The following is a 57,671-nucleotide window of genomic DNA, read 5'->3' on the forward strand; positions in this document are numbered from 1 at the left end:
CGGTCTTCTGGATATCAACGCAAAATAGGTCATAAGGATAGCAGCCATGCATAGCGGCGGAAAAACCGTTCATCTTCGGGCGGGTCATTACCAGGCAAAAATCGTGACGGTTGGCGCTGGGCTGGCGGAACTGACGTACCACGGACGCCATATTGTCGTCCCACATAAGCCGGAAGAGATGCCGTTGGCACATCTGGGGAAAGTGCTTGTCCCGTGGCCTAATCGCGTGGCAAACGGCTGCTATCAGCATAACGGCAAGAGATTGCAGCTTGCCGTCAACGACCTTGCTTCGCAGAGCGCGATTCATGGCCTTTTAGCCTGGCGGGATTGGCAGATTAACCAGAAGTCGGCATCGGAAGTGTCGCTGACAATTTTTCTGCCGCCCTCATATGGCTACCCGTTTGCACTGGTATCAGAGGTAATTTACCGGCTGGATACTACCAACGGGCTGCACGTTTCTATTTGTACGCAGAATGTGGGCGAGGACACGGCGCCTTATGGTGCAGGAGCGCACCCCTATTTGACCTGCAATCTACAACACATCGACAGCTGTGAATTAACACTGCCGGCGAGCGAAGAAAGGTGTGATGAACGGGATTTCACTACGCCGCATTTACTCGCGCAAACCGTAATTGATCATACGTTTAGGCCCCTGTCACCCGACGCGGGATGGGAAGTCAGAATGACCAGCCGCTCGCAAAATATGTCCACCTTTTTACGCAGCCACCAGCCCTGGCTGCAGGTGTATACCGGCGAGAAATTAGCAAGGTGTGGCCTGGCAGTAGAACCCATGACCTGCCCGCCCGACGCCTTTAATTCTGGGATTAGCCTGATTCATCTCGCGCCCGGAGAAAAACACCAACTGAATTTTTTAATCGGCAGTGAATAACAGATTTCCGACAAATTACAGAATTACCCTATGTTTACGGAGACGATAATGAATTCGCTACAACAACGGTCAACCGCATTAGAAATCACCACGTTACAGGATGGCTTTGCGCTTATGTACCATCAGCGCCTGATTCTGCGCCATACCTCGCAAACCCCTTGTCTGTGGATCGGCGCAGGCGTTGCCGACATTGAGATGTTCCGCGGCAACTTCAGCATTAAAGACAAACTCAATGAGAAGATTGCCCTCACGGAGGCGACGGTCAACGAATCACTTGATGGCTGGCGGGTACATTTCAGCCGCGGCGGCGCCATCGCGGCCAGCCTGCACATCTCCACCGATGAACAGGGCCGACTGAAGCTGGATCTGCAAAACGACGATCTCAGCCACAATCGCATCTGGTTACGTCTGGCCGCCAATCCGAAAGATCATATCTACGGCTGCGGCGAGCAATTTTCTTACTTTGATTTACGCGGTAAACCGTTCCCGCTGTGGACCAGTGAACAAGGCGTGGGCCGCAACAAGAACAGCTATGTGACCTGGCAGGCAGACTGCAAAGAGAACGCCGGCGGCGACTATTACTGGACTTTCTTCCCACAGCCGACCTTCGTCAGCACGCAAAAGTACTACTGCCACGTTGATAACAGCTGCTACATGAATTTCGACTTTAGCGCGCCGGAATATCACGAGCTGGCGCTGTGGGAAGACAAAACCACCCTGCGCTTTGAGTGCGCCGACACGTATATCGCCCTGCTGGAAAAACTGACCGCGCTGTTAGGCCGCCAGCCGGCGCTGCCGGACTGGATTTACGACGGCGTCACGCTGGGTATTCAGGGCGGCACCGAGGTTTGCCAGAACAAACTGGACACCATGCGTAATGCGGGCGTGAAGGTGAATGGCATCTGGGCGCAGGACTGGTCCGGGATCCGTATGACCTCGTTTGGCAAACGCGTGATGTGGAACTGGAAGTGGAACAGCGACAACTATCCACAGCTGGATAGCCGCATTAAACAGTGGAAAGAAGAAGGCGTACAGTTCCTCTCGTATATCAATCCGTACGTTGCCAGCGATAAAGACCTCTGCGCGGAAGCGGCGGCTCGCGGCTATCTGGCAAAAAACGCCGCTGGCGGTGACTATCTGGTTGAGTTCGGCGAGTTCTACGGCGGCGTGGTCGATCTGACCAACCCGGAAGCCTACGACTGGTTCAAAGACGTCATCAAAAAGAACATGATTGAGCTCGGCTGTGGCGGCTGGATGGCGGATTTTGGCGAATATCTGCCGACCGATACGTATCTGCACAACGGCGTCAGCGCCGAGATCATGCATAACGCCTGGCCTGCACTGTGGGCGAAGTGTAACTACGAAGCGTTACAGGAAACCGGCAAGCTCGGCGAAATCCTGTTCTTTATGCGTGCGGGTTACACCGGTAGCCAGAAATACTCCACCATGATGTGGGCGGGTGACCAAAACGTCGACTGGAGCCTTGATGATGGCCTCGCTTCGGTCGTCCCTGCGGCGCTGTCGCTGGCGATGACCGGCCACGGCCTGCACCACAGCGATATCGGCGGCTACACAACCCTGTTTGACATGAAGCGCACGAAAGAGCTGCTGCTGCGCTGGTGCGACTTCAGCGCCTTCACGCCAATGATGCGCACCCACGAAGGCAACCGCCCGGGCGATAACTGGCAGTTCGATGGTGATGCAGAAACCATCGCCCATTTTGCCCGCATGACTACCGTGTTCACCACCCTGAAACCGTATCTCAAGCAGGCCGTCGCGCAAAACAGCGCCACCGGACTGCCGGTGATGCGCCCGCTGTTCCTGCATTATGAAGACGATGCCACCACCTACACCCTGAAATACCAGTACCTACTGGGTCAGGATCTGCTGGTTGCGCCGGTTCACGAACAGGGTAAGCGCGACTGGACGCTGTATCTGCCAGAGGACAGCTGGGTCAACGTCTGGACCGGGGAAACTTACCAAGGTGGCGAAATTACCGTTGATGCGCCTATTGGCAAACCTCCGGTCTTCTATCGCGCGAAGAGTGAGTGGGCATCACTGTTTGCAACTTTACGCAGTATCTAATCAGGCTCGCCCGCGCGGAAACACGCGGGCAAATGAGGGATAATCATGAGTCAGAATACAGCCAATCCGGCAACCCTACGCTTACCTTTTAAAGAAAAACTCGCCTATGGGATGGGTGATTTAGGTTCCAATATCCTACTGGACATTGGCACGCTCTATTTACTCAAGTTTTATACCGATGTCCTTGGTTTACCAGGTACTTACGGCGGTATCATTTTCCTTATCGCCAAGTTTTTTACCGCGTTTACCGATATGGGTACCGGGATTATGCTCGATTCGCGACGTAAAATCGGTCCGAAGGGCAAATTCCGTCCGTTCGTGCTTTACGCAGCTTTCCCGGTTACGCTCCTGGCTATCGCCAACTTCGTCGGTACGCCATTTGAAATCACCGGAAAAACGGTGATGGCAACGGTGCTGTTTATGCTGTACGGACTGTTCTTCAGTATGATGAACTGCTCTTACGGCGCGATGGTGCCCGCAATAACGAAAAACCCGGATGAACGAGCTTCCCTTGCCGCCTGGCGCCAGGGCGGTGCCACGCTCGGCCTGCTGCTGTGCACCGTCGGCTTTGTGCCGGTGATGAACCTGATCGAAGGTAACTCGCAGCTGGGTTATATCTTCGCCGCCACGCTATTCTCCCTGTTCGGCCTGCTGTTTATGTGGCTGTGCTATGCAGGTGTGAAAGAGCGCTACGTCGAAGTAAAGCCGGTAGATGCAACGCAAAAACCGGGATTACTGCAATCCTTTCGCGCCATCGCCGGCAACCGCCCGCTGTTTATTCTGTGCATTGCCAACCTGTGCACGCTCGGCGCGTTTAACGTCAAGCTGGCGATCCAGGTCTATTACACCCAGTACGTATTGAACGACCCGATCCTGCTCTCCTGGATGGGCTTCTTCAGCATGGGTTGTATCTTCATCGGCGTATTTTTGATGCCGGGAATGGTCAGACGCTTTGGTAAGAAGAAGGTCTATATCGGCGGTCTGCTGATTTGGGTGGCGGGCGATCTGCTCAACTACTTCTTTGGCGGCGGGTCGGTGAGCTTTGTCGCCTTCTCCTGTCTGGCCTTCTTTGGTTCGGCGTTTGTTAACAGCCTGAACTGGGCGCTGGTCTCTGACACGGTGGAATATGGCGAATGGCGCACCGGCGTGCGCTCTGAAGGGACGGTATACACCGGATTCACCTTCTTCCGTAAAGTCTCGCAGGCGCTGGCGGGGTTCTTCCCCGGTTGGATGCTGACGCAGATTGGCTACGTGCCTAACGTGGTGCAATCGGCGGGTACCGTCGAAGGTTTACGCCAGCTGATTTTTATTTATCCGTGCGCCCTGGCAGTCATCACCATCGTGGCAATGGGCTGCTTCTACAACCTTAACGAGAAGATGTATGTCCGTATCGTTGAAGAGATAGAAGCGCGTAAACAACCCGTTTGATAATAATAATGAATAGCGCCCTACGGGGCGTTATTAAGGAGCGATTATGTCTGACCATGATCCGCTAACGTTAAAACTGAGCCTGCGTGAAAAACTCGCCTACGGAGTGGGTGACTTCGGCTCAAATTTGATGCTGTGTATCGGCACGCTGTATCTGCTTAAATTTTATACCGATGAGCTTGGGATGCCTGCATATTACGGTGGGATAATCTTTCTGGTGGCGAAGTTCTTCACCGCCTTCACCGATATGCTGACCGGCGTATTACTGGACTCACGGCGTAATATTGGCGTAAAAGGGAAATTCAGACCCTTTATTTTATATGCGTCGTTTCCTGTCGCCCTGGTTGCCAGCGCGCAGTTTTTAGCCACCGATTTTACGCTAACGGTAAAAACGGGACTGGCAACGGTGCTGTTTATGCTGTTTGGCCTGTTCTATAGCCTGATGAACTGCTCTTACGGGGCGATGGTTCCCGCCATCACCAAAAACCCGCATGAGCGCGCCCAGCTTGCAGCCTGGCGTCAGGGTGGTGCCACGGTCGGACTGCTGCTGTGTACCGTGGGCTTTATGCCGATTCAGGCGCTGTTTACCAGCACACCTTCGCTTGGCTATCTGATTGCTGCGCTGATCTTCTCGGTTTGCGGTTTGTTCAGTATGTGGTGGTGCTTTAGCGGGGTGAAAGAGCGCTATATCGAAATCATGCCGGACCATCATAAGCCCAGTATTCTCAAATCGTTCCGCGCGATTTTCCGTAACCCTCCCCTACTGGTGCTGTGTATCGCCAACTTGTGTACGCTGGCGGCATTCAACATCAAGCTGGCGATTCAAGTTTATTACACCCAGTACGTGCTCAACGATATCCATCTGTTGTCATGGATGGGTTTTTTCAGTATGGGATGCATTCTGATTGGCGTACTGCTGGTGCCTACAACCGTGAAACGCTTCGGTAAAAAACAGGTTTATCTCGGCGGCCTGGCATTGTGGGCCCTCGGCGATGTGCTGAACTTTTTCTGGGGCGGGACGTCGTTCTTGTTTGTGACTTTCTCATGCATGGCCTTCTTCGGTACCGCTTTTGTTAACAGCCTGAACTGGGCGCTAGTCCCAGATACCGTTGACTACGGTGAATGGAAAACCGGGATTCGTGCCGAGGGGTCGGTCTATACCGGTTATACCTTTTCACGAAAAATTTCTGCTGCGCTGGCGGGTTTCTTGCCGGGTATTATGCTGACGCAAATCGGCTATGTCCCCAACATAGTCCAGAGCGAGGCCACCTTGCTCGGTTTGCGCCAGCTTATTTTTCTCTGGCCATGCGGGCTTGCCATCATCGCAGCCTTCACCATGGGTTTATTTTATAAACTCAATGAAACTCGCTTTGCTTTTATTATCGAGGAAATCAGTCAACGGAAGAAAAGCAATTTCAAACCTGATACTGAGAGTCATAAAAAGAATACCTCTGTTGTAAACGTATAAAAATAATTGCCGCTTTCTCCATCTCTATGGATGGCGGCTTCCCTACGCTTATAAAATGGATTTATTATGAAAAAGTTGAATACAATAATTCTTTTATCCTCTGTCGTCTCCACCTCTGTTTTTGCCGGTGCCTATGTGGAAAACCGCGAGGCATATAATCTGGCATCCGATCAGATGGAAGTCATGCTGCGCGTTGGCTATAATTCCGATATGGGTGCGGGTATCATGCTCACGAATACCTACACCATGCAACGCAAAGATGAGTTAAAACATGGCTATAACGAAATAGAAGGCTGGTATCCATTATTCAAGCCGACAGATAAACTGACTATTCAACCCGGTGGACTGATTAACGATAAGAGTATTGGTTCTGGCGGCGCAGTATATCTGGATGTGAATTATAAGTTTACGCCCTGGTTTAACCTTACGGTACGTAATCGATATAATCATAACAACTACAGCTCAACCGATTTAAACGGCGATCTGGATAACAACGATACCTATGAGATCGGTAACTATTGGAATTTTAGCATTACGGATAAGTTTTCTTATACGTTTGAACCACACTACTTTATGCGAGTAAATGATTTTAATAGTAGTAATGGTAAAGACCATCATTGGGAAATTACCAATACCTTTAAATATCGCATCAACGAGCACTGGCTGCCCTATCTTGAATTACGCTGGTTAGATCGTAATGTGGAACCCTACCACCGGGAACAAAATCAGATTCGTGTCGGGGCAAAGTATTTCTTCTAGCTCCCTCTATTGATAAAAAAGCCGCTGACAGTCCAAGTCAGCGGCTTTTTCATACTACCTGACGTAAACGCGCATCACGCCTGTTCCGCTTGCAGCATTTTCTTTCTTTCACTGATTCGCTTAACCAGCAGAACAGATGCAATCGCCCCACAGAAAGCGAAGCAGGCCATAATACCAAACACAATTTTGTAGCCGATGAGCCCTGGGTTCAAATCCAGAATATATCCGTACATACTGAAGCAGAACATCGCCGGGGCATAACCGATAAAGCTACCCAGCGCCATTGCTGCACCCGTTTGATTCTCTGCGATTTTGGCCTCACCAATCGGGGCAAAGAATACAGCGCGCTGAGTAAATACGATGGCGCCGAAGCCCAGCGTACACACCATGCCTAAATAAACGGGCATACTTTCATGCGGCAGAACGATCAGCAGCAACAGTGCCACTGTGCTGAGCATAAATGTGTAGCATAAATATTTACTCGGTGATTTCAGGATTTTATCTGAGATCAGTCCACCAATCGGGCCACCAACCATTTTCAGGCAATATTGGTTAATAATCCCATAAGCCCCCACCAGCGCGACGGGCAGCATATAAATGTTTTTCAGGAATGGGATAAAGAACGTCAATCCACAATACACGGCATAAACAAAGAAGACGTTAAACGCGATTAACCAAATAGTCTTATCTTTCAGAACTGACGACATGCTTGGATTTTTCGGCGCATCTTCAGCATCATGGATTTTTGCGGCGGGGATTTCCTCTTTATCGTTCAGAACAAAGAAGATGATGATCCCGACCATAATGACAATTGCAGAGTAGAACCAGATACCGGCCTTGAACCCCAACAGACCACTGCCAAACCAGGCAAAGACGGCCAGTGCAGAAAATGCGACAACCGTATCCACAATACCGCGGCCCGTTTCAAAAAAGCCGAACAGACGCCCTTGTTGTTCGCTGTTGCCGAGTCGGCTAACGGATTTTAATAACACCGGCCAGTTCATCATGTCGCAGGTAACACCAAATAACGCCCAGACAAAGAGGATCCCCCAATAGCCAGGCATGGTGGTCAAATAAACCCCCAGCAGCCCCGTAGCAATAAGGGAAAGAGACATAGTGTATTTACGTGGAAGTTTGTCTGCAAAATAAATAGATAAGAAAAAACCTATGGTAGTTACAAATGAGTTCACTGACATCGCGTTACCAATCTGACCGTTAGTCAAATGGAAGTATTCTTGCATCGGAATATAGAACGCATCTTTCAGTGAGGGTAATTTGTAAATTGTACCGCCACACAGCGTTAACAGGCTAAAAAGCGCCCATTTCTTTTTTGTGAGCATAGCATCCCCTAAATGATTTATTTAATCATTTGTTTTAAATATAAAAATACGCCCATTCATCAGAAATGGACTATGAATTCTAAATAAAGGCGTTAGATATTAATAATGAGTTAGAATGTGATGCGCCTCATTTTTAATTTGTTGTAGCACGCTACGCACAAATTGTATTTGTTGGATGGCATCATTTTTTTCTTTAATCAAACGTTCTTCGAGAAGTTCTGGCTCCGGTAGCGGTGTTTCGCTCATCTGGCGCCATGGGATCCAGGGGTTATCTCCTTCATTGTCGAAACGAAATGCCGGGGCGTAATAATCCACTTCTTCTTCCAGCCCGTAAGCCGTTACCTGCGGCTTCTCATCACCTAAGCAAATAAGTTTGGTCAGCAGATCTTTAAACGGCATATCCCCTTGACCCGAAGTACAGGCTTTATGGCCCAGTCCCGCATTCTCATTTACAATTAATGCATCTTTAATATGCACCTGGGTAATATGCGGAGACATTGTGTCTAACGCCGTTAACGGATGCTCATTGGCATTGATCATATTAGCAAAATCAAACAGTAAAGAGAGCGACTCCATATCACTGCTCTGAACTAACGATACCAATTCATGACTCTTTAAATCCTCATGCTGCTCTAAGGTAAAGGTCAGTCCGCTATCCTGATAGCAATCGCGCAAATATTTGATATCTTGCGTAATGATTGCAAGCACTTCTTGAAGATTACCTTCGTAGCGCGGGTAAAACCTCACCGAAGAGGCGCCTGTTTTTAATGCGATAGCGACAGCCTGGTCAATAGCTTTTTTATCAGAAGAACTGGTCTCGATATGCAGATCAAGCTGTAGCTGACGCGCTTTGTCGCCAAATGCTGACAGTGCTTCATCATTCATATTTTCAAGAGAATAGCGTTCACCATCAAGGACGTGGATTTTCACCCCACGCAGATTATTTTCACTGGCGATATCTAATAAATCATTCGGTAATATGCGTTCAACGCGCATATTCAAATGATAAGCATAAGCGTGAAGATAAAGAGGAAGATTATCTACCCGCGCCAGAATTTTATGTGCATTGTCTTTAGTGACCATAAACGTACCTACAAGTTAATGAAGAGATCAACTGCTTCAAATCGCCAATACTCAATATCTATTTGTACGATATTGCCATCGCTGTCAGCCCGGTGTTTTTCAATAAGAATGGCGGGCATTCCAGTCGAACCGCCAATAAACTTGCTAATGTCGCCGGCCATTCTGACAGGTTTAAAAGCCAGTTTTTTGATTACCGTTTCTTTTTTATATTCATTTTCCCATACCGAAGAAAATGACTGGCTTTCAAGCTGCTCAATAAATCCCGGAGCGACCTTCGGGTTGATAAACGTTTCATGATAGAAAACTTTATGCCCTTCCAGCGCTCCCCAGCCCGTTATCCGATACAGTTCATCAGACGGTGTTGCTGACACCAGCGGCGCGGCAACGTCCGGGTACTGAGAAACCCGGCTTTTCTCGATAAATCCCCAGGAAGGCTCTCTACCCTGCTCAAGCGCGGCGCGCTGAAAGCTTGCTGACAATTCCGGGCTGTAGTTAAAGCGTGCCTGGGTAACGAACCACCCTTTGCGATCCTTACGAAAGATTTTGGATTCAGACTCCAAGTTTAATAGCGCCTGACGTAACGTCATGCGCTTGATCCCCAGCAACTCTCCCAACTCCCTTTCCGAGGGCAGTTTTCCGCCCGGAGTGGTGATCCCATCTTTTAACCAACGATCTAACTTCTCTTTCGCATTCTCAACGGTCGACTGATTACTCGTCATTGTTTAATTCACTTGGTTTAAACCAGATGGTTTAATCATACGCTGACGATGAAAAAGAAAGCAAACACCCGCGTTGAGCTTTAGAAAAATTTGTGACCAAGCTCTCTTAAGCCAGACATCTTGAGGGGAGAGTATTTCTTGAGGCAGGGAATCAACGTAATCCCGCCGGGGACCAGGGATTGCAGGCAAAAAAAACCCCACCTCTTAAGGCAGGGTCTTGTCATTAAAGCGCGTTAATTAGTCTTCTTTCGGACCACGCATCGCACGTTTACGATCGTTTTCAGTCAGGTGACGTTTACGAATACGGATAGACGTTGGTGTTACTTCTACCAGTTCGTCGTCATCGATGAATTCCAGAGCCTGTTCCAGAGTCATTTTCTGAGCTGGAACCAGGGTGGTGGCTTCATCAGTACCGGAAGCACGCATGTTGGTCAGTTTCTTACCGGTCAGGCAGTTTACAGTCAGGTCGTTAGAACGACTGTGAATACCGATGATCTGGCCTTCATAAACTTCTGCGCCGTGACCCAGGAACAGCTTACCGCGGTCCTGCAGGCTGTACAGTGCAAACGCAACAGCTTTACCCTGACCATTGGAGATCAGCACGCCGTTCTGACGCTGGCCCACTTCGCCCGGACGAACATCGTCGTAATGGCTGAAGGTGGAGTACAGCAGACCGGTACCGGAGGTCATGGTCATGAATTCTGAACGGAAGCCGATCAGGCCACGGCTTGGGATCACGTAGTCGAGACGTACGCGGCCTTTACCATCTGGATTCATGTTTTTCAGGTCGCCTTTACGCTCACCCAGTGCCTGCATAACAGAACCCTGGTGCTGCTCTTCGACGTCCAGCGTTACGTTTTCGAATGGCTCTTGTTTACGGCCATCGATTTCGCGGAAGATAACTTTCGGACGGGAAACCGCCATCTCGAAACCTTCACGACGCATGTTTTCAATCAGAACGGACAGGTGCAGTTCACCACGACCAGACACGCGGAATGCGTCTGCATCCGGAGTCTCTTCAACACGCAGTGCAACGTTGTGTACCAGTTCTTTTTTCAGGCGGTCAAGGATCTGACGAGAAGTAACGTACTTACCTTCTTTACCGCAGAACGGAGAGGTGTTTACGTTGAAGAACATGGTCACGGTCGGCTCATCAACAGACAGCGCCGGCAGCGCTTCAACATTCTGCGGATCGCAGATGGTGTCGGAGATGTTCAGTTCGCCCAGACCAGTGATCGCGATGATGTCGCCCGCTTCTGCAACGTCGCTCTCGATACGCTCAAGACCCAGATGGGTCAGAACTTTACCGACTTTACCGTTGCGAGTTTTGCCTTCGCTATCAATGATAGTGATCTGCTGGTTCGGTTTAACTTTACCGCGCTTGATGCGACCGATGCCGATAACACCCACGTAGTTGTTGTAGTCCAGCTGAGAGATTTGCATCTGCAGCGGGCCATCAAGGTCAACGTTCGGAGCCGGTACACGGTCAACGATGGTCTGATACAGCGGGGTCATGTCTTCCGCCATATCTTCGTGATCCAGACCTGCGATACCGTTCAGCGCTGAAGCGTAAACGATCGGGAAGTCCAGCTGTTCGTCGGTCGCGTCGAGGTTAACGAACAGGTCGAATACCTGGTCAACAACCCAGTCAGGACGCGCGCCAGGACGGTCAACTTTGTTGATAACAACAATTGGCTTCAGGCCATGAGCAAAGGCTTTTTTAGTCACGAAGCGCGTCTGCGGCATCGGACCGTCCATTGCATCAACCACCAGCAGCACGGAGTCTACCATGGACATTACACGTTCAACTTCACCACCGAAGTCGGCGTGTCCCGGGGTATCAACGATGTTGATACGGTAGTCATTCCACTTGATAGCGGTGTTTTTAGCGAGGATGGTAATCCCACGCTCTTTCTCCAAATCGTTGGAGTCCATCACGCGCTCTTGGGTTTCGGCACGAGAGTCGAATGTACCGGATTGTTGGAGCAGCTTGTCTACCAGGGTGGTTTTACCATGGTCTACGTGCGCGATGATGGCGATGTTACGCAAATTTTCGATCACAACTTTGCCTCAGGCATTTTAGAAATAGCGCGTTATTGTACACGGATTAATCGCAGTACAAAACAGGATCACAAACATCCTCCGCAAACAAGTATTGCAGAGTTTCTTTGTGATCACATTCACGGAGCGTTAAAAGGGGTAATCTCATGTCAATTGCACCATTATAGTGCTTAATGTTCACAAAGAGGCACTATAATGGTGCAATACAACCTTCATGGTGCAACCCCTTTGCACGATGATGCGCATGATAACGCCTTTTGGGGGCAATTTAAAAGTTGGCACAGATTTCGCTTTATATTTTTTACGGCGACACGGCCAATTTTTGCAGAATTGAAGACCTCGTTACCACGACGACAATGACCAATCCGGGAGAGTAAGTATGTCCGCTGAACACGTTTTGACGATGCTGAACGAACACGAAGTGAAGTTTGTTGATTTGCGCTTCACTGACACTAAAGGTAAAGAACAGCACGTCACGATTCCTGCTCATCAGGTAAATGCCGAATTCTTTGAAGAAGGCAAAATGTTTGACGGCTCCTCAATCGGTGGCTGGAAAGGCATTAACGAATCAGACATGGTTCTGATGCCAGATGCTTCTACTGCACTCATTGACCCGTTCTTTGAAGAGTCTACTCTGATCATCCGTTGCGATATCCTGGAACCGGGTACGCTTCAGGGCTATGACCGCGACCCGCGCTCCATCGCAAAACGCGCTGAAGAATATCTGCGTGCTACCGGCATCGCAGACACCGTGCTGTTCGGGCCAGAGCCAGAATTCTTCCTGTTCGACGACATCCGTTTCGGCAGCTCTATTTCCGGTTCCCACGTCGCTATCGATGATATCGAAGGCGCATGGAACTCCTCCACCAAATATGAAGGTGGTAACAAAGGTCATCGTCCTGGCGTGAAAGGCGGTTACTTCCCGGTTCCTCCGGTCGATTCTTCCCAGGACATCCGTTCTACCATGTGTCTGGTCATGGAAGAGATGGGCCTTGTCGTTGAAGCGCATCACCACGAAGTGGCGACTGCGGGCCAGAACGAAATCGCTACCCGCTTTAACACTATGACCAAAAAAGCGGACGAAATTCAGATCTACAAATACGTCGTTCACAACGTCGCGCACCGCTTCGGTAAAACGGCGACCTTTATGCCAAAACCGATGTTCGGCGATAACGGTTCCGGTATGCACTGCCACATGTCTCTGTCCAAGAACGGCGTAAACCTGTTCTCCGGTGACAAGTATGCAGGTCTGTCCGAGCAGGCGCTGTTCTACATCGGTGGTGTAATCAAACACGCTAAAGCGATCAACGCCCTGGCGAACCCGACCACCAACTCCTACAAGCGTCTGGTCCCGGGTTACGAAGCACCGGTTATGCTGGCGTACTCTGCCCGTAACCGTTCTGCCTCTATCCGTATCCCAGTCGTTGCCTCTCCGAAAGCACGCCGTATTGAAGTACGCTTCCCGGACCCGGCGGCTAACCCGTACCTGTGCTTTGCAGCACTGCTGATGGCTGGTCTTGATGGTATCAAGAACAAGATCCACCCGGGCGAAGCAATGGACAAAAACCTGTACGACCTGCCACCGGAAGAAGCAAAAGAGATCCCACAGGTTGCTGGCTCTCTGGAAGAAGCACTGAACGAACTGGATCTGGACCGCGAGTTCCTGACTGCAGGCGGCGTGTTCACCAATGAAGCGATCGATGCGTACATTACGCTGCGTCGCGAAGAAGATGACCGCGTGCGCATGACCCCGCACCCGGTAGAGTTTGAGTTGTACTACAGCGTTTAATCGTTTGAGTTGTACTTTCCAGATAAGGTCGCGTCACGCGCTGGCGCGATAACCTGGAATTGAGTTGCCGTGGAAACTTTCAGCCCATCACACGATGGGCTTTTTTCTCCGCCAACGAACTGATCCTTCGCGCTTTTTCTACGTGAAAGCTATAATGCACTAAATTGGTGCAACCTTTTTCAGGAGACTGCTGAATGGCAACCGGCACGCTGCCCGATGCTGGGCAGATCCTCAATTCGTTAATTAACAGCATTTTACTTGTCGACGATGAGCTGGCGGTGCATTACGCCAACCCCGCGGCACAGCAGCTGCTTGCCCAAAGTTCCCGCAAACTGTTTGGCACGCCGCTTTCTGAACTGCTGAGTTATTTCTCATTAAACATCGGGCTGATGCGAGAGAGCCTGGAAGCGGGTCAGGGCTTTACGGACAACGAAGTGACGCTGGTGATAGATAGCCACTCGCATATCCTCTCTGTGACCGCCCAGAGGCTGCCTGATGGCCTTATTCTGCTGGAGATGGCGCCCATGGATAACCAGCGCCGTCTGAGTCAGGAGCAGCTCCAGCATGCCCAGCAAATAGCCGCCCGCGATCTGGTACGTGGTCTGGCGCATGAAATTAAAAACCCGTTGGGTGGATTACGCGGTGCAGCACAACTGCTCAGTAAAGCGCTACCGGATCCAGCCCTCAAGGAATATACCCAAGTCATTATTGAGCAGGCAGACCGCCTGCGTAACCTGGTCGACCGCCTGCTGGGGCCGCAGCAACCCGGTATGCACATCACGGAAAGTATTCACAAGGTGGCAGAACGCGTTGTGGCACTGGTGTCGATGGAACTCCCGGAGAATGTCACGTTGATCCGCGATTACGACCCGAGTCTGCCAGAAATACTGCACGATCCTGACCAGATAGAACAGGTTCTGCTGAATATCGTGCGTAATGCGTTACAAGCGCTGGGACCGGAAGGTGGCGAGATTATTCTGCGTACCCGCACCGCGTTTCAGCTCACATTGCACGGCATGCGTTACCGCCTGGCGGCGCGTATTGACGTTGAGGACAACGGTCCGGGTATTCCTCCACATTTACAGGATACGCTGTTCTACCCAATGGTCAGCGGTCGCGAGGGGGGAACCGGGCTGGGATTATCTATCGCCCGTAATTTGATTGATCAACATTCCGGCAAAATTGAATTTACCAGTTGGCCGGGTCATACCGAGTTCTCGGTTTACCTGCCTATCAGGAAATAGAGGTGACGTTTATGCAACGAGGAATAGTCTGGGTCGTTGATGACGATAGTTCCATCCGTTGGGTGCTTGAACGTGCGCTCGCAGGGGCAGGACTCAACTGCACCACATTTGAAAGCGGTAAAGAGGTACTGGACGCGCTCGCCAGTAAAACGCCGGACGTGCTGTTGTCGGATATCCGCATGCCGGGGATGGACGGCCTGACGCTGTTAAAACAAATTAAACAGCGTCATCCGATGCTTCCGGTCATCATCATGACCGCGCACTCCGATCTGGACGCCGCCGTCAGCGCCTACCAGCAAGGGGCGTTCGATTACCTGCCCAAGCCGTTTGATATTGACGAAGCTGTGGCGCTAGTCGAACGCGCCATAAGCCATTATCAGGAACAGCAGCAGCCGCGTAATGTTCAGATCAACGGCCCCACCACCGACATCATCGGTGAAGCCCCAGCAATGCAGGATGTCTTTCGCATAATTGGCCGGCTTTCCCGCTCTTCAATTAGCGTCTTGATCAACGGTGAGTCCGGGACCGGTAAAGAGTTGGTCGCTCATGCTCTCCACCGTCACAGCCCGCGTGCCAAATCGCCATTTATCGCCCTTAACATGGCGGCAATTCCGAAGGATTTAATCGAATCTGAACTGTTTGGCCACGAAAAAGGCGCCTTTACCGGCGCCAATACCATTCGTCAGGGACGCTTCGAGCAGGCGGATGGCGGCACGCTGTTTCTCGATGAGATTGGCGATATGCCGCTGGACGTGCAAACGCGATTGCTGCGTGTATTGGCCGACGGACAGTTTTACCGCGTCGGCGGCTATGCGCCGGTGAAGGTGGACGTACGCATTATCGCGGCTACGCACCAGAATCTGGAACTGCGGGTACAGGAAGGCAAGTTCCGCGAGGACTTGTTCCACCGACTGAACGTCATTCGCGTTCATTTACCACCGCTGCGCGAGCGACGGGAAGACATCCCTCGCCTGGCGCGTCATTTCCTGCAGGAAGCCGCTCACGAGCTGGGTGTGGAAGCCAAGCAGTTACACCCTGAAACCGAGGCCGCACTGACGCGTCTGGCCTGGCCGGGTAACGTTCGTCAACTAGAGAACACTTGCCGCTGGTTAACCGTGATGGCCGCCGGGCAGGAAGTGCTGATTCAGGACCTGCCGGCTGAGCTATTTGAAGCAAGCGTTCCAGACGCGCCCTCACATATGCAGCCTGACAGCTGGGCAACACTGCTGGCACAATGGGCTGACCGGGCGCTACGCTCCGGTCATCAAAACTTACTCTCTGAAGCGCAGCCTGAAATGGAACGCACGCTGTTAACCACCGCGCTGCGCCATACTCAGGGCCATAAACAGGAAGCGGCGCGCTTACTCGGATGGGGGCGTAATACCCTGACACGTAAGTTAAAAGAGCTTGGCATGGAGTAAGGGATTTTCGCTGTGTAAAGATTGATAATTGAGCGCAAAGCGCTGCTATTTTGCGCTTTACTGTTCCGATGAGTTAAGTATGATCGTGCCCGGAAAACGGGGGAAGTCATCATGCTGGAATCAATTATTAATCTGCTGTCGAGCGGCTCGGTTGAAAGCCATACGCCGCAAACTGCGGTTGCCGCGGTGCTGTGTGCAGCGCTGGTTGGGCTGTTTAGCTAGCGGGTTTGTCGGGTGGCGCTTCGCTTACCCGACCTACATATTGAGATGTCGTAGGCCCGGTAAGCGAAGTGCCACCGGGCAACGTCATTAGATGACCCGCGAGAACTGCTGCATCCGTGCTTTCTGGCGCAGGTACGCATCAAAGCACATGCAAATATTGCGGATCAGCAGACGACCTTTTGGCGTCACCTGAATCCCCTTCTCATTCACATCCACCAGCCCATCTTTCGCCAGCGGAGCCAACAGCTTCAGGTCTTCAGCAAAATAGTCAGCAAAGTTCAGATCCCATTGCTGTTCTACGACGGCGTAGTCGAGGCGGAAGTTGCAGATCAGTAGTTTAATCACATCCCGGCGAATACAGTCATCTTGGGTCAGTGCAATACCGCGCCACAGCGCATTTCCCTGCTCATCCACCTGCTGATAATAGTGCTTCAGCTCTTTTTGGTTCTGCGCGTAGTTGTCGCCAATCATACTGATGGCGGAAACGCCCATGCCCAGCAGGTCGGTATCGCCCTGGGTGGTATAACCCTGGAAATTACGGTGCAGAACACCCTCGCGCTGGGCAATCGCCAGCTCGTCATCCGGACGGGCAAAGTGATCCATCCCAATGAACTGATAACCTGTTTCGGTCAGCGAGGAGATGGTCTCCTGCAAAATATCCAGCTTCTGTTGTGGGCTGGGCAGGTCAGCATCTTTGATTTTACGCTGCGCGGCAAACAACGTTGGCAGGTGCGCATAGTTAAAGACACTCAGGCGGTCGGGATTGAGCTCAGCCACCCGCTTCAGGGTAAAGGCAAAGCTTTCCGGCGTCTGTTTTGGCAGACCATAGATGAGGTCAATGTTGGTCGAGGTAAAGCCAATCTCACGCGCACGATTAATCAGTGCAAAGATAAACTCCTCGTCCTGCTCACGGTTTACCAGGCGCTGAACTTCTTTATTGAAGTCCTGCACCCCCATGCTCAGGCGGTTAAAGCCTTCAGCACGTAAATGATCGAGAACATCGAGCTCGATTTCACGCGGATCAACTTCGATCGAGATTTCTGCATCCGCGTTAAAATCGAAGTTATCACGCAGCAGCGTCATTAAGCGGCTAATCTGCGCTTTATTCAGATAGGTTGGCGTACCACCGCCCCAATGCAACTGGCTAACATGACGGCCAGCAAACAGCGGCGCGCGATGAATAATCTCTTGTTCTAAAACGTCCAGATATTGATCGGCCTTATGCTGCTGACGGGTCACAATTTTGTTGCAGCCGCAGAAATAGCACAATTTATGGCAGAACGGGATATGGACGTACAAAGAGAGTGGACGTTCAGGGTAACGCGCTACGGCTTGCAGAAATGCTTCAGCACCGTAGTCTGCAGAAAACTCCAGCGCGGTCGGATACGAGGTGTATCGTGGCCCGGAATAGTTATATTTCTGGATCAGGGCCAGGTCCCAGTCGATTAGCTGCTCAGACATGCTCACTCCTTCCGATGGCGTTTCTGGCGGGTACGGCGTACCGGCTTACCCCCACTGCGAGTGATAAGCCGGTTGCGCAGCCACTTTTGGCGCCGCGACAATCGCTGTAGTTTAACGAATAACCACACCAGATAACATATAACCGGAAGGGTTATAAGCAGGACGGGAAGACCCACGGTACAAAACCGTTAGTTACCGCCCTTCAGCAGGCGCATCATGTCTTCCTGCTTTTCTTCTTCTTCGTCAATTTCTTCGTCATCATCGTAAGAGAGCCCCAGTTTCTGCATCAGCTCATCGATGCGATCCAGCTTGGCATCCACCCAGGACTGATCTTCAGCACTCAGGATCTCTCCCGCTTCAAGACGTTCCAGCAGCGCATCCAGGCGCTCATCCGTTTCCAGTAAATCCAACTCAGCCTGTGGTGAAAGCATAGGTTTCTCACTCTTCGGTTTGTGCTGTTTGGTGACTTTTTCAGTCACACCCAATGCAATGGGAGTTTTACTGCCAATACGAGGATCTTTGTGTTTGTTTTGGTTTCCGCCACCTGATGCACCGTCGCTGCCGGTCGCACGGCTGCCCGCCGCAAGACCACGGTGTTTTTTCTGACGCTTACGGTCGCGAGCTTCCAGGTTAATTTCTTCGCGTGTCTTACGACGCGCCTTTGCAGGACCTTTCCCGCGAGGTGTAGAAGTTGTTTTCATCATGATTCGTCTTTGGCTGTTTTTATTCAGTATATAATTGCGCCGGAATCTAGCAGAAATAAAGAAAAAAGGCGACAGAGTAATCTGTCGCCTTTTTTCCTGACTCTCAACCCTTAACGGGCCCTACAATCCCTGTCGGCTATCAACACACCCTGTTTTTCCCTTAGCCAGAAACATTCCGTGTTGTTTCCATTTCCTTTTACTAACGTCTCCGGACGTTTGTCTTCCTGACAATCCTGCGTCTTCGCCTCCTGGCGCTCCTGACCCTCATCCTGAGTCGTTTATCCTGTTAGCTCCCTTGCTATGGACGCTACTTTACTCTTTTGGGTAACACGCACAAGTAACCGACTTAACAGTTTCAGTTTTTCAGAATATTTCTTAATGGTAATTATATGATTTATTTAATTTATATTGTTATGCACTCTCTCATCTCGCATAAATACTATCGGCAATGTCTCACAAAGCCCGCGCTTTTAACTTACATAACCCGCGCGTCGAAAAATCCGCCTTTTGCTGGTGTTCAGGTATAATCGCTGCAAAGCCTTGATTGATGGAGACGACCACGTTGACTAACTTGAATTATCAACAGACGCATTTTGTGATGAGTGCGCCTGATATTCGCCATTTACCTTCCGATACAGGAATTGAAGTGGCTTTTGCTGGCCGTTCCAACGCAGGCAAATCCAGCGCACTAAATACCCTGACAAATCAAAAGGGTCTGGCACGTACATCTAAAACGCCGGGCCGTACTCAGCTCATCAACTTGTTTGAAGTGGTTGACGGTAAACGTCTGGTTGACTTGCCGGGGTACGGGTATGCAGAAGTTCCGGAAGAGATGAAGCGCAAATGGCAGCGCGCGCTGGCAGAATATCTGGAGAAACGTCAAAGCCTGCAAGGCTTGGTCGTACTGATGGATATTCGCCATCCACTGAAAGATCTCGATCAGCAGATGATTTTGTGGGCCGTAGAGAGCAACGTCCAGGTGCTGGTATTACTGACCAAAGCGGACAAACTGGCCAGCGGCGCACGCAAAGCACAGTTGAATATGGTGCGTGAAGCAGTGCTGGCGTTTAATGGCGATGTACAGGTAGAAGCATTCTCATCGCTGAAAAAGCTGGGTGTGGATAAACTGCGTCAGAAACTGGATACCTGGTTTAGCGAACTGGCGCCTATTGAAGAGATGCAGGACGGGGAATAACCTACCGATATGCCGGATGGCGCCGCTGCGCGTCTTATCCGGCCTACAGCATGTGCGAAACCTTTCTTTCGCACAATAAAAAACGCCCCAGTCATTACTGACTGGGGCGGCTAAAATATTCAGCCAAATCCGATTACGTGAAGTAAAAGGTCTGAAAGATAGAACATCTTACCTCTGTACCCTACGAGAATAACTTTACTCTTTTTTGAGCAGCGCAGAAAGCACTTTTTGTAATTTTTTTTCACTCCCGGCATAGGAAATTTTAATGGTCATCACAAAAAGCGCTAACTTATGTTGCTTAGTTACGAAAAGAGCGCGTTATTCAGCAAACCCTTAGTGCGCTTGATCCCAGTTTTCACCGCTTCCGACTTCCACCAGCAACGGCACATCAATTCGCGTTCCGTTCTCCATCAGCTGATGGATTTTTTTCGAGACGCTATCGAGATCATCTTTGTGCACTTCAAACACCAGTTCATCATGTACCTGCATGATCATACGTACGCGAGGCTGTTCGGTTTGCAGCCAGTCGTCTACGGCAATCATAGCGCGCTTAATAATGTCCGCAGCGGTGCCTTGCATCGGGGCGTTAATCGCCGCACGTTCCGCACCTGCACGACGCGCACCATTACTGGATTTGATATCCGGTAAATAGAGGCGACGTCCTTCCAGCGTTTCAACGTACCCTTGCTCTTTTGCCTGCGCACGCGTGCGTTCCATATATTCCAGTACGCCCGGGTAGCGTTCGAAATAGAGATCCATGTACTTCTGCGCTTCTTTGCGTGGAATATTGAGCTGGCGTGCAAGACCAAAGGCGCTCATGCCGTAGATCAGACCAAAGTTGATGGCCTTCGCGCTGCGGCGCTGTTCACTGGTCACGGAATCAAGAGGTAAGCCAAAGACCTCTGCAGCCGTGGCGCGGTGAATGTCCTTGCCTTCGGCAAAGGCGGTAAGCAGCCCCTTATCACGCGAGAGGTGCGCCATAATGCGTAGCTCAATCTGCGAGTAGTCCGCCGAGACAATGACATAATCTTCTGGTGCAATAAATGCCTGGCGAATACGGCGTCCTTCCTCATTACGCACCGGAATATTTTGCAGGTTAGGATCGGTAGAAGACAAACGCCCGGTCGCCGTAACGGCCTGATGATAAGAGGTATGCACACGGCCAGTTTTAGGGTTGATCATCAGCGGAAGTTTATCTGTATAGGTAGACTTCAATTTTGCCAGCCCACGATATTCCAGAATCACCTTCGGCAGCGGATAATCCAGCGCTAACTCTTCCAGCACCTCTTCTGACGTTGACGGCGCGCCGCCCGGCGTTTTCTTCAGCGGCTTGATGCCCTGCTTTTCAAACAGAATGGTTTGCAGCTGTTTAGTGGAAGAGAGGTTAAAGGCTTCCCCGGCAATCTCGTGCGCTTTTTGCTCCAGCTCGTTCAAACGCAGCGTCAGCTCTGCTGAATGCTTGTGCAACACGGCAGGGTCGATTTTTACACCGTTGCGCTCGATGCGGGACAGGACCGGGACCAACGGCATATCGATATTCTCGAAGACGTTTAGCGGTCCTTTATGTTTTTGCAGCTCTGGCCACATTTTCAGATGCAGCTGTAGCGTGACGTCGGCGTCCTCCGCGGCATAACGACCAGCCTCTTCCAGCGCAATCTGGTTAAAGGTCAGTTGGTTTTTACCTTTCCCGGCGATCTCTTCGAAGGTGATCGTTTTATGTTTCAGCCAGCGGTCAGACAGGCTGTCCATATCGTGTCGCCCGGCAACGCTGTTAAGAATGTAGGATTCGAGCATGGTATCAAAGACGATACCGCGCAGTTCGATACCGTAGTTCGCCAGGATGCCACGGTCATACTTCAGGTTTTGCCCAACTTTATGCGCTTTTTCGTCTTCCAGTAGCGGCTTCAGCAGCGTCAGTGCCCGATCACGGGAAATTTGGTCAGGGGAATCCAGGTAGTCATGCGCGACAGGAACATACGCCGCCACACCCGGTTCAATAGCGAAAGAGAGCCCCACCAGATTCGCGGAGATATTGTCCAGGCTGTCGGTTTCGGTATCAAAAGCAAAGACCGGCGCTTTTTTCAGCTTCGCAATCCACGCTTCCAGCGTCGTCTCGTCCAGAATCGTCACATAGTTATCGTATGAGAGAACCGTGGCGGGCTCCTCAGGCGTTTCATCAATAACGATGGTTTCCTGTGGTTTTGCCGCAGGTTTTGTGCCTTTTGCCTGCAGCCATTTCCCGGCTTCAACGTCGGTGACCCAACGTTTGAACTCATATTGTTTGAACAGATTTAACAGCTCGTCCGCTGCAGGTTGTCGTACTTCCAGCTGCTCGCAGGTTAATTCCAGCTCGACATCCGTTTTGATGGTTGCCAGCTTATAAGAGAGGTAAGCCACCTCTTTATTCTGCTCGAGCTTGCCAGCCATGGTTTTTGCGCCACGGAACGTCAGGCCCGCTATTTTTTCTGATTCAGCATAGAGCGTATCCAGCCCGCCCAGCCCCTGGAGTAACGCCTGAGCCGTCTTTTCACCCACGCCCGGCACGCCAGGAATGTTATCAGAAGAGTCGCCCATCAGCGCCAGGAAGTCGATAATCAGTTCCGGCGGCACGCCATACTTATTTACCACCTCATCCGGGCCGAGGATCGTATTGGTCATGGTGTTGATGAGGGTGATATTCGGCGTCACCAGCTGAGCCATGTCTTTATCACCGGTACTGATCAGCACCGGACGGCCAATTTGCTCTGCTTCACGCGCCAGCGTACCGATAACGTCGTCCGCTTCTACGCCTGAAACAGCCAGCAGGGGTAACCCCATGGCTTTTACCATCGCGTGCAGCGGTTCAATCTGCGCGCGTAGATCGTCTGGCATCGGCGGACGATGCGATTTGTAGTGCTCGAATAATTCATCACGGAAGGTTTTACCCTTGGCGTCGAATACCACCGCCGCATGCGTCGGCTTATATTGCAAAATCAAGCTACGCAGCATGTTGAGGACACCGTACATCGCGCCCGTAGGCTCTCCTGCGCTGTTGGTCAGCGGTGGGAACGCATGGTATGCGCGATACAGGTAAGATGAGCCATCTACAAGGATAAGTGGGTTTTCTGGGATCTGAACCATAATGTCCATGCCTGTTTATCAGATTATGGGTAAAGGATGCCACAGACAGGATGAAAACATGAGTTTTTCGCCGCATTTGTCGAAAAACTTTTGTAGATCTTCTGCGTTGTTCGCAATGTGAGCTGTGGATAAGTTTGTGAATAAATAATTTTCAGCCCTTTAAATACAGCAAGATAATTTATGAATCATAATAATTCTGCATATTTTTCATTATGTTATTTCATGACGCAGAATTTTATATCATCTTTTCAGCTTATAGCTGGATGTGGATAGATATTCCCTTTTTTTCTATTCAGCGAAGATCCATCATTTGGTTCGTTTTCTGATAAAATTAGCCCCTTGCGCCCTTTTAGCGCACTATTTATGGCTAACCTTTTGAATAATTTAATTATGGCGAGAATACTCGCCGCGATAACGCTGCTGCTGAGTATCGCATTGACCATATTGGTCACGATTTTATGTTCCGTGCCAATCATCCTGGCCGGAGTTGTAAAACTGCTTTTGCCTATTCCTTTCGTCTGGCGCAAGGTATCCCTCTTTTGTAATTTCATGATGTACTGCTGGTGTGAAGGTCTGGCGCTATTGCTACACCTTAATCCACGACTGGAGTGGGATGTTGAGGGGCTGGAAGGTCTGAGCAAGAAAAATTGGTATCTGCTCATCTGTAATCACTACAGCTGGGCCGACATCGTTGTGCTTTGCGTTTTGTTTCGTAAGCATATCCCGATGAATAAATACTTTCTTAAGCAGCAGTTAGCTTGGGTGCCTTTTATTGGTCTGGCATGTTGGGCGCTGGATATGCCATTTATGAAACGCTATTCGCGCGGTTATTTGCTCCGTCACCCTGAACGACGTGGTAAAGATGTGGAAACAACACGTCTTTCTTGTGAGAAGTTTCGTGTGCATCCAACAACGATCGTGAATTTTGTCGAAGGCTCACGGTTCACCCACGAGAAATGCCAGCAGACCCGATCTCCCTATAAAAACCTGCTGCCACCTAAGGCTGCCGGTATTGCGATGGCGCTGAATGTCTTAGGATCGCAATTCGATAAGTTGCTGAACGTCACGCTGTGTTATCCGCAAAACAGCAGCCATCCTTTCTACGACATGCTGAGCGGTAAGTTAACACGCATTGTAGTACGAGTGAATCTGGAGCCGGTGAAAGAGGAATTACACGGTGATTACGTCAACGATAAAGGGTTTAAGCGTCGGTTCCAGCTGTGGCTGAATACGCTCTGGGCCGAGAAAGATGCGCAAATAGATGCGATTAAAGCCTCAACTAAAAAAGCCGGTCTCTGACCGGCTTTTTCGTTTACTTCTGGCCTACCAGATATTTCACGGTATCGGCATACTGCTGTACAAAGATATCCATGCTGCTGGTATCCATGCCTTGCGGATTCACCTGATATTTGCCATTCACAAACATCGCCGGAACCCCCTGCAGTTGCAGATCGGCAGCCGCTTTTTCCTGCTGCGCGACCAGTGATTTCACCACGAAGCTGTTCCATGCCGCATCATAATCTTCACCTTTAATACCCGCATCAACAAATACTTTACGGATATCAGCGGTAGACTGGACGGTCTGAGTTTTCTGCACCGCTTCAAACAACGGTACTGTGACCTTATCTTCTACGCCCAGCGCCAGCGCAACCGCCCACGCCTGAGTCAGATCTTTGCCCAGAGGTCCCAAAAACTCAACGTGGTATTTGGTCATCTTGGTGCCTTCAGGCAGTTTTTTCTTCACGTTATCAGACACGTGAAGCACTTCTTCAAACTGGTAGCAATGCGGGCAGTAGAAGGAGAAGAACTCCAACACCTGCGGTTCACCCGCAATAGGCTTTTCCAGTGTGATGTACTGCTTACCATCCTGGAACTGCGCTGCCGATGCGCTAAAAGCTAAAACCATACCAGCCAGCGCCAGCCATATTTTTTTCATGTCCATGTCTCTCCGATTAATACATTGGCGTTAATTGTAAGGGGGGTTGTTGCAGAATTTTTGCCTGCTCAATAAAGGTCGCCGTCTGACGGTGCCAGTAATCTTCTCCGGTTAACCACGGGAAGTTTTTTGGAAACGCAGGATCATCCCAACGTCGAATCAGCCAGGCTAGATAATAAACTAAACGCATGGCGCGTAAAGGTTCTATGAGTCCTAATTCAGCGACGTCGAACTCAGTAAACTCTTCATAAGCCTCGATAATGGTTTCAAGCTGCATGCGCTGCTCGGCTTTATCACCATTAAGCAGCATCCATAAATCCTGAATGGCCGGGCCATTGCGGGCATCATCTAAATCGACAAACATCGGACCATCGCGCCACAGAATATTTCCGGCATGACAGTCACCGTGCAGGCGCAGAGTGTCAAAACGCGTATGCCACCGTTCGGTAACCACGGTGATAAGCGCATCCGTTGCTTTCAGAAATGCCGCTTTTTGCCCTGATGGAATAATCGATGCACTGTCGAAAAGTTTACGCGGTTCAATCAGATACTCGTCGAGGCCAATGGTCGGTCGAAAAGCAAAAGGCTGTTTTCGCCCGGTTTGATGCAGACGTCCGAGATAGCGGCCAACCGACTCCATTTGATCGATATTGTCGGCTTCAAACTGCCGACCTCCTACGCTGGGGAATATCGCATAGTGGAACCCTTGATGCCCCAGTAACGTCTGGCCATCAAACACCATCGGCGCCGCAACCGGCACGTCATCACGCACCAGTTCCAGTGCAAACTGATGTTCTTCCTGTATTTGATCGACGGACCAACGCTCAGGGCGGTAGAACTTTACGACAAAGCGTCGACGGTCTTCGTCCTGGAATTGGTAGACACGGTTTTCATAGCTGTTGAGCGGGGTAAGCCCGGAATCCACCCGGATCCCCTGCTCAAACAGCGCATCCATGATGGTATCCGGGTGTAGCGTTTGGAAAGTAAAAGCGTTGTTATTCATCCCATCATCCGGAAATTACTACGAATGATTCAGGATATCATTTCGCAGCACTTTCGGTGGCGGCGATTACAAGCTTTTACTCTTTAATTACGCCACGAGCGCGCAGTAATGCTGTTTTAAAGTCTTCTTCATAATCTTTCTGAATACCTGGGATCACCGCATCCTTCGCTGAGTCACGCATTTTCAGGTGATAGATCAGAATGTCATCAGTTAAATCCGCCAGTTCTCCGTCAAAACCTGACTCTTTCGCCAGTTTCTGTAAAAATTGCATCAGGTTAAGATCGGGTTCTTTCTGCCAGGCTGGCTGGAGGAGTTCAATAACTTCATTCAGACGTTTACATTTCATGGTTGTGCTCCTTACGCTTAATACAGATACGTTAGCAGGGTCAATCCCACATTAAAAGAGGCGATATCAGTGATTCTGGATAGTGCAATTACAGGGGTTGTCCTGGCGGGCGGTAAGGCCAGGCGGATGGGGGGTGCAGATAAAGGACTGCTTGAGCTAGACGGCAAACCTTTGTGGCGGCACGTCGCCGATGCGCTCGCCTTACAGGTCGAGACCGTCGTGGTTAATGCCAATCGCCATAAGGATATTTATCAGCAAAGTGGTCTGAAAGTTATCCCTGATTCATTACCTGATTTCCCTGGCCCGCTGGCCGGAATGCTGTCGGTATTTTTACAACTGGCAGGTGACTGGTTTTTATTCTGCCCCTGCGATATGCCCTATATTCCCCACAACCTGGTCGCAAGACTGGCAGAACAGCGCCAAAATGCGCCAGTGGTGTGGGTACATGATGGGGAGCGGGATCACCCGACAATTGCACTGATGCACAGAGCAATGCAGCCGTTACTGCAGGAGTATCTTCAGGCAGGTGAACGACGGGTGATGGTCTTTATGCGCCAGGCCGGCGGACACGCCATCGATTTTAGCGATCATAAAGATGCGTTTGTGAATGTGAACACACCTGAAGAATTGGCCAGATGGCAGGATAAATCATGATCCCATTGCTCGGTATTGCCGCATGGAGCGGCACAGGAAAAACCACACTGCTCAAAAAACTGATCCCGGAACTGTGCGCCAAAGGCATTCGTCCAGGATTAATTAAGCATACCCACCACAACATGGACGTCGATAAACCCGGCAAGGATAGCTATGAGTTACGTAAAGCTGGCGCAGCGCAAACACTGGTTGCCAGCCAACAACGCTGGGCGTTAATGACGGAAACGCCGGCAGAACCTGAGTTAGATTTAGCCTATCTGGTGAGCCGAATGGATGCTACAACACTGGATTTGGTACTGGTTGAGGGTTTTAAACACGAACCTGTCGCCAAGATCCTGCTTTTTCGTGAAAATTGCGGGCATAGTGCACAAGAATTGACGATTGATGAGTATGTTGTTGCGGTTGCCAGTGATGTTCCACTTGAAGTGGATGTCCCACTTTTAGATATCAACGACGTACAACAAATTGCAGGGTTTGTTGCACAGTGGCTGGGACGTTAACCAACCGGTAATCTGCAAAATTGTGCCTGATGACTTTGCGCTTATCAGGCCTACCATTCCGGCAGCGAGCAAGCACTTCCCAAAAACACAGACGCAAAAAAGCCCATCCGTCAGGATGGGCTTCTTCACTTGTTTGATGCCTGGCAGTTCCCTACTCTCGCATGGGGAGACCCCACACTACCATCGGCGCTACGGCGTTTCACTTCTGAGTTCGGCATGGGGTCAGGTGGGACCACCGCGCTACAGCCGCCAGGCAAATTCTGTTATCAGACCGCTTTTGCGTTCTGATTTTATCTGTATCAAGCTGAATTTGATGTCTTTCTTTCGCCAAAACATCTTTGGCGTTGTAAGGTTAAGCCTCACGGTTCATTAGTATCGGTTAGCTCAATGTATCGCTACACTTACACACCCGACCTATCAACGTCGTAGTCTTCAACGTTCCTTCAGGACTCTCAAGGAGTCAGGGAGAACTCATCTCGGGGCAAGTTTCGTGCTTAGATGCTTTCAGCACTTATCTCTTCCGCATTTAGCTACCGGGCAATGCCATTGGCATGACAACCCGAACACCAGTGATGCGTCCACTCCGGTCCTCTCGTACTAGGAGCAGCCCCCCTCAATTCTCCAGCGCCCACGGCAGATAGGGACCGAACTGTCTCACGACGTTCTAAACCCAGCTCGCGTACCACTTTAAATGGCGAACAGCCATACCCTTGGGACCTACTTCAGCCCCAGGATGTGATGAGCCGACATCGAGGTGCCAAACACCGCCGTCGATATGAACTCTTGGGCGGTATCAGCCTGTTATCCCCGGAGTACCTTTTATCCGTTGAGCGATGGCCCTTCCATTCAGAACCACCGGATCACTAAGACCTGCTTTCGCACCTGCTCGAGCCGTCACTCTCGCAGTCAAGCTAGCTTATGCCTTTGCACTAACCTCCTGATGTCCGACCAGGATTAGCTAACCTTCGTGCTCCTCCGTTACTCTTTAGGAGGAGACCGCCCCAGTCAAACTACCCACCAGACACTGTCCGCAACCCGGATCACGGGTCTACGTTAGAACACCAGCCATTAAAGGGTGGTATTTCAAGGTTGGCTCCATGCAGACTGGCGTCCACACTTCAAAGCCTCCCACCTATCCTACACATCAAGGACCAGTGTTCAGTGTCAAGCTATAGTAAAGGTTCACGGGGTCTTTCCGTCTTGCCGCGGGTACACTGCATCTTCACAGCGAGTTCAATTTCACTGAGTCTCGGGTGGAGACAGCCTGGCCATCATTACGCCATTCGTGCAGGTCGGAACTTACCCGACAAGGAATTTCGCTACCTTAGGACCGTTATAGTTACGGCCGCCGTTTACCGGGGCTTCGATCAAGAGCTTCTCCTTACGGATAACCCCATCAATTAACCTTCCGGCACCGGGCAGGCGTCACACCGTATACGTCCACTTTCGTGTTTGCACAGTGCTGTGTTTTTAATAAACAGTTGCAGCCAGCTGGTATCTTCGACTGATTTCAGCTCCACGAGCAAGTCGCTTCACCTACCATCAGCGTGCCTTCTCCCGAAGTTACGGCACCATTTTGCCTAGTTCCTTCACCCGAGTTCTCTCAAGCGCCTTGGTATTCTCTACCTGACCACCTGTGTCGGTTTGGGGTACGATTTGATGTTACCTGATGCTTAGAGGCTTTTCCTGGAAGCAGGGCATTTGTTACTTCAGCACCGTAGTGCCTCGTCATCACACCTCAGCGTTTAATAAGAGTCCGGATTTACCTAAACTCTCCGCCTACATGCTTAAACCGGGACAACCGTCGCCCGGCTAACATAGCCTTCTCCGTCCCCCCTTCGCAGTAACACCAAGTACAGGAATATTAACCTGTTTCCCATCGACTACGCCTTTCGGCCTCGCCTTAGGGGTCGACTCACCCTGCCCCGATTAACGTTGGACAGGAACCCTTGGTCTTCCGGCGTGCGGGTTTTTCACCCGCATTATCGTTACTTATGTCAGCATTCGCACTTCTGATACCTCCAGCACCCCTCACAGGACACCTTCAACGGCTTACAGAACGCTCCCCTACCCAACAACACATAGTGTCGCTGCCGCAGCTTCGGTGCACAGTTTAGCCCCGTTACATCTTCCGCGCAGGCCGACTCGACCAGTGAGCTATTACGCTTTCTTTAAATGATGGCTGCTTCTAAGCCAACATCCTGGCTGTCTGTGCCTTCCCACATCGTTTCCCACTTAACTGTGACTTTGGGACCTTAGCTGGCGGTCTGGGTTGTTTCCCTCTTCACGACGGACGTTAGCACCCGCCGTGTGTCTCCCGTGATAACATTCTTCGGTATTCGTAGTTTGCATCGGGTTGGTAAGTCGGGATGACCCCCTAGCCGAAACAGTGCTCTACCCCCGAAGATGAGTTCACGAGGCGCTACCTAAATAGCTTTCGGGGAGAACCAGCTATCTCCCGGTTTGATTGGCCTTTCACCCCCAGCCACAAGTCATCCGCTAATTTTTCAACATTAGTCGGTTCGGTCCTCCAGTTAGTGTTACCCAACCTTCAACCTGCCCATGGCTAGATCACCGGGTTTCGGGTCTATACCCTGCAACTTAACGCCCAGTTAAGACTCGGTTTCCCTTCGGCTCCCCTATACGGTTAACCTTGCTACAGAATATAAGTCGCTGACCCATTATACAAAAGGTACGCAGTCACCCTGATAAATCAGGGCTCCCACTGCTTGTACGTACACGGTTTCAGGTTCTTTTTCACTCCCCTCGCCGGGGTTCTTTTCGCCTTTCCCTCACGGTACTGGTTCACTATCGGTCAGTCAGGAGTATTTAGCCTTGGAGGATGGTCCCCCCATATTCAGACAGGATACCACGTGTCCCGCCCTACTCTTTGAGTTCACAACACATGCGATTTTGTGTACGGGACTATCACCCTGTACCGTCGGACTTTCCAGACCGTTCCACTACCACACATGCTGATTCAGACTCTGGGCTGCTCCCCGTTCGCTCGCCGCTACTGGGGGAATCTCGGTTGATTTCTTTTCCTCGGGGTACTTAGATGTTTCAGTTCCCCCGGTTCGCTTCATTACGCTATGTATTCACGTAATGATAGTGTGTCGAAACACACTGGGTTTCCCCATTCGGAAATCGCCGGCTATAACGGTTCATATCACCTTACCGACGCTTATCGCAGATTAGCACGTCCTTCATCGCCTCTGACTGCCAGGGCATCCACCGTGTACGCTTAGTCGCTTAACCTCACAACCCGAAGATGTTTCGTAAAACACATCGTGTTGCGAAAATTTGAGAGACTCGAACACACCGCTTATCTGTTCTTATTACGGAGAACAGACACAGTGTGTCGTTTCAATTTTCAGCTTGATCCAGATTTTTAAAGAGCAAAACTTCGCAGTGAACCTTTTCAGGTACACTCTGAAGTTTTCTTGTGTTTTTGCAGTAAAGGATGGTGGAGCTATGCGGGATCGAACCGCAGACCTCCTGCGTGCAAGGCAGGCGCTCTCCCAGCTGAGCTATAACCCCATCGTAATACTTCATCTCTGTACCGATAATTTGTCCTGAGACAAGGCGTGGAATGACGAAGCATACTGAAGTATGCGAGTCGTTTCACAACACAGTATCAGGGCAAATTTGGTAGGCCTGAGTGGACTTGAACCACCGACCTCACCCTTATCAGGGGTGCGCTCTAACCACCTGAGCTACAAGCCTGCAGAGATTTTTACTGCTAATTTTTCATCAGACAATCTGTGTGAGCACTACAAAGAACGTTTCTTTAAGGTAAGGAGGTGATCCAACCGCAGGTTCCCCTACGGTTACCTTGTTACGACTTCACCCCAGTCATGAATCACAAAGTGGTAAGCGCCCTCCCGAAGGTTAAGCTACCTACTTCTTTTGCAACCCACTCCCATGGTGTGACGGGCGGTGTGTACAAGGCCCGGGAACGTATTCACCGTAGCATTCTGATCTACGATTACTAGCGATTCCGACTTCATGGAGTCGAGTTGCAGACTCCAATCCGGACTACGACATACTTTATGAGGTCCGCTTGCTCTCGCGAGGTCGCTTCTCTTTGTATATGCCATTGTAGCACGTGTGTAGCCCTACTCGTAAGGGCCATGATGACTTGACGTCATCCCCACCTTCCTCCAGTTTATCACTGGCAGTCTCCTTTGAGTTCCCGGCCGAACCGCTGGCAACAAAGGATAAGGGTTGCGCTCGTTGCGGGACTTAACCCAACATTTCACAACACGAGCTGACGACAGCCATGCAGCACCTGTCTCAGAGTTCCCGAAGGCACCAAAGCATCTCTGCTAAGTTCTCTGGATGTCAAGAGTAGGTAAGGTTCTTCGCGTTGCATCGAATTAAACCACATGCTCCACCGCTTGTGCGGGCCCCCGTCAATTCATTTGAGTTTTAACCTTGCGGCCGTACTCCCCAGGCGGTCGACTTAACGCGTTAGCTCCGGAAGCCACTCCTCAAGGGAACAACCTCCAAGTCGACATCGTTTACGGCGTGGACTACCAGGGTATCTAATCCTGTTTGCTCCCCACGCTTTCGCACCTGAGCGTCAGTCTTTGTCCAGGGGGCCGCCTTCGCCACCGGTATTCCTCCAGATCTCTACGCATTTCACCGCTACACCTGGAATTCTACCCCCCTCTACAAGACTCTAGCCTGCCAGTTTCGGATGCAGTTCCCAGGTTGAGCCCGGGGATTTCACATCCGACTTGACAGACCGCCTGCGTGCGCTTTACGCCCAGTAATTCCGATTAACGCTTGCACCCTCCGTATTACCGCGGCTGCTGGCACGGAGTTAGCCGGTGCTTCTTCTGCGAGTAACGTCAATGAATGCGGTTATTAACCACATCCCCTTCCTCCTCGCTGAAAGTACTTTACAACCCGAAGGCCTTCTTCATACACGCGGCATGGCTGCATCAGGCTTGCGCCCATTGTGCAATATTCCCCACTGCTGCCTCCCGTAGGAGTCTGGACCGTGTCTCAGTTCCAGTGTGGCTGGTCATCCTCTCAGACCAGCTAGGGATCGTCGCCTAGGTGAGCCGTTACCCCACCTACTAGCTAATCCCATCTGGGCACATCCGATGGCAAGAGGCCCGAAGGTCCCCCTCTTTGGTCTTGCGACATTATGCGGTATTAGCTACCGTTTCCAGTAGTTATCCCCCTCCATCGGGCAGTTTCCCAGACATTACTCACCCGTCCGCCACTCGTCACCCAAGGAGCAAGCTCCTCTGTGCTACCGTTCGACTTGCATGTGTTAGGCCTGCCGCCAGCGTTCAATCTGAGCCATGATCAAACTCTTCAATTTAAGTTTGATGCTCGTGAATTAAACTTCGTAATGAATTACGTATGTTCACTCAGAGACTTGGTATTCATTTTTCGTCTTGCGACGTTAAGAATCCGTATCTTCGAGTGCCCACACAGATTGTCTGATAAATTGTTAAAGAGCAGTGCAACGCGGCTTTCGCTCACCGTTGCGAGGTCCCGTATAATACGTTTTCCTCATTCAGAGTCAAGCATTTAATTTCTGCTTTTCTCCGCAGGGTTCTCAGTGGAACCCCGCTGACCCGGCGGCTTGTAATCCGTTGTTCCGTGTCAGTGGAGGCGCATTATAGGGAGTTATTTCAGGCTGACAAGGGGAAATTTAAAATAATTTTCCGAGTGCGTATTTTTTATTCTTTACGTTTATTTTAACGACGCTTTGTTGGTTAATTGCGCTATTTCTCGCGCAAAACTCGCAACCTGTTCCCAATCGGTATAGACCACTTCTTTATTCGTATCCGTTTCGCCACCGGACATCTTCATAATCAGTTGGATCATGACGCGGTCATACCAACGATAGCGAGGATAAAGCAGTGCGCCAGCGATCACCGCGCTACGATCGGGTCGCCACGGCGAGGTCATCAGAAACTTGCGCGCATAGCTGTTGGTTTGCGGGGTACGTTTTTCCGGCTTACGGGCGACCAGATTAACGGAGTAGAACGCACTCGGCATCGCGTTCAGCCGCGTAGCGTGCTTCTTCACAAACGTCTGAAAAGCAGAATGGTAGTGACCGTAGCGAATCGAGGCACCGATCACCACGCTGTCATAGTGCTGCCAGTCAGGCTCTTCGGTGCGGTGCAGATTCATCACATCCGCCCAGATGCCCAACTCTTTGAGCTCAGAAGCCAGATACTCGGCGATTTCGCGCGTTTGTCCATCCCGGGAAGAAAAAAGAATCAGTGTTTTCACGTGTTACTCCATTATTCACGCCAGAAGGTAGGGGTAAAGAGTACCAGCAGAGTAAAGACCTCCAGACGACCAAACAGCATATTGGCAATCAGGATCCATTTCGCCACCGGGTTCATACTGGCAAAGTTGTCGGCAACCACACCCAGCCCTGGCCCCAGGTTATTCAGCGTCGCGACAACGGAAGCAAATGCAGAGAAGTCATCCACGCCGGTCGCGATAATCGCCAGCATACTGATAATAAAGACCAGCGCATAGGCCGAGAAGAATCCCCATACTGCTTCGAGGATACGTTCTGGCAGTGCACGGTTACCTAGCTTAATACTGTAAACCGCGTTCGGGTGGACCAGGCGCTTCAACTCACGGTTACCCTGCTTGAACAGCAGCAGAATACGAATCACCTTCAAGCCACCGCCCGTTGACCCGGCACAGCCACCAATAAAGGCAGAACACAGCAACAGCACGGGCAGGAACAACGGCCAGCGAGCAATACTGTCCGTGGTGAACCCCGCGGTGGTCGCCATCGACACCACCTGGAAAAAGGCCTGATTGATTGTCGTTAGCGCCGAACCGTAGGTATTGTGGATCCACAATACTAGCGTACAGATAGCCACCAGCGTCAGCTGTACCCCAATGAACATCCGAAATTCCGGATCGCGCCAATAGACCTTCAGACTACGCCCGCTTAATAAAGAGAAGTGCAGGCCATAGTTACACCCGGAGATCAGCAGGAAGATTGCAATAATTGTGTTGATAGTCGGACTATCGAAATAACCCACGCTGGCGTCATGCGTTGAAAAGCCGCCGATAGCAATGGTCGCAAAGCTGTGACCGATAGCGTCAAACGCAGGCATGCCGGCAAACCACAGCGCCAGCGCACAGGCCACTGTCAGCAATACATAGATAAGCCACAGGGTTTTCGCCGTTTCGGCAATACGCGGACGCATTTTATTGTCTTTCAGCGGCCCAGGCATTTCTGCCCGGTAAAGCTGCATACCGCCGACGCCAAGAATGGGCAGAATAGCCACCGCCAGCACGATGATCCCCATCCCGCCAAACCATTGCAGCATTTGACGATAAAAGAGAATCGCATGTGGTAATGAATCCAGCCCCACCAGCGTGGTTGCGCCCGTCGTAGTTAAGCCGGAGAAGGATTCGAAAAACGCATCGGTGATCGTGAGGTTTGGACTTTCAGCAAAGATAAACGGTAGCGCACCCACGCTGCCCAGCACGGTCCAGAACAAGACCACGATAAGAAACCCTTCGCGGGATTTCAGTTCGCCCTTTTCTTTACGGTTCGGCCACCACAGCATGGAGCCAATCGCCAGCGCGACAAAGAAAGTTTGCGTAAATGCACGACCCGCCCCATCACGGTAGATGAGCGCTACCAGTCCGGGGATGATCATTGTCCCCGAGAATAAGATGACCAGTAGTCCAACGATTCGGGTAATGGCGCGAAAATGCATCTCTGCCGCTTCCTTAGTTCTTTAAAATGAGGTGGGGATTATTCTTCAATCGCTAACAATTGCAATGAACCTCGACTAAAATCCGCCAGCCTTGCTGAAAATTCATTCACTTTCGTGTAAGGAAGCGCTACCCGTAGCTGAACGAATGCCTGGTAATCACTGGCTATGATTTTACCGTCGAACTGCCCCAACAGTGCTTCAATACCTGCCAGTTGGCCGTACTCACACTGCAAAGTATATTCGGTAAGCGGCGTCTTGCGCTGCGTTGTTAATTGCCGCAATGCCTGGCTCACCCCACCACCGTAGGCTTTGACCAGTCCACCTGTACCGAGAAGAATACCGCCGTAGTAGCGCACCACCACCGCGGTAATCTCGCCAACGCCACTGCCCATTAGCTGCGCAAGCATCGGTTTACCTGCCGTCCCCGCCGGTTCGCCGTCGTCCGAAAAGCCCAGCTGTTGCGAGTCATCCGGCGCACCCGCTACCCACGCCACGCAATGGTGGCGGGCGTCCGGATGCTCTGCCCTGACTGACTCGACAAACGCTTTTGCCGCCTCTACGCCGTCCGTGTGGGCAAGCAACGTAATGAAGCGGCTTTTTTTGATCTCTTCAACGACGCTAACCGGCGCCGCAGGGATTAACCAACTGTCCATTACGCCAGTTTCAAATCCCGGGTCATGTTTTCGATATGATTCTCATGGACGACCACGTTGTCTTCAATACGAATACCACCGAACGGCTTCAGCGCGTCAATCTTCTGCCAGTTGAAGTGTTTGCTGAATTGCCCTTCACGCCACGGCGCTAACAGGGATTCGATAAAGTAAATGCCCGGCTCAATGGTCAGGACCATGCCCGGTTGCAGCACGCGAGTGCAGCGCAGGTACGGATACTTCGACGGTGCGGCAAGATGCGTACCGCTATCATCCTGCATAAAACCAGCGACATCATGCACCTGTAATCCCAGCGGGTGACCAATACCGTGCGGCATAAACGGCCCGGTAAGATCGTTTTCCACCATCGCCTCTTCACTCATGTCGGTGATGATTTGATGTTTACGCAGCAGCTTCGCGATGCGCTGATGGAACTGAATGTGATAATCCACATAGTTGACACCCGCTTTCATGGTTGCAATTAGCGCCAGTTCTTCTTCATTAACGTCTTTCACCAACTGTGCATAGTCGTTGTCGCTTTTCGCCGACCAGGTCCGCGTCAGGTCTGCCGCATAGCCGTTATATTCCGCCCCGGCGTCCAGCAGGAAGCTGCGGATTTCTGACGGCGGTTGATGATCCAGCTTGGTGTAATGCAGTACAGAGGCATGTTCGTTAAGCGCAACGATGTTGCTGTAAGGCACGTCGGTATCGCGATGCCCCGTGGCTGTCAGGTACGCCAGGTTGATGTCGAACTCGCTCATCCCTGAACGGAACGCTTCTTCGGCTGCACGATGTCCACTTACCGCCATTTTCTGCGCTTCGCGCATGCAGGCCAGCTCGTAATCGGTTTTATACGCACGGTAATAGTGAAGATAGTCGATCACCCCTTTCGGGTTGATGTTGCTGGCAGCAATGTCCAGCTGCAGCGCACGTTCCGGTACCGGGCCGATGTACCCGATATTGCCGCGGGCAGCAGGCAACTGGCTACCAATACCGTCGGCTTTTGGCAACGCAATGATTTCAACTTCTTCGGTCCAGAAAGAGGTCGGCAGCGGCTCAACGTTGTGCCAGTAATCCACCGGCAGGTAGAACCACAACTTAGGCTTATTAACACCATCCACCAGCAACCAGCAGTTGGGAACCTGCGTGACGGGTACCCAGGCTTTAAACTGCGGATTGACCTTGAACGGATACGGATGGTCGTCGAGAAAAACGTTAACCAGCTCACCGGAGTGAATAAGTAACGCATCCAGCTTAAAACGCGCCAGCGCATCGCGGGTCCGTTCCTGTAAGGTAACAATATGATTTTTATAGAGTGCGGCCAGTGATTCCATTATTTACCCTTCTGTTTTTTTGACCTCAAGTCTCCGCATCTTAGCACATCGTCCTGTGACTGCGTGATTTCTGCCGAGCGTGATCGGCCCGTCATTTCTTTAATCATTCATTTGCATTTTATTAACATAAAACACACACTTCGATTCATCTGGTATGACCAGATCACCTTGCGGATTCAGGAGACTGACATGCTTTACAAAGGCGACACCCTGTACCTCGACTGGCTGGAAGATGGCATCGCCGAACTGGTGTTCGATGCCCCTGGCTCAGTCAATAAACTCGACACGGCAACCGTAGCCAGCCTTGGCCATGCGCTGGATGTGCTGGAGAAACAACATGATTTAAAAGGGCTGCTGCTGCGTTCTAACAAAGCAGCCTTTATTGTCGGTGCCGATATCACCGAATTCCTTTCACTGTTCCTTGTTCCTGAAGAACAGCTAAGCCAGTGGCTGCACTTTGCCAACAGCGTCTTTAATCGCCTGGAAGATCTGCCTGTCCCAACCCTGTCTGCGGTCAACGGCTATGCGCTGGGTGGCGGCTGCGAGTGCGTCCTGGCGACCGACTACCGTCTGGCAACCCCGGACCTGCGCATCGGTCTACCGGAAACCAAGCTGGGCATCATGCCGGGCTTTGGCGGTTCCGTGCGTATGCCACGCATGCTGGGTGCAGACAGCGCGCTGGAAATCATTGCTGCGGGTAAAGACGTCGGTGCCGAGCAGGCACTGAAAATCGGTCTGGTTGATGGCATTGTGAAGCAGGAAAAACTGCTCGAGGGCGCAATGGCGGTACTGCGTCAGGCAATCAACGGCGACCTCGACTGGCGGGCCAAACGCCAACCAAAACTGGAGCCGCTGAAACTCAGCAAAATTGAAGCGGCCATGAGCTTTACCATCGCCAAAGGCATGGTTGCGCAGACGGCAGGGAAACATTACCCAGCCCCGATTACCGCTGTGAAAACGATTGAAGCTGCCGCCCGCTTCGGTCGTGAAGAAGCGCTGAACCTGGAAAACCAAAGTTTTGTCCCGCTGGCGCACACCAACGAGGCGCGTGCGCTGGTCGGTATTTTCCTCAACGATCAGTACGTCAAAGCGAAAGCGAAAAAACTGACGAAGGATATTGAGACACCGAAGCAAGCCGCAGTTCTGGGCGCAGGCATTATGGGTGGCGGTATAGCCTACCAGTCTGCCTGGAAAGGCGTGCCGGTTATCATGAAAGATATCAACGATAAATCGCTGACGCTGGGCATGACCGAAGCCGCCAAGCTGCTGAATAAGCAACTTGAGCGCGGCAAGATCGACGGTCTGAAGATGGCGGGCGTGATTTCCACCATCCAACCAACCCTCGACTACACCGGCTTTGAGCGCGTGGACGTGGTGGTGGAAGCGGTTGTTGAAAATCCAAAAGTGAAAAAAGCGGTGCTTGCAGAGACCGAAGATAAAGTGCGCCCGGATACCGTGCTGGCGTCAAACACGTCTACCATTCCGATTAGCGAACTGGCCAGCGTTCTGAAGCGCCCGGAAAACTTCTGTGGCATGCACTTCTTTAACCCGGTGCACCGGATGCCGCTGGTTGAGATCATCCGCGGTGAGAAAAGCTCGGATGAAACCATCGCTAAAGTCGTCGCCTGGGCAAGCCTGATGGGCAAAACGCCGATTGTGGTCAACGACTGCCCTGGCTTCTTTGTAAACCGCGTGCTGTTCCCCTACTTCGCCGGTTTCAGCCAGTTACTGCGCGACGGCGCGGACTTCCGCAAAGTCGATAAGGTGATGGAGAAACAGTTCGGTTGGCCAATGGGTCCGGCGTATTTACTGGACGTAGTCGGTATTGATACTGCACATCACGCGCAGGCAGTGATGTCCGCAGGCTTCCCGCAGCGGATGCAGAAAGATTATCGCGACGCGATCGATGCCCTGTTCGATGCCAGCCGCTTTGGACAGAAAAATGGTCTCGGGTTCTGGCGTTATAAAGAAGACAGCAAAGGCAAGCCGAAGAAAGAAGAGGATGCTGCGGTCGATGGCCTGCTGGCAGACGTCAGCCAGCCGAAGCGCGATTTCAGTGATGACGAGATTATCGCCCGCATGATGATCCCGATGGTCAACGAAGTGGTGCGCTGCCTGGAAGAAGGCATCATTGCCAGCCCGGCGGAAGCCGATATGGCACTGGTTTACGGTCTCGGCTTCCCTCCGTTCCACGGCGGTGCGTTCCGCTGGCTGGATACGCTCGGCAGCGCCAAATACCTCGATATGGCGCAGCAATACCAGCACCTCGGCCCACTGTATGAGGTGCCTGAAGGATTGCGTAATAAAGCGCGTCATAACGAACCGTACTATCCCTCGGTTGAGCCTGCCCGCCCGGTTGGCGACCTGAAAACGGCTTAAGGAGTCACAATGGAACAGGTTGTAATTGTTGATGCGATCCGTACCCCGATGGGCCGTTCGAAAGGGGGCGCGTTCCGTCACGTGCGGGCAGAAGATCTCTCCGCACATTTAATGCGTAGCCTGCTGGCGCGGAATCCAGCGCTTGAGCCCGCGGCTCTCGATGACATTTACTGGGGTTGCGTACAACAGACGCTGGAGCAAGGGTTCAATATCGCCCGTAACGCAGCACTGCTGGCGGAAGTCCCACACTCCGTCCCGGCTGTCACCGTCAACCGCTTGTGCGGTTCATCCATGCAGGCCCTGCACGATGCGGCGCGCATGATTATGACCGGCGATGCTCAGGCTTGCCTGATTGGCGGCGTGGAGCATATGGGTCACGTGCCAATGAGCCACGGCGTAGATTTTCATCCGGGAATGAGCCGCAACGTGGCAAAAGCCGCGGGGATGATGGGCCTGACGGCGGAAATGCTCTCTCGTATGCACGGTATCAGCCGTGAAATGCAGGATGCCTTCGCCGCACGTTCACACGCTCGCGCCTGGGCTGCCACCCAGTCTGGCGCATTTAAAAATGAAATCATCCCGACTGGCGGTCACGATGCCGACGGCGTGTTGAAACAGTTTAACTACGACGAAGTGATCCGTCCGGAAACCACCCTCGAAGCGTTGTCTACCCTGCGTCCGGCGTTTGATCCGGTTAGCGGTACGGTCACTGCCGGTACCTCTTCCGCGCTTTCCGACGGTGCCGCTGCTATGTTGGTAATGAGCGAGAGCCGTGCCCGCGAACTGGGCCTGACGCCGCGCGCGCGCATTCGCTCAATGGCGGTGGTCGGTTGCGATCCGTCAATCATGGGTTACGGCCCGGTTCCAGCCTCAAAGTTGGCGCTGAAAAAAGCTGGGCTTTCCGTCAGTGACATCGGTTTGTTTGAAATGAACGAAGCCTTTGCTGCGCAGATCCTGCCATGCATTAAAGATCTGGGCTTGATGGAGCAGATTGACGAGAAGATCAACCTCAACGGCGGTGCGATCGCCCTGGGCCACCCGCTGGGATGTTCCGGTGCGCGTATCAGCACCACCCTGCTGAACCTGATGGAGCGTAAAGACGTGCAGTTTGGTCTGGCGACGATGTGTATTGGGTTGGGTCAGGGTATCGCTACGGTATTTGAGAGAGTGTAATCACAGAGTGCCGCATCTTGTAGGCCGGGCAAGCGAAGCGCCCCCGGCAACGATGCCGGATGGCGACGTAAAAACGTCTTATCCGGCCTACAAAATGTTATCTCAAAGCTATTGGTGCCAATGGCGAAGAGAGAAGGTTTAGTTGCCGTTCTTCCCGCCTGTCAGGGGCGGGTTTTTTATTTTTAAATAAAAGCGAACGCATCACCAAACAGGCGATCTTCACGTGCCTGACGCTCATTACAGAACAGATCGCGCGCGATTTTTGCCATCTCAAAACGCCCGGCAATGTAGATGTCATGCTCAGCCAGCGTGCCGTGATCCTGCAATACTGCCGTTAGTACGGTACCCGTACGACCACGCCAACCTTCTTCAGGCTGTTCGACCACGGGCTCAACGCGCAGGTTCGGGTGATTAACAGACAACGCTTCCAGTTCACCGAGATCGTAGAGATGCTTCTCTTCACGCCCGCCCCAGTAAATCGTCACGTCACGGTTTGGGTTGCGCGCCAGCGCGGTCAGTAAAATCGAGCGCGCATAAGAGAAGCCGGTGCCGCCAGCAATCAGGATCAGCGGTCGGTCTTCATCGTCACGCAGCCAGGCTTCGCCGTGCGGGATATCCACGTTGATTTCTCGATCCTGGAGAATGCGATCCATGACGGCCATCGCATACAGGTTAAGCTCAGAGGCACCCACGTGCAGCTCAATGAACCCGTGCTCATCCGGCGTTGAGGCCATGGAGAACGGACGCTTATCTCGTTCATCCATCACGACCATTAAATACTGACCAGCACGAAAGGAAAACGCCGCGTCTGGCACTAAACGGACGCGATATACGGTGTCAGTGATAGCTTCTACCGAGGTCACTTTACAGCTTAAGGTTGTCATGCGCTCTCTCTGTCGGATCAATAGGCAAAACGATCGCGCCTCAGGCGCTTTTGCCGTCATTAAAGATGGCCAGCTCATCCCAAATTGCGTCAATGCGCGCAGTCACTTCGGGATCTTTTTTAATCGGACGTCCCCATTCACGTTGGGTCTCACCCGGCCATTTATTGGTAGCATCCAGGCCCATTTTTGAACCAAGGCCGGAGACCGGCGAGGCAAAATCCAGATAATCAATCGGTGTATTCTCTACCAACACCGTATCCCGGGCCGGGTCCATACGGGTGGTGATCGCCCAAATCACATCATTCCAGTCACGTGCGTTGACATCGTCATCGCAGACAATAACAAATTTGGTGTACATAAACTGTCGTAAAAACGACCAAACACCCATCATGACGCGTTTGGCATGACCGGCGTACTGTTTTTTGATCGTGACAACCGCCAGTCGATACGAACAACCTTCCGGTGGCAGATAAAAATCGACGATTTCCGGGAACTGCTTTTGCAGAATCGGCACGAACACTTCGTTCAGCGCCACGCCCAGCACGGCAGGTTCATCGGGTGGACGCCCGGTGTAGGTGGAGTGATAAATAGCATCTTCACGCTGGGTAACGTGCGTGACGGTGAAGACCGGAAAGCTATCCACTTCATTGTAGTAACCCGTATGGTCGCCGTACGGACCTTCCGGCGCTAACTCCCCCGGCTCGATGTAGCCTTCCAGCACGATCTCTGCGCTGGCTGGGACTTCAAGATCGTTGGAAATACATTTGACCACTTCGGTCTTGGTACCGCGCAACAGTCCGGCAAACGCGTATTCCGATAACGTGTCAGGTACCGGCGTTACCGCGCCCAAAATCGTTGCCGGATCGGCCCCCAGCGCTACCGCAACTGGAAAACGCTCACCAGGATGGGCTGCACACCACTCCTGATAATCAAGCGCGCCACCACGATGGGAAAGCCAGCGCATAATAAGCTTGTTTTTGCCGATCAGCTGCTGACGGTAGATGCCCAGATTCTGCCGTTCTTTATGCGGGCCACGCGTCACGGTGAGCCCCCAGGTGATCAGCGGGGCGGCATCTTCCGGCCAGCAGGTCATGATGGGAATACGGTTGAGATCGACGTCATCGCCTGACGCGATTTTTTGCTGACAAGGTGCACCGCGCAGCCGTTTGGTCGGCATATTCAAAACCTGCTTGAACTGCGGCAGCTTATCAAACAGATCGCGGAACCCTTTTGGCGGCTCCGGCTCTTTCAAAAACGCCAACAGCTTACCCACTTCCCGCAGCGCAGAGACATCTTCTTGTCCCATCCCCATTGCAACACGCTTAGGCGTGCCAAACAGGTTGCACAGCACCGGCATCGAATAGCCTTTAGGGTTCTCAAACAACAACGCAGGCCCGCCCGCACGCAGCGTGCGATCGGCAATTTCAGTGATTTCCAGATGAGGATCCACTGGAAGCGTAATGCGTTTGAGCTCACCCTGCTGTTCAAGCAGCGTCAGGAAGTCGCGTAAATCGTTATATTTCATGGCGTCCATTGTGGCCTCTTCGTAAGCGCCTCATTATACGGCGTTCATCATTGCGATGCTGTATTTTTGTTAAATTAGCGTGAACTCTGGCGGTACATGCAAGCGCAGGGATTATATACCCAATGCGTTTCGGGTTGCGTTGAGGCGGGTATAATTAACTTAGTGCATGGCTTTTGTTATGCTTACGCTCAGAACAAGCGGATAAGAGTTATTATGCAAGCCTGGTATTTACTGTACTGCAAACGCGGGCAACTTCAGCGTGCCCAGGAACACCTGGAAAGACAGGCCGTGAGCTGCCTGACGCCCATGATCACCCTGGAAAAAATAGTGCGTGGAAAACGTACTACAGTCAGTGAGCCACTTTTCCCTAACTACATGTTTGTCGAATTCGACCCGGAAGTGATCCACACCACCACCATCAATGCCACGCGTGGCGTCAGCCATTTCGTCCGCTTTGGTGCAACACCCGCAACAGTTCCGTCTTCCGTTATTCACCAGCTTTCCATCTACAAACCAGAAGGGATTATTGACCCTGAAACCCCGTATCCAGGAGATAGCGTGATTATCACCGAAGGTGCATTTGAAGGGCTGAAGGCAATTTTCACCGAACCAGATGGCGAGGCACGCTCCATGCTGCTGCTTAACCTGCTGAATAAAGAGGTTAAGCAGAGCGTGAAAAACACCGGTTTTCGCAAAATCTAAATCCGCCTCAGAAGGTGACTTCGAAGAGTGTCCTGACATTGGCGTCGATAGCGGCTGCCAGGCGCTGAGGATCGTCTCCACGCCAGTGCGCAACACGCTCAAGAATGTGCGGCAGGTGCGCAGGTTCATTACGACGTGAAGCCGGTTTCGGTGTTAAATCGCGGGGGAGTAAATAAGGGGCATCGGTTTCGATCAGGAGCCTTTCCACCGGGATAAACGGCAGCAGTTCCCGGAGTTCCATGCCCCGACGCTCATCGCAGACCCATCCGGTGATGCCAATATACAGCCCCCTGTCTACGCAGTCCTGCATCTCCTGGCGTGAGCCGGTAAAGCAGTGCAATACAGCGCCTGGAAGGCTGTCCAGCCAGGGTTCGAGCAGCGTCAGAAAACGGTCATGTGCGTCGCGGCAATGCATGAAAACCGGCATCTGCAACTCGGCGGCGATACGCAGTTGTGCCTCAAACGCCCGCTCCTGCTCCTGCGGCGTGGAGAAATTGCGATTGAAATCCAGCCCACATTCGCCAATGGCGACCACTTCAGACTGGTTTGCCAGCGCCACAATCGCCTCTTCCGTTGAGGGTTGCCATTGACTACTGTCATGCGGGTGAACACCCGCGGTGGACCAGCAATGTGGATAATGCTGTGCCAGTTTTAACGCCTGCTGGCTTTCGTGCAGGTTAGTTCCGGTCAAAAGCATGCCATTTACGCCGGCAGCAAAGGCACGCGCGACAACCTCATCCCTGTCTTTTGCAAATTGCGTACTGGTTAGATTAACGCCAATATCAAACATGCTTCCTCCCATATGACAACCGCCCTTACGGGCGGTTGAATTTATTCTTCGGTTTTATCGGCAGCTTCAGCTTTTTCGTTCTCCGCCTCGTTATCTTCGTCTCGCGTACGTCGCTTACCGACATAGAAACGGGAGAAGAAAACGCCGACTTCAAACAGGCAGTACATCGGTATGGCCAACAGCGTTTGCGAGAAGACATCCGGCGGCGTCAGTAACATCCCCACGACAAAGGCGCCGACGACAACATAAGGACGTTTTTTACGTAATTCGTCAGGCGTCGTAATACCCATCCAGCACAGCAGCACAATGGCAACGGGAACCTCGAAAGAGACCCCAAAGGCCATGAAAAGTGCCATTACGAAGCTGAGGTAGCTGGCAATATCCGTCGACACCTGTACGCCCTGCGGAGCCGTATTGGCAAGGAAACCAAACGCCAGCGGGAAGACGACAAAGTAGGCGAATGCCATGCCGATATAGAACAGCAGCGAACTTGAAACCAGCAGCGGCACAACAAGACGGCGTTCATGCTTATATAACGCGGGAGCAATAAATGCCCATACCTGGTACAGGATCACTGGCGCTGACAGGATCAGCGACACCATAAAGGTGAGCTTTATCGGGGTAAAGAACGGCGAGGCCACATCTGTGGCGATCATCGTCGCACCCTGCGGCATTTGCTTGATCAGCGGTGCCGCAACCATATGGTAAATGTCGTTGGCAAAATAAACCAACGCCAGAAAGATCACCAGAACCGCAATAATGCAGTTCAGGAGTCGCTTACGCAGCTCAATCAAATGCGTGATGAGCGGTTGAGTATCTTCTACAGCCATGTTTACGGTTTATCACTCGACGAAGGGGAGGATTCGACAACAGGCGCGGCGGATTTCTTTTCTGCGTCCATCAACGTTACGGAAGCGGCTTCCGTCGGTTCCGGCGTACTAGCACCCGTGGATTGCGGTTTTTGCTCTGGCGAGCTGGCCTGCGCTTCAGCCGTAGCCGGGGTAACCCCCTCATGCTGCGCTTCGCTCCCTTTCACTACCGGATTATGGATAGTGTGGGCTTCATCGCTGGCTTTCTCAGGGTCGTTAGCGCTGTAAGAACGCTTCATCGACTCCGCAGCTTCACGCAATTCATCCATCGAAGCTTTCAGCTCCGGCGTCAGATTTGTCAGGCTCGCTTTCTCAACTTTTTTCAGGCTGTCCTGAAACTCCTGAAGCTTAAGCTCCTGGGTCAGTTCATTCTGAACCGTCGTTGCAAGAGAGCGCAATGCACGAACCCAACCCGCGACCGTTTTTACCGCCACCGGCAGTCGTTGTGGCCCCAGAACAATGAGGCCAATCACGAACACCAATAGCAGTTCGCTAAAACCGATATCAAACACGGATTATACCTGCTCTTTATCGTGGCTTTTGGCGTCTTCTTTTTTCACTTCACCCTGCTTATCGGTGATGGATTTAGCAGTAAAATCAGCGTCCTGGCTGGTTTTATCTTGCTTAGGTTCATCATCACCCATCGCCTTTTTGAAGCCTTTGATTGACGCGCCAAGATCGGAACCGATGGAGCCGAGTTTCTTGGTGCCGAATAGCAGTACAACGATGACGGCAATGATCAACAACTGCCAGATACTGATACCACCCATACATGTTCCTCTGTTATAGATGATGAATTAATAAGACCGTAGTATACGTTACACGACCTGCCTTGAGCGATGAAAAATTCAGCGCATTTTGCGCCAGCCTATCAGCCAGGCAATGACGCCACCCGCCATTAGCCAGCCAGGCATCAAACCCCACTCAGGACGGCTTACCAGCAAGAATGTCCCACTTAGCAGCAGCGTTGCGCCAATACCCAATAAATAACGGGATTGTCCCTGACGAACATGATTCGCCTGAAGCTCGCGCGCAATCTTATCAACACTGTGTTGTAAATATTTGCCCTGGCGCAAACTGTCATACACAAGTTCAGGTATTTCTGGCATTTTTTCGACCCAGAACGGTGCTTTTTCTTTAAAAGCCCTGACAAGCGCAGGAATACCGACCTGATCTTTAATCCACGACTCCAGAAATGGCTTGGCTGTTTTCCATAAATCTAACTGCGGATACAGCTGTCGACCAACGCCCTCAACATACAACAATGTCTTCTGTAACAGCACCAGTTGCGGCTGGACTTCCATATTAAACCGACGTGCGGTGTTAAACAGGTTCAACAGCACGTGACCAAATGAAATCTCCGACAGCGGTTTTTCAAATATCGGTTCACACACGGTACGAATAGCAAATTCAAATTCTTCGACGTTGGTGTCCGGCGGAACCCAGCCAGAATCTACGTGCAACTCGGCAACCTTGCGGTAGTCGCGGTTAAAGAACGCGATAAAGTTTTCCGCCAGGTAGCGCTTATCTTCTTTATTCAACGAACCGACAATCCCGCAGTCAATGCCAATATATTTCGGGTTCTCAGGGTGTTCATAGCTAACAAAAATATTCCCAGGGTGCATATCCGCATGGAAAAAGCTGTCGCGGAATACCTGAGTAAAGAAGACCTGAACGCCACGCTCAGCCAACAGTTGCATATTGGTGCCGTTCTTCTCAAGCGCGGCAACATCTGAAACCGGGATACCGTAAATACGCTCCATCACCATCATGTTCTGACTGCAATAGTCGGAATACACTTCCGGGATGTACAGCATCGGGCTGTCTTCAAAATTACGCCGCAGCTGAATCGCGTTCGCCGACTCGCGCAGCAGATTCAGCTCATCGATCAGCGTTTTTTCATATTCACGCACCACTTCCGTTGGCCGCAGGCGGCGACCATCCGGCAGCAAGCGAGGCACCCAGCGAGCTAGGCGATAGATCAGTTTTAAATCGGCTCTGATGACCGGCAGAATATCCGGGCGAATGACCTTGATCACGACCTCTTTGCCGTTCGATTTCAGTCGCGCAGTGTGAACCTGTGCAATAGACGCAGATGCCAGCGGGGTGATGTCAAAATCATCAAACCATTCTTCAACAGGGAGTCCGCCCATTGCTTCTTCGATTTGTTGTTTTGCGCGTTGCCCATCGAATGGGGCCACCCGGTCCTGCAGCAGTGCAAGCTGATCGGCGATTTGCGGAGGAAAAAGGTCGCGGCGGGTGGAAAGCATTTGACCAAACTTGATCCACACCGGTCCCAGCTCCTGCAAAGCCAGTCTCAGCCTTTCACCCAGCGGTTTATCTTTATGCCGGTTTGGCATCCAGAACAACGTGTAGCGCCACAACCTAAGCGGCAGCGTAATACGCATTTTGGGGATGAGTTCATCAAGACCGTAGCTTAAGAAAGTGCGAATGATGAAATAAAGGCGCCGTACTTCACCTGGCGTCATTTGGCCTCCAGTTTTTCCAGCCGTTTGGCCAGGGAGTCGACCGCACGCTCAACGGCAGCGGTTTCTTCGGCAAACCATGCAACTTCCAGCGGGCCCGGGGCCATGCGCCACTCTTCGGTGATCGCTTCGGCAACATAACGCTGCTGACGTTGAACGGTACGGCATAAAAACGTAGCCCCACCGCGCAGGGTCTTGCTGATCCCTTCTGCAACAATATCGCCAGTATAAGGGGCAAGCAGTTCTGCGGGATCGAACTCCGCCAGGTCTGCCAGCGCGACAACGTTCTGCACCACTTGAATATCGCCCTGCACTTCCAGCTCGCCGCTGCGGATAAGCGCCGTGAGCTGCTGGCGATCGCGCAATTTTGGTAACACGCTGGCATGCGTGATCACGGTGCAATCAGCTTCGCCTTCCCATGCCCCCAGTACATCAACCTGGCGTTCGCTAAACACCAGGACTAGCGGGGTCGAAAATCCTTTGAGATCTACACGCAGCACCTTGCCCTGCAAACGCGTTCTGGCTGATTTCAGTGCCGGTGAACGATACAGAAAGGTGTTGAGCAGATTTTCAACGCCTGCGGTCACTAAGGGTTTAAAAGGCATCCCCGATCTCCTGTCAGAACTTGTAACCACGATGCAGCGCAACAACACCTGCCGTCAGGTTGTAGTAATCAACGCTTTCAAACCCGGCATCTTGCATCATTGCTTTTAACGTGTCCTGATCGGGATGCATACGGATGGACTCCGCCAGATAGCGGTAACTATCGGCATCGCTTGCCACCATTGAACCGATACGCGGCAGAATATGGAAAGAGTATGCGTCATACGCTTTGCTCAGCGGCTCGATAATCGGCTTGGAAAATTCCAACACCAGTAAACGTCCACCAGGCTTCAACACGCGATACATAGAACGCAGTGCTTTGTCTTTATCCGTGACGTTACGCAGGCCGAACGAAATGGTAATGCAGTCAAAGGTGTTGTCCGGGAACGGCAATGCTTCCGCGTTCGCCTGGACATACTCGACGTTGCCAATCACGCCAATGTTGCGCAGCTTTTCGCGACCCATTTTGAGCATTGAGTCATTGATATCCGCCAGAACCACTTTCCCGGTTTCACCGACCATGCGAGAAAATTTCGCCGTCAGATCGCCCGTACCACCGGCTAAATCCAGGACAGTCTGCCCACGGCGCACGCCACTGCAATCAATGGTGAAGCGCTTCCACAAACGATGAATGCCAAATGACATTAAGTCATTCATAACGTCATATTTAGACGCCACAGAATGAAAAACGTGGGCCACCATGTCAGCTTTCTGCTCTTTAGCGACGGTCTGAAAGCCAAAGTGCGTCGTTTCTTGTGAATTATCCACCATCTCAGTGCCTGCTCATCCAAAAAATGTTCGAGAAGTGTAACAGATTGGGCCAATTTGCCCTACCCTTCTACCGGGTTCAACTAACCCAAACGGGCTAGTTTGATTGCTGATTTACCGCCTCTCCATCGGGGTAAGTCTCGTCTTGTTGCGCCTCGGGGACCGAACGTAAACGAAACTCTTCATCCTGGCTCGTGGCTTGTTCAGCCAGTTCAGGATTAATCTCGCGCTTAATTTCTACACCCAATCCACGAAACGCTTCTGCCTGAGCCAGAACGTTTCCACGCCCTGAAGACAATTTTTTCATCGCCTGCCGATAGTTATCTTGTGCCTTGTCCAGGCTCTGACCAATTGCTGACATATCATCGACAAACAGCCGCATTTTGTCATAAAGCTTGCTGGCCCGGTCCGCGATCTGCTGCGCATTACGACTTTGATGCTCATACCGCCACAGATTAGCAATGGTGCGCAATGCCACCAACAACGTGGTCGGGCTTACCAGCATAATATTATTTCTGAGTGCTTCTGTAATCAGTTCGGGCTGCCTGTCCAGCGCCAGCAGAAAAGCGGGCTCAACCGGGATAAACATCAGCACATAATCAAGCGTACGTAATCCCGGCAACTGCTGGTAGTCTTTGCGGCCCAGCAGACGAATATGGTTACGCACGGAGGCGATATGTTCCTGTAGCGCACTTTCGCGGGTGTAGTCATCCTCTGCATTAAAGTAGCGTTCATAGGCCACCAGCGTCATTTTCGCATCGATCACCACGTCTTTGCCCTGCGGCAATCGGACAATAACATCCGGCTGCATCCGCGATCGTGCGTCATTTTCTATGCTGACCTGAGTTTCATATTCATAGCCTTCGCGCAGACCGGACGCCTCCAGTACCCGCGTGAGTACGACTTCTCCCCAGTTGCCCTGGGTTTTGTTATCGCCTTTCAGCGCCCGTGTCAGGTTAACCGCTTCTTGCGCCATCTGCGCGTTCAGTTGCTGGAGGTTACGAATTTCGTGCGCCAGGGTATGACGCTCTTGCGCCTCTTTGCCAAAGCTATCCTGCACCTGGCGGCGAAAACCGTCCAGCTGTTCACGTAATGGTGTAAGCAAGCTATTCAGGCTTTGGCGATTTTGCTCATCAACGCGACGATTGCTGTGTTCAAAAATACGGTTTGCCAGGTTTTCGAACTGTTCGCTCAGACGCTGTTCGCTGTTGATCATCTGGCGGATTTTATCTTCCGCATGCTGTTGCGTCGCGTCGAGTCGCGTGGTGACTTCCCGGAGATCGGCTTCCAGAGAGGTGTTAATACTCTGCAGGCTGCGAAGTTCGTTGTTGAGTAGCTCGCACTCGTCGCGCCAGTGGGCTTCCTGCGCCAGCTGTTGACGTGCGGCGCTTAGCGCAATATCCAGTTCACGCCGTTCTTCGATAAGATCCGCGCGGATTTGGTCGGCACGCGCTTTGGTCGCCAGCCAGCCCACAAGCAGCCCTGCAGCTAACGCCACGACGGCACTTATCATTATCGAAATATCCACTACGCCCCCCTTACAGCAACGACTTACCCGCACAAAATAGAATTGTGCTGTATAAACGTCCAGTTTAAAAGGAATTTCCTGCGAGGTACTGCGCAAAATAAAAAGGCCGAACATGTCGGCCTTTTCAGAAAGGAGAGAAAATTACAGCAGGCGACGTGCAGCCTCTACCACGATTTTCACCGCGTGGCTTTCCGTTTGCTTCATGGTTTCAGCATTCGGGATTTCTTGCTGAGTACGGTTAACGATAACACCCGCAACCATACCGGCACGCAGACCCTGGCTTGCACACATGGTCAGCAGCGTAGCGGATTCCATTTCGTAGTTCATGACGCCCATGGACTGCCACTCTTCCATCGAGCCTTTGAAACGGCTCACCACGCGACCAGAGAAGGTGTCATAACGCTCCTGGCCTGGGTAGAAGGTATCTGAAGAGGCGGTCACGCCGACGTGGGTAGTCGCGCCAATAGATTTCGCGGCTTCCACCAGCGCGGTGGTACATTCGAAATCGGCAACAGCCGGAAATTCCATCGGTGCAAAGTGCAGGCTCGCCCCGTCCAGACGGACAGACGCGGTGGTAACCAGCACGTCGCCCACGTTGATATGCGGCTGAATAGCGCCGGTCGTACCGATACGCAGGAAGGTACGAATGCCCAGTTGCGCCAGTTCTTCTACGGCGATAGAGGTCGACGGACCGCCGATACCGGTAGAGCAGACAATCACAGCTTTACCATCCAGCTCAGCACGCCAGGTAGTGAACTCGCGATGAGATGCCAGCTTAACCGGCTTGTCCATCAGCGCGGCGATCTTTTCCACACGCTCAGGGTCGCCAGGGACGATAGCAAGCGTAGCCCCTTGTAAATCGTTCTTGGTGAGGCCGAGATGAAAAACATCAGACTTAGACATAAAAACTCCTCTGTGAATCGGTTTTGTCAGAAGAAGCAAAAACACACTTTACCGAAGGCATAAACATATTTTCGTGACAGCCATCACTTTGATGTAAATCAATTGCATTTCATTACCGTCAAATAGTGATGAACGTCACATTAACTGTTCGATACAGGCAAGCCTTGCACAAAAGATAGACCGTTTAAGGCAATGTGGTTCGTTGCACGCGTCTATAGTTAATGATGCGCTATTTGGCTAAATACTTAAGGGTACGGAGAATACCATGGCAACAACACGACAATCTGGCTTTGCACCTGCAGTATCCCCACCCGCAGCAACGGCGGTTCACACCCCGGATAACGAAATCATCGCGGGAATAACGTCGATTCCGTCTCAAGGCGATGATATGCCTGCGTATCATGCACGCCCGAAGCACAGCGAAGGTCCGCTACCGGTTGTTATCGTCGTGCAGGAAATTTTTGGCGTTCATGAACACATCCGTGATATTTGTCGCCGCCTGGCGCTGGAAGGGTATCTGGCTGTCGCTCCAGAGCTTTACTTTCGCGAGGGCGATCCGAATGATTTTGCCGATATTTCAACGCTGTTAAGCGGCCTGGTGGCCAAAGTCCCGGACTCTCAGGTTCTGGCCGATCTGGACCACGTCGCCAGTTGGGCCTCACGCAACGGTGGTGACGCACACCGACTGATGATCACTGGTTTTTGCTGGGGTGGACGCATCACCTGGCTGTATGCCGCACACAACCCGCAGTTAAAAGCGGCAGTGGCATGGTATGGCAAACTGGTCGGCGACAAAACGCTGAACTCGCCCAGGCATCCTGTCGATATCGCTACCGATCTTAACGCCCCCGTGTTGGGGCTTTATGGCGCGCAGGACACCAGTATTTCGCAGGAAAGCGTGGAAACCATGCGTCAGGCATTGCGCGCGGCGAATGCCAAAGCAGAAATCGTGGTGTATCCCGATGCCGGGCATGCTTTTAACGCGGATTATCGCCCGAGCTATCACGAAGAGTCCGCCAATGACGGCTGGCAAAGAATGCTGGCGTGGTTTGCGCAATATGGTGGGAAGAAATAAATGTTAATCGCCCGGTGGCGGCTACGCCTTACCGGGCTTACAACGACTTGCACGTTCCTGTTGGCCGGGTAAGCGTTAACGCCCCCGGCGATCGGGCACCTAATTAAGCCTGACGCAGGTTCTGCGCCGCTTTCACCATGTTCGCCAGCGCTGCGCGGGTTTCCGGCCAGCCACGCGTCTTCAGCCCACAGTCCGGGTTCACCCACAGACGCTCAGCCGGGATACGCTGTTCCGCTTTCTTCAGCAGGGCTTCAATCCATTCCACGCTTGGCACATTTGGCGAGTGAATGTCGTACACGCCCGGCCCGATTTCGTTCGGGTAGTCGAACTCTTCGAACGACTCCAGTAACTCCATGTCGGAACGCGAGGTTTCAATGGTGATCACGTCGGCATCAAGCGCAGCGATGGAATCCATGATGTCGTTGAACTCGCAGTAACACATGTGGGTATGGATCTGCGTTTCGTCCTTCGCCACCGCGGCGTTGATACGGAAGGCCTCGACACCCCATTCCAGATACGCCGCCCAGTCGCTACGACGCAGCGGCAGACCTTCACGCAGCGCCGGTTCATCAATCTGGATGATGCCAATACCGGCGGCTTCCAGATCGGCGACTTCGTCACGCAGTGCCAGCGCAATCTGCTTAGCGATGGTTTCGCGGGTCACATCTTCGCGCGGGAATGACCAGCAAAGAATGGTCACCGGGCCTGTCAGCATGCCTTTGACCGGTTTGTCAGTCAGCGACTGGGCGTATTTTGCCCACTCAACGGTAATCGCTTCCGGACGACTCACGTCACCAATCACTACCGGCGGCTTCACGCAGCGGGAGCCGTAGCTCTGTACCCAACCATTCTGAGTAAAGACAAAACCGTCCAGATGCTCGCCAAAGTATTCAACCATGTCGTTACGCTCGGCTTCGCCGTGTACCAGCACGTCCAGGCCTAAACGTTCCTGCTCAGCGATCGCCTGTTTGATGTGCTCGGCGATACCGGTGCGGTAGTTGCCCGCATCCAGGTTACCCTTTTTAAAATCCAGACGCAGGCCGCGGATTTCCGTAGTTTGCGGGAAGGAACCGATAGTGGTGGTCGGCCACGCTGGCAGGTTAAAGCGCGCACGCTGGGCTTCGGCACGTACCGGGTAAGCGTGAGTACGCTGGCTGTCCTGCGCGGTGATAGCCGCCAGACGTTTTTCCACTGCCGCATTGTGGACGCGGGTTGACTGACGACGCGCCTGAATTGGCGCACTCCACGTGACCAGTGCAGTAGTATCACCGCTGTTCAGCGCATCACGCAGCAGCGCCAGTTCACCGCACTTTTGCAGGGCGAAGGCAAACCAGCTTTTCACTTCGGCATCCAGGCGGGTTTCGACACTCAGATCGATAGGACTGTGCAGCAGGGAGCAGGAGGAGGCGACCCACAGCTCACGTTTCCCGACAATGTCTTTAATCTGTGCATATTTCTCAGTCAGATCGGCGCGCCAGACGTTACGGCCGTTAATCAGGCCTGCGGAAAGCAGCCAGTTAGCGGGCAAACGCGAGTGCAACTCGGCTACGTCATCTTTACCATGAACCAGATCCACGTGCAGACCCTGTACCGGCAGCGCGGTGATGGTACCCAGATTCGGCGTCACGCCTTCGAAATAGGTAGTCAGTAGCAGCTTCACCTGCCCGGTCAGCGCATCGTACGCCGGTTTAAAGGCGTTCAGCCATTCCTGGGGCAACTCCAGCACCAGCGCAGGTTCATCAATCTGTACCCACTCAACACCGCGTTTCGCCAGCTCAGCCAGCACCTGCTGGTAAACCGGCAGGATGTCGTTCAGCAGACTCAGGCGATCAAACTGTTCACCCTTCACTTTCCCCAGCCACAGGTAGGTGACCGGACCCAGCAGGACGGGCTTCACTTCGTGGCCCAGCGCCAGCGCTTCGTCCACTTCATCCAGCAGTTGAGTCCAGGTCAGTTTGAACTGCTGACCTTTGGTAAATTCAGGCACCATGTAGTGATAGTTGGTATTAAACCATTTGGTCATTTCTGCCGCTGCCGCCGGTTCACCGGTCGGTGCGCGACCACGGCCAATGCGGAATAAGGTGTCGATATCGACAGAGCCATCTTTGTTCTGATGACGGGCCGGAACGTTACCCAGCAGCAAACTGGTGGTCAGCACATGATCGTACCAGGCGAAATCGCCCACTGGCAGCAGGTCAACGCCAGCTTGCTTTTGTTGATCCCAGTGACGAGCGCGCAATTCGCGACCCGTTGCCAGCAATTCTTCACGAGAGGCGTTACCCGCCCAGTAGCTTTCTTGCGCTTTTTTCAACTCGCGACGCAGGCCAACGCGAGGGAAACCGAGGGTGTGATTCAATATTGTCATTTTTCTTCCTCTAATTATATGTAAATCCTATGGATTTTGAATTTAGGGAAGGCGGCAAGTTTGCTCATCCCCAGGAGCTTACTGAAGTAAGTGACTGGGGTGGGGAAACGAAGCCAACGCACCATAAATTTAAAAGACGAAGGATTTTAGCCGTCCAGATGTTTACACATCCATAATTGGCGGTTACTGTATATTCCTCAAGCGCAATTTATTCATGCCGAAGTGAAGGACTTTCATGATCGAGATTAAGCATCTGAAAACGCTACAGGCGTTGCGGAACAGTGGGTCGCTGGCAGGCGCCGCAGCGACGTTGCATCAGACCCAATCCGCCCTGTCTCACCAGTTCAGCGATCTGGAACAACGCCTCGGCTTTCGGCTATTTGTGCGTAAAAGCCAGCCGCTACGTTTTACGCCACAGGGTGAAATTTTGTTGCAGTTGGCCAATCAGGTGTTGCCACAAATCGGTCGCGCGCTTCAGGCATGCAACGAACCGCAGCAAACCCGGCTGCGCATCGCCATTGAATGTCACAGCTGTATTCAGTGGCTGACCCCCGCGCTGGAGAATTTCCGTGCTAACTGGCCACAGGTAGAGATGGATTTTAAATCCGGCGTGACTTTCGATCCGCAACCAGCCCTGCAGCAGGATGAGCTGGACCTGGTGATGACATCCGACATTCTGCCGCGCAGCGGCCTGCACTATTCACCGATGTTTGATTTTGAAGTCCGTCTGATACTGGCGCCCGATCACCCACTGGCCAGCAAAACGCAGGTAACGCCGGAAGATTTAGCCAGCGAAACCCTGTTGATTTATCCGGTACAGCGCAGCCGACTGGATGTCTGGCGGCATTTCCTGCAGCCTGCTGGCGTTAGCCCGTCGCTGAAGAGCGTGGATAATACCCTGCTGCTGATCCAGATGGTCGCCGCCAGAATGGGTATTGCAGCGCTGCCGCACTGGGTAGTGGAGAGTTTTGAACGCCAGGGCCTGGTGGTGACCAAAACCCTGGGTGATGGATTGTGGAGCCGACTGTACGCCGCTGTGCGCGATGGCGAGCAGCGTCAGCCGGTCACGGAAGCATTTATTCGCTCAGCGCGGAATCACGCCTGCGATCACCTGCCGTTTGTGCGGAGTGCGGAGCGACCCACTTTCGATGCACCCACAGTGAGGCCACTATAACAGCCGCACCAATGATGAAGCTTGGCCAGTGAGGCTGCTGGTGCCAGATGGCCAGATTAACCAACAGCCCCGCAGGCACATGCATATTGTTCATGATACCCAGTGTGCCTGCATCTACCTGCGTCGCGCCGTAGTTCCACATAAAGTAACCGATGCCCGATGCTGCCACGCCAAGGAACACCAGAATCCCCCACTGCAGCGAAGTTTCAGGCATTTTTTGCGCATTCCCTACTATAAGCCAGGCAACGACCGCCACCAGTAATGCCCCCATATAAAACCAGGCAAAGGCGTTGTGCTGCGGCATGGGACGGGTTTCCATCAGACGCTTATAGCCCACCATGCCGATGGCAAAGCTGATGTTGGAAAGCTGTACCAGCAGCAGACCGGTCCAGAAATGACTGGTCACCTGATCGTAACGAATGATCCCCGCCCCAATCACCGCCAGCAGTGCGCTAAACGCGTAGCTCCAGCGTAAACGGCGTCGGCTCATCAGGTCATAAATCAGTGTGATATAGAGCGGTGTCAGGACGGTAAATAACAGCAGCTCGGAAACCGTCAGGTACAAATAAGCACGGAAACTCAGCATATACATGATGCCAAGCTGCATGGCACCCACCAGCATGTACAGACCAATAGTTTTTACGCTGTGGCCGCGGGTACGCAGAAATGGCAGGAACACCAGCGCAGCCAGTCCGACCCGCACCAGCACGGCAAAATAGCTATCGACATGACCAGCAAGGTACTCGCCAAACAGGCTAAAGGAAAAGGCCCACAGAATAGTGGTAATGATGAGTAGCGCCACAATAGATGTCTCTGAACAAAAGATACACCCATTGTAGCGAAGTTCACGGTTGACAACTGACTAACTAATGAGCGGTTCCGTTACTGTAAAAACAGTTCTCGCAGATAATGCGGCACAGCATCGTCGGCATTAAGCCCAATCACGTCCAGCTCCGGGTGCAGATCCTTCAGGCGCTGATGTGCATTACCCATAATGCAGCCTTTTCCCGCCATCGATAGCATTTCGGCGTCATTCATGCCGTCACCAAAGGCGATACAGTCTTTCAGGCTGAAGCCCATCGCTTTTGCCACCGCTTCCAGCGCATGGCCTTTTGATACGCCACCCGCCATCACTTCCAGACAGGTCAGCGTGGAGAAACTGACGTTCACACGATCACCCCAACGGGCGTTAATCGCCTGCTCCAGCGGCAGCAGGATTTCGTGAGAGTCGGTGGTGAAAAACACTTTACTGACGCCTTCCGGCTCCAGCAGCGCAGGTTCAAACAGTGAGTAGTTAAACACCGCTTCTTTA

The 57,671-nt window shown here is 52.0% G+C and carries 49 protein-coding genes, 2 tRNA genes, 3 rRNA genes and 1 pseudogene (2 of these 55 running past the window's edge); 19 read left to right on the forward strand and 36 right to left on the reverse strand.

Annotated elements, in window-relative coordinates; all coding sequences use genetic code 11:
- The 6 genes from yihS to ompL form a co-directional block, all read left to right on the forward strand.
- Window positions 1–28 carry the final stretch of a sulfoquinovose isomerase gene (gene yihS, locus AC3ITF_RS21580; protein ID WP_181218425.1) on the forward strand. Its footprint begins 1,214 nt before the window's first position, so the window shows 28 of its 1,242 coding nt (coding positions 1,215–1,242); its start codon lies beyond the left edge, outside the window; its stop codon occupies window positions 26–28.
- A 3-nt stretch (window positions 29–31) separates the two neighbouring features.
- Window positions 32–889: an aldose-1-epimerase gene (locus AC3ITF_RS21585; RefSeq protein ID WP_489176462.1), complete on the forward strand. Its 858-nt coding sequence runs from the start codon at window positions 32–34 to the stop codon at window positions 887–889.
- Between the two features lie 48 nt (window positions 890–937).
- Complete coding sequence (locus tag AC3ITF_RS21590; RefSeq protein WP_489176008.1) at window positions 938–2,974, forward strand: alpha-glucosidase; 2,037 nt, start codon at window positions 938–940, stop codon at window positions 2,972–2,974.
- 45 nt (window positions 2,975–3,019) lie between these two features.
- The gene (locus AC3ITF_RS21595) at window positions 3,020–4,402 is read left to right on the forward strand and encodes an MFS transporter (protein WP_117343636.1); all 1,383 of its coding nucleotides are present in this window, start codon (window positions 3,020–3,022) and stop codon (window positions 4,400–4,402) included.
- Window positions 4,403–4,448: 46 nt separating this feature from the next.
- On the forward strand, window positions 4,449–5,870 hold the full coding sequence (locus AC3ITF_RS21600) for an MFS transporter (RefSeq protein WP_117343635.1): 1,422 nt from the start codon (window positions 4,449–4,451) through the stop codon (window positions 5,868–5,870).
- 66 nt (window positions 5,871–5,936) lie between these two features.
- Entirely contained in the window at window positions 5,937–6,629 is a 693-nt protein-coding gene (ompL, locus tag AC3ITF_RS21605; protein WP_174361459.1) for a porin OmpL, read from the forward strand.
- Window positions 6,630–6,703: 74 nt separating this feature from the next.
- Here the strand turns inward: ompL and AC3ITF_RS21610 are convergent, their stop codons facing one another.
- From AC3ITF_RS21610 to typA, 4 genes are all read right to left on the reverse strand, one after another.
- Complete coding sequence (locus tag AC3ITF_RS21610; protein ID WP_096758879.1) at window positions 6,704–7,969, reverse strand: MFS transporter; 1,266 nt, start codon at window positions 7,967–7,969, stop codon at window positions 6,704–6,706.
- Window positions 7,970–8,068: 99 nt separating this feature from the next.
- Window positions 8,069–9,052: a sugar phosphate isomerase/epimerase family protein gene (locus tag AC3ITF_RS21615; protein WP_489176009.1), complete on the reverse strand. Its 984-nt coding sequence runs from the start codon at window positions 9,050–9,052 to the stop codon at window positions 8,069–8,071.
- An 8-nt stretch (window positions 9,053–9,060) separates the two neighbouring features.
- Window positions 9,061–9,771 (reverse strand): GntR family transcriptional regulator, encoded by a 711-nt coding sequence (locus AC3ITF_RS21620; RefSeq protein WP_096758881.1) that lies wholly within the window; start codon window positions 9,769–9,771, stop codon window positions 9,061–9,063.
- Between the two features lie 237 nt (window positions 9,772–10,008).
- Window positions 10,009–11,832, reverse strand: coding sequence for a ribosome-dependent GTPase TypA (gene typA / locus AC3ITF_RS21625; protein WP_115259820.1), 1,824 nt, complete (start codon window positions 11,830–11,832; stop codon window positions 10,009–10,011).
- A gap of 379 nt (window positions 11,833–12,211) precedes the next feature.
- Here typA and glnA point away from each other — a divergent pair, with 379 nt between their 5' ends.
- The 4 genes from glnA to AC3ITF_RS21645 all read left to right on the forward strand — a co-directional run bounded on the left by glnA (window position 12,212) and on the right by AC3ITF_RS21645 (window position 16,508).
- A complete protein-coding gene (gene glnA / locus AC3ITF_RS21630; protein ID WP_096758883.1) occupies window positions 12,212–13,621 on the forward strand; it encodes a glutamate--ammonia ligase in 1,410 nt (469 codons plus the stop codon).
- Between the two features lie 194 nt (window positions 13,622–13,815).
- The gene (gene glnL, locus AC3ITF_RS21635; RefSeq protein WP_115259821.1) at window positions 13,816–14,865 is read left to right on the forward strand and encodes a nitrogen regulation protein NR(II); all 1,050 of its coding nucleotides are present in this window, start codon (window positions 13,816–13,818) and stop codon (window positions 14,863–14,865) included.
- 11 nt (window positions 14,866–14,876) lie between these two features.
- Window positions 14,877–16,286 carry a nitrogen regulation protein NR(I) gene (gene glnG, locus AC3ITF_RS21640; RefSeq protein ID WP_115260010.1) on the forward strand — a complete coding sequence of 470 codons (1,410 nt, stop codon included), beginning with the start codon at window positions 14,877–14,879 and terminating at the stop codon, window positions 16,284–16,286.
- 111 nt (window positions 16,287–16,397) lie between these two features.
- Complete coding sequence (locus tag AC3ITF_RS21645; RefSeq protein WP_096758886.1) at window positions 16,398–16,508, forward strand: YshB family small membrane protein; 111 nt, start codon at window positions 16,398–16,400, stop codon at window positions 16,506–16,508.
- 87 nt (window positions 16,509–16,595) lie between these two features.
- Here the strand turns inward: AC3ITF_RS21645 and hemN are convergent, their stop codons facing one another.
- The 3 genes and pseudogenes from hemN to AC3ITF_RS21660 all read right to left on the reverse strand — a co-directional run bounded on the left by hemN (window position 16,596) and on the right by AC3ITF_RS21660 (window position 19,008).
- Window positions 16,596–17,969: an oxygen-independent coproporphyrinogen III oxidase gene (gene hemN, locus AC3ITF_RS21650; RefSeq protein WP_096758887.1), complete on the reverse strand. Its 1,374-nt coding sequence runs from the start codon at window positions 17,967–17,969 to the stop codon at window positions 16,596–16,598.
- Between the two features lie 188 nt (window positions 17,970–18,157).
- Window positions 18,158–18,673, reverse strand: a complete 516-nt coding sequence (gene yihI / locus AC3ITF_RS21655; protein WP_096758888.1) for a Der GTPase-activating protein YihI — start codon at window positions 18,671–18,673, stop codon at window positions 18,158–18,160.
- A gap of 110 nt (window positions 18,674–18,783) precedes the next feature.
- Window positions 18,784–19,008 (reverse strand): annotated as a pseudogene (locus AC3ITF_RS21660) (hypothetical protein).
- Window positions 19,009–19,235: 227 nt separating this feature from the next.
- Here AC3ITF_RS21660 and yihA point away from each other — a divergent pair.
- A complete protein-coding gene (gene yihA / locus AC3ITF_RS21665; protein WP_096759489.1) occupies window positions 19,236–19,868 on the forward strand; it encodes a ribosome biogenesis GTP-binding protein YihA/YsxC in 633 nt (210 codons plus the stop codon).
- 119 nt (window positions 19,869–19,987) lie between these two features.
- Here the strand turns inward: yihA and spfP are convergent, their stop codons facing one another.
- From spfP to AC3ITF_RS21680, 3 genes are all read right to left on the reverse strand, one after another.
- Window positions 19,988–20,035 carry a small protein SpfP gene (gene spfP, locus AC3ITF_RS21670; protein ID WP_071892919.1) on the reverse strand — a complete coding sequence of 16 codons (48 nt, stop codon included), beginning with the start codon at window positions 20,033–20,035 and terminating at the stop codon, window positions 19,988–19,990.
- 166 nt (window positions 20,036–20,201) lie between these two features.
- A complete protein-coding gene (gene polA, locus AC3ITF_RS21675) occupies window positions 20,202–22,988 on the reverse strand; it encodes a DNA polymerase I (protein ID WP_489176010.1) in 2,787 nt (928 codons plus the stop codon).
- A 248-nt stretch (window positions 22,989–23,236) separates the two neighbouring features.
- Entirely contained in the window at window positions 23,237–23,539 is a 303-nt protein-coding gene (locus tag AC3ITF_RS21680) for a hypothetical protein (protein WP_223240315.1), read from the reverse strand.
- Here AC3ITF_RS21680 and yihG point away from each other — a divergent pair.
- A complete protein-coding gene (yihG, locus tag AC3ITF_RS21685) occupies window positions 23,433–24,287 on the forward strand; it encodes a 1-acylglycerol-3-phosphate O-acyltransferase, YihG family (RefSeq protein ID WP_242461275.1) in 855 nt (284 codons plus the stop codon). The genes AC3ITF_RS21680 and yihG overlap by 107 nt on opposite strands.
- A gap of 13 nt (window positions 24,288–24,300) precedes the next feature.
- Here the strand turns inward: yihG and dsbA are convergent, their stop codons facing one another.
- From dsbA to AC3ITF_RS21700, 3 genes are all read right to left on the reverse strand, one after another.
- Window positions 24,301–24,924 carry a thiol:disulfide interchange protein DsbA gene (dsbA, locus tag AC3ITF_RS21690; RefSeq protein WP_096758891.1) on the reverse strand — a complete coding sequence of 208 codons (624 nt, stop codon included), beginning with the start codon at window positions 24,922–24,924 and terminating at the stop codon, window positions 24,301–24,303.
- Window positions 24,925–24,940: 16 nt separating this feature from the next.
- On the reverse strand, window positions 24,941–25,927 hold the full coding sequence (locus AC3ITF_RS21695; protein ID WP_153880597.1) for a serine/threonine protein kinase: 987 nt from the start codon (window positions 25,925–25,927) through the stop codon (window positions 24,941–24,943).
- 76 nt (window positions 25,928–26,003) lie between these two features.
- Window positions 26,004–26,273: a YihD family protein gene (locus AC3ITF_RS21700; protein WP_042325406.1), complete on the reverse strand. Its 270-nt coding sequence runs from the start codon at window positions 26,271–26,273 to the stop codon at window positions 26,004–26,006.
- A gap of 126 nt (window positions 26,274–26,399) precedes the next feature.
- Between AC3ITF_RS21700 and mobA the strand changes: the two genes are divergently transcribed.
- Both mobA and mobB read left to right on the forward strand, forming a co-directional pair.
- On the forward strand, window positions 26,400–26,927 hold the full coding sequence (gene mobA, locus AC3ITF_RS21705; RefSeq protein ID WP_249421689.1) for a molybdenum cofactor guanylyltransferase MobA: 528 nt from the start codon (window positions 26,400–26,402) through the stop codon (window positions 26,925–26,927).
- Window positions 26,924–27,427: a molybdopterin-guanine dinucleotide biosynthesis protein MobB gene (gene mobB, locus AC3ITF_RS21710; RefSeq protein WP_135912789.1), complete on the forward strand. Its 504-nt coding sequence runs from the start codon at window positions 26,924–26,926 to the stop codon at window positions 27,425–27,427. Before mobA ends, mobB begins: the two co-directional genes overlap by 4 nt.
- Before the next feature lie 138 nt (window positions 27,428–27,565).
- Here mobB and rrf read toward each other — a convergent pair.
- The 9 genes from rrf to pepQ form a co-directional block, all read right to left on the reverse strand.
- Window positions 27,566–27,681, reverse strand: a 5S ribosomal RNA gene (gene rrf / locus AC3ITF_RS21715).
- A gap of 94 nt (window positions 27,682–27,775) precedes the next feature.
- Window positions 27,776–30,685, reverse strand: a 23S ribosomal RNA gene (locus AC3ITF_RS21720).
- A 206-nt stretch (window positions 30,686–30,891) separates the two neighbouring features.
- Window positions 30,892–30,967, reverse strand: a tRNA-Ala gene (locus AC3ITF_RS21725).
- Window positions 30,968–31,076: 109 nt separating this feature from the next.
- Window positions 31,077–31,153: transfer RNA gene (locus AC3ITF_RS21730), tRNA-Ile, on the reverse strand.
- 70 nt (window positions 31,154–31,223) lie between these two features.
- Window positions 31,224–32,765: ribosomal RNA gene (locus tag AC3ITF_RS21735) — 16S ribosomal RNA — on the reverse strand.
- The 16S, 23S and 5S rRNA genes sit together here with 2 tRNA genes alongside, the layout of an rRNA operon.
- A 377-nt stretch (window positions 32,766–33,142) precedes the next feature.
- Entirely contained in the window at window positions 33,143–33,688 is a 546-nt protein-coding gene (gene hemG / locus AC3ITF_RS21740) for a menaquinone-dependent protoporphyrinogen IX dehydrogenase (protein WP_181540204.1), read from the reverse strand.
- Window positions 33,689–33,699: 11 nt separating this feature from the next.
- The gene (trkH, locus tag AC3ITF_RS21745) at window positions 33,700–35,151 is read right to left on the reverse strand and encodes a Trk system potassium transporter TrkH (protein WP_115259827.1); all 1,452 of its coding nucleotides are present in this window, start codon (window positions 35,149–35,151) and stop codon (window positions 33,700–33,702) included.
- 38 nt (window positions 35,152–35,189) lie between these two features.
- The gene (locus AC3ITF_RS21750; protein WP_135912790.1) at window positions 35,190–35,804 is read right to left on the reverse strand and encodes an IMPACT family protein; all 615 of its coding nucleotides are present in this window, start codon (window positions 35,802–35,804) and stop codon (window positions 35,190–35,192) included.
- Window positions 35,804–37,135 (reverse strand): Xaa-Pro dipeptidase, encoded by a 1,332-nt coding sequence (pepQ, locus tag AC3ITF_RS21755; RefSeq protein WP_115259828.1) that lies wholly within the window; start codon window positions 37,133–37,135, stop codon window positions 35,804–35,806. The genes AC3ITF_RS21750 and pepQ overlap by 1 nt, the downstream gene beginning before the upstream one ends.
- A 189-nt stretch (window positions 37,136–37,324) precedes the next feature.
- Here pepQ and fadB point away from each other — a divergent pair, with 189 nt between their 5' ends.
- Window positions 37,325–39,514 (forward strand): fatty acid oxidation complex subunit alpha FadB, encoded by a 2,190-nt coding sequence (gene fadB, locus AC3ITF_RS21760; protein ID WP_117343801.1) that lies wholly within the window; start codon window positions 37,325–37,327, stop codon window positions 39,512–39,514.
- Window positions 39,515–39,523: 9 nt separating this feature from the next.
- The gene (fadA, locus tag AC3ITF_RS21765) at window positions 39,524–40,687 is read left to right on the forward strand and encodes an acetyl-CoA C-acyltransferase FadA (RefSeq protein ID WP_096758900.1); all 1,164 of its coding nucleotides are present in this window, start codon (window positions 39,524–39,526) and stop codon (window positions 40,685–40,687) included.
- A 182-nt stretch (window positions 40,688–40,869) separates the two neighbouring features.
- On the opposite strand, the gene fre is transcribed toward fadA, so the two are convergent.
- On the reverse strand, window positions 40,870–41,571 hold the full coding sequence (gene fre / locus AC3ITF_RS21770; protein WP_096758901.1) for an NAD(P)H-flavin reductase: 702 nt from the start codon (window positions 41,569–41,571) through the stop codon (window positions 40,870–40,872).
- Between the two features lie 40 nt (window positions 41,572–41,611).
- Window positions 41,612–43,105, reverse strand: a complete 1,494-nt coding sequence (gene ubiD / locus AC3ITF_RS21775) for a 4-hydroxy-3-polyprenylbenzoate decarboxylase (protein ID WP_096758902.1) — start codon at window positions 43,103–43,105, stop codon at window positions 41,612–41,614.
- A 204-nt stretch (window positions 43,106–43,309) separates the two neighbouring features.
- On the opposite strand from ubiD, the gene rfaH reads away from it, so the two are divergent.
- Window positions 43,310–43,798 carry a transcription/translation regulatory transformer protein RfaH gene (gene rfaH / locus AC3ITF_RS21780; protein ID WP_115259830.1) on the forward strand — a complete coding sequence of 163 codons (489 nt, stop codon included), beginning with the start codon at window positions 43,310–43,312 and terminating at the stop codon, window positions 43,796–43,798.
- A gap of 7 nt (window positions 43,799–43,805) precedes the next feature.
- Here rfaH and tatD read toward each other — a convergent pair whose 3' ends face one another.
- The 9 genes from tatD to udp all read right to left on the reverse strand — a co-directional run bounded on the left by tatD (window position 43,806) and on the right by udp (window position 51,745).
- Window positions 43,806–44,588, reverse strand: coding sequence for a 3'-5' ssDNA/RNA exonuclease TatD (gene tatD, locus AC3ITF_RS21785; protein ID WP_489176011.1), 783 nt, complete (start codon window positions 44,586–44,588; stop codon window positions 43,806–43,808).
- A gap of 41 nt (window positions 44,589–44,629) precedes the next feature.
- Window positions 44,630–45,418, reverse strand: coding sequence for a Sec-independent protein translocase subunit TatC (gene tatC / locus AC3ITF_RS21790; RefSeq protein ID WP_096758905.1), 789 nt, complete (start codon window positions 45,416–45,418; stop codon window positions 44,630–44,632).
- A gap of 2 nt (window positions 45,419–45,420) precedes the next feature.
- On the reverse strand, window positions 45,421–45,969 hold the full coding sequence (gene tatB, locus AC3ITF_RS21795) for a Sec-independent protein translocase protein TatB (RefSeq protein WP_096758906.1): 549 nt from the start codon (window positions 45,967–45,969) through the stop codon (window positions 45,421–45,423).
- Between the two features lie 3 nt (window positions 45,970–45,972).
- A complete protein-coding gene (tatA, locus tag AC3ITF_RS21800) occupies window positions 45,973–46,227 on the reverse strand; it encodes a Sec-independent protein translocase subunit TatA (RefSeq protein WP_096758907.1) in 255 nt (84 codons plus the stop codon).
- A gap of 78 nt (window positions 46,228–46,305) precedes the next feature.
- The gene (ubiB, locus tag AC3ITF_RS21805) at window positions 46,306–47,946 is read right to left on the reverse strand and encodes a ubiquinone biosynthesis regulatory protein kinase UbiB (protein ID WP_115259832.1); all 1,641 of its coding nucleotides are present in this window, start codon (window positions 47,944–47,946) and stop codon (window positions 46,306–46,308) included.
- Window positions 47,943–48,548: a ubiquinone biosynthesis protein UbiJ gene (ubiJ, locus tag AC3ITF_RS21810; RefSeq protein ID WP_115259833.1), complete on the reverse strand. Its 606-nt coding sequence runs from the start codon at window positions 48,546–48,548 to the stop codon at window positions 47,943–47,945. The genes ubiB and ubiJ overlap by 4 nt, the downstream gene beginning before the upstream one ends.
- Window positions 48,549–48,561: 13 nt before the next feature.
- The gene (gene ubiE, locus AC3ITF_RS21815; RefSeq protein WP_096758910.1) at window positions 48,562–49,317 is read right to left on the reverse strand and encodes a bifunctional demethylmenaquinone methyltransferase/2-methoxy-6-polyprenyl-1,4-benzoquinol methylase UbiE; all 756 of its coding nucleotides are present in this window, start codon (window positions 49,315–49,317) and stop codon (window positions 48,562–48,564) included.
- A 94-nt stretch (window positions 49,318–49,411) separates the two neighbouring features.
- Complete coding sequence (gene rmuC / locus AC3ITF_RS21820; RefSeq protein ID WP_115259834.1) at window positions 49,412–50,842, reverse strand: DNA recombination protein RmuC; 1,431 nt, start codon at window positions 50,840–50,842, stop codon at window positions 49,412–49,414.
- Window positions 50,843–50,983: 141 nt separating this feature from the next.
- Window positions 50,984–51,745: a uridine phosphorylase gene (gene udp / locus AC3ITF_RS21825; protein ID WP_003828923.1), complete on the reverse strand. Its 762-nt coding sequence runs from the start codon at window positions 51,743–51,745 to the stop codon at window positions 50,984–50,986.
- Between the two features lie 265 nt (window positions 51,746–52,010).
- Between udp and AC3ITF_RS21830 the strand changes: the two genes are divergently transcribed.
- A complete protein-coding gene (locus AC3ITF_RS21830; RefSeq protein ID WP_115259835.1) occupies window positions 52,011–52,820 on the forward strand; it encodes a dienelactone hydrolase family protein in 810 nt (269 codons plus the stop codon).
- A 103-nt stretch (window positions 52,821–52,923) separates the two neighbouring features.
- Here AC3ITF_RS21830 and metE read toward each other — a convergent pair whose 3' ends face one another.
- A complete protein-coding gene (gene metE, locus AC3ITF_RS21835; protein ID WP_489176012.1) occupies window positions 52,924–55,185 on the reverse strand; it encodes a 5-methyltetrahydropteroyltriglutamate--homocysteine S-methyltransferase in 2,262 nt (753 codons plus the stop codon).
- Window positions 55,186–55,420: 235 nt separating this feature from the next.
- Between metE and metR the strand changes: the two genes are divergently transcribed.
- Complete coding sequence (gene metR, locus AC3ITF_RS21840; RefSeq protein WP_115259837.1) at window positions 55,421–56,359, forward strand: HTH-type transcriptional regulator MetR; 939 nt, start codon at window positions 55,421–55,423, stop codon at window positions 56,357–56,359.
- Here metR and AC3ITF_RS21845 read toward each other — a convergent pair.
- Together AC3ITF_RS21845 and yigL are read right to left on the reverse strand one after the other, a co-directional pair.
- Window positions 56,262–57,161: a carboxylate/amino acid/amine transporter gene (locus tag AC3ITF_RS21845; RefSeq protein WP_115259838.1), complete on the reverse strand. Its 900-nt coding sequence runs from the start codon at window positions 57,159–57,161 to the stop codon at window positions 56,262–56,264. The two genes, metR and AC3ITF_RS21845, sit on opposite strands and share 98 nt — an antisense overlap.
- Window positions 57,162–57,241: 80 nt before the next feature.
- A protein-coding gene (yigL, locus tag AC3ITF_RS21850; RefSeq protein ID WP_096758916.1) for a sugar/pyridoxal phosphate phosphatase YigL crosses the window boundary here: on the reverse strand, window positions 57,242–57,671 show its 3' portion. Its footprint extends 371 nt past the window's final position; the window shows 430 of its 801 coding nt (coding positions 372–801); its start codon lies beyond the right edge, outside the window; the stop codon is at window positions 57,242–57,244.

Source organism: Citrobacter sp. KH_055_1, from assembly GCF_057838705.1.

Coding starts and splice junctions, on each gene's coding strand:
- udp (WP_003828923.1), bottom strand. CDS start 51,745: ATGTCTAAGTCTGATGTTTTTCATCTCGGCCTCACCAAGAACGATTTA.
- AC3ITF_RS21590 (WP_489176008.1), top strand. CDS start 938: ATGAATTCGCTACAACAACGGTCAACCGCATTAGAAATCACCACGTTA.
- rfaH (WP_115259830.1), top strand. CDS start 43,310: ATGCAAGCCTGGTATTTACTGTACTGCAAACGCGGGCAACTTCAGCGT.
- AC3ITF_RS21610 (WP_096758879.1), bottom strand. CDS start 7,969: ATGCTCACAAAAAAGAAATGGGCGCTTTTTAGCCTGTTAACGCTGTGT.
- tatA (WP_096758907.1), bottom strand. CDS start 46,227: ATGGGTGGTATCAGTATCTGGCAGTTGTTGATCATTGCCGTCATCGTT.
- yihI (WP_096758888.1), bottom strand. CDS start 18,673: ATGATGAAAACAACTTCTACACCTCGCGGGAAAGGTCCTGCAAAGGCG.
- glnL (WP_115259821.1), top strand. CDS start 13,816: ATGGCAACCGGCACGCTGCCCGATGCTGGGCAGATCCTCAATTCGTTA.
- dsbA (WP_096758891.1), bottom strand. CDS start 24,924: ATGAAAAAAATATGGCTGGCGCTGGCTGGTATGGTTTTAGCTTTTAGC.
- hemN (WP_096758887.1), bottom strand. CDS start 17,969: ATGTCTGAGCAGCTAATCGACTGGGACCTGGCCCTGATCCAGAAATAT.
- AC3ITF_RS21695 (WP_153880597.1), bottom strand. CDS start 25,927: ATGAATAACAACGCTTTTACTTTCCAAACGCTACACCCGGATACCATC.
- ubiE (WP_096758910.1), bottom strand. CDS start 49,317: ATGGTGGATAATTCACAAGAAACGACGCACTTTGGCTTTCAGACCGTC.
- glnA (WP_096758883.1), top strand. CDS start 12,212: ATGTCCGCTGAACACGTTTTGACGATGCTGAACGAACACGAAGTGAAG.
- mobB (WP_135912789.1), top strand. CDS start 26,924: ATGATCCCATTGCTCGGTATTGCCGCATGGAGCGGCACAGGAAAAACC.
- AC3ITF_RS21645 (WP_096758886.1), top strand. CDS start 16,398: ATGCTGGAATCAATTATTAATCTGCTGTCGAGCGGCTCGGTTGAAAGC.
- mobA (WP_249421689.1), top strand. CDS start 26,400: ATGGGGGGTGCAGATAAAGGACTGCTTGAGCTAGACGGCAAACCTTTG.
- AC3ITF_RS21750 (WP_135912790.1), bottom strand. CDS start 35,804: ATGGACAGTTGGTTAATCCCTGCGGCGCCGGTTAGCGTCGTTGAAGAG.
- AC3ITF_RS21620 (WP_096758881.1), bottom strand. CDS start 9,771: ATGACGAGTAATCAGTCGACCGTTGAGAATGCGAAAGAGAAGTTAGAT.
- fre (WP_096758901.1), bottom strand. CDS start 41,571: ATGACAACCTTAAGCTGTAAAGTGACCTCGGTAGAAGCTATCACTGAC.
- ubiJ (WP_115259833.1), bottom strand. CDS start 48,548: ATGCCTTTTAAACCCTTAGTGACCGCAGGCGTTGAAAATCTGCTCAAC.
- trkH (WP_115259827.1), bottom strand. CDS start 35,151: ATGCATTTTCGCGCCATTACCCGAATCGTTGGACTACTGGTCATCTTA.
- glnG (WP_115260010.1), top strand. CDS start 14,877: ATGCAACGAGGAATAGTCTGGGTCGTTGATGACGATAGTTCCATCCGT.
- tatC (WP_096758905.1), bottom strand. CDS start 45,418: ATGGCTGTAGAAGATACTCAACCGCTCATCACGCATTTGATTGAGCTG.
- ubiD (WP_096758902.1), bottom strand. CDS start 43,105: ATGGACGCCATGAAATATAACGATTTACGCGACTTCCTGACGCTGCTT.
- ubiB (WP_115259832.1), bottom strand. CDS start 47,946: ATGACGCCAGGTGAAGTACGGCGCCTTTATTTCATCATTCGCACTTTC.
- ompL (WP_174361459.1), top strand. CDS start 5,937: ATGAAAAAGTTGAATACAATAATTCTTTTATCCTCTGTCGTCTCCACC.
- tatD (WP_489176011.1), bottom strand. CDS start 44,588: ATGTTTGATATTGGCGTTAATCTAACCAGTACGCAATTTGCAAAAGAC.
- AC3ITF_RS21830 (WP_115259835.1), top strand. CDS start 52,011: ATGGCAACAACACGACAATCTGGCTTTGCACCTGCAGTATCCCCACCC.
- polA (WP_489176010.1), bottom strand. CDS start 22,988: ATGGTTCAGATCCCAGAAAACCCACTTATCCTTGTAGATGGCTCATCT.
- pepQ (WP_115259828.1), bottom strand. CDS start 37,135: ATGGAATCACTGGCCGCACTCTATAAAAATCATATTGTTACCTTACAG.
- AC3ITF_RS21600 (WP_117343635.1), top strand. CDS start 4,449: ATGTCTGACCATGATCCGCTAACGTTAAAACTGAGCCTGCGTGAAAAA.
- AC3ITF_RS21595 (WP_117343636.1), top strand. CDS start 3,020: ATGAGTCAGAATACAGCCAATCCGGCAACCCTACGCTTACCTTTTAAA.
- AC3ITF_RS21700 (WP_042325406.1), bottom strand. CDS start 26,273: ATGAAATGTAAACGTCTGAATGAAGTTATTGAACTCCTCCAGCCAGCC.
- metR (WP_115259837.1), top strand. CDS start 55,421: ATGATCGAGATTAAGCATCTGAAAACGCTACAGGCGTTGCGGAACAGT.
- fadB (WP_117343801.1), top strand. CDS start 37,325: ATGCTTTACAAAGGCGACACCCTGTACCTCGACTGGCTGGAAGATGGC.
- AC3ITF_RS21680 (WP_223240315.1), bottom strand. CDS start 23,539: ATGAAATTACAAAAGAGGGATACCTTGCGCCAGACGAAAGGAATAGGC.
- fadA (WP_096758900.1), top strand. CDS start 39,524: ATGGAACAGGTTGTAATTGTTGATGCGATCCGTACCCCGATGGGCCGT.
- metE (WP_489176012.1), bottom strand. CDS start 55,185: ATGACAATATTGAATCACACCCTCGGTTTCCCTCGCGTTGGCCTGCGT.
- AC3ITF_RS21615 (WP_489176009.1), bottom strand. CDS start 9,052: ATGGTCACTAAAGACAATGCACATAAAATTCTGGCGCGGGTAGATAAT.